Source organism: Mesorhizobium sp. M0522 (assembly GCF_040321085.1).
In the GTDB taxonomy this organism is placed as follows: domain Bacteria; phylum Pseudomonadota; class Alphaproteobacteria; order Rhizobiales; family Rhizobiaceae; genus Mesorhizobium.
This window is the reverse complement of record NZ_JAMYQW010000008.1, coordinates 113,789-171,459: the sequence shown is the minus strand read 5'-3', so window position 1 is coordinate 171,459 and position 57,671 is coordinate 113,789. Positions and strand designations below refer to the sequence as shown.

Here is a 57,671-nt window from a genome sequence, read left to right as displayed (position 1 = left end):
GTGATGGTTGATCTGCGAAATGTCTACCGCGGCGAGGACGTCGTGAAGGAAGGCATAGCCTATTCGAGCGTTGGCCGAGACCAGCACTTTATCAAATGACCGTAAAGGTTTTCACAGGGCCCGGTTCGCGGGATTCAATTTGAACACCACCACTATCCATCTACCCAACCGAAGGCACCTCCTGCTCCGGATGCGCTTTCAACTGCTTGGCGGATTGACATTCGCCATCCTGCTGCCTGCGTTGTTACGCCTGCCGGTTGATCAACAAGTGATCTGGCAATCGAACATGCAGGTTACGATCTTGGCGGCGTTCATCGCCCACACGACAGGTTATCTGTTTTACAAGCGCATCGGCAATTTCCCGGGCGTTGCAGCGGCTGGTTACATCTTGCCAACGTTTGCCCTGACTTACGGCCTCGTGTTCGCGATCATCTTCTTCTTCAGATTCGAATACAGCCGCTTCCAGGCGGCAGCGAGCTTCATTCAGTCGACATTGTGGTATTTTGGCTTGAGCCTGGCGACGCGTAGGCTGGATGTATACCGGCTGGCGATAATTCCCGGCGGAGACGTCGACAGGCTGGAGAGTATACCAGGTGCGAGCTGGCACAGGATTCATTCGCCCAGCACGCTTGTCGAGCACGCGAGCGGCGTGGTGGCCGATCTTCGAGCCGACCTTTCGGATGAGTGGGAGCGGTATATCGCCGATCGCGCTCTCTCGGGAACGCCGGTCTACCATGTCAAGCAAATCAGCGAATCGCTCACCGGCAGGGTAGAGATCGAGCATCTTTCTGAAAACACCCTAGGCTCCCTGAACCCAAACCAGGCCTACCTTAAGATAAAGCAGGCGATAGACTGGGCTTCCGCGTTGTTTGTGCTTATTGTGTTCTCGCCGTTGCTGTTGTTCGTGGCCGTTGCCGTAAAGGTCGATTCACCTGGACCGGCGCTGTTTAAACAGAAGCGAATGGGCTACAGAGGACAACCTTACGAGGTCTACAAGTTTCGGACGATGAAACTCAGCGATATCGTTGGCGACGAGAAGGAAGCGGCGATCACGAAGGCAGGCGACGAGCGCATCACCCGCTTGGGACAGTTCTTGAGAAAATCCAGGATCGACGAATTGCCGCAGGCCTTCAACATCCTGCGCGGAGAGATGAGCTGGATCGGTCCGCGGCCGGAGGCACTCGTGCTCTCGAACTGGTATGAGGCGGAGCTGCCGTTCTATCGATACCGGCACATCGTACCGCCTGGCATTACCGGATGGGCGCAAGTCAACCAGGGCCACGTTGCGGCCGTCGACGATGTTCTGGAAAAACTTCACTACGACTTCTACTACATCAAGAATTTCTCCCCCTGGCTCGACGTGGTGATTGTGTTTCGTACCATCCAAACCATGTTGACGGGATTTGGCGCGCGTTGACAAGGCGATAGAGATCGCTAGTCGAGTAGCCAAGCCGCTCACGAGCCCTCACATATTCAGTTTTTGAAGTGGGTATTTTGTAGTGTCCAAAGTCACGCTGATCATCGTTAAGAATATAGTCCTATCTACACCGGAGAAGCACAATGACTAGGAAAGCCGCACTCATTACCGGCATCACCGGCCAGGATGGCGCCTATCTGGCGGAACTTCTTTTGGCAAAGGGCTATGATGTCCACGGCATCAAGCGGCGGTCGTCCTCTTTCAATACCGGCCGTATCGATAATCTCTACCAGGATCCGCATGAAAAGAACGTAAGGCTGTCGCTGCACTATGGCGACATGACCGACGCCACCAATCTCATCCGCATCGTCCAGGAAGTGCAGCCGGACGAGATCTACAATCTCGCCGCACAATCGCATGTCCAGGTGAGTTTCGAGACCGCGGAATACACGGCAAATGCCGACGCGATCGGCACGTTGCGCCTGCTTGAAGCCATCCGGCTGCTTGGCCTGGCAAAAAAGACGCGCTTCTATCAGGCATCGACTTCCGAACTTTACGGGAAGGTGCAGGAGGTTCCACAGAAGGAAACAACGCCGTTTTATCCTCGGTCACCGTATGCAGCTGCGAAGATCTATGCGTATTGGATCACGGTAAATTACCGGGAAGCATACGGTATCCACGCCTCTAACGGGATTTTGTTCAATCACGAGAGTCCTTTGCGGGGCGAGACGTTTGTGACGCGTAAGATCACCCGCGCTGCCGCGGCGATAAGCTTAGGGCTGCAGGACAGGCTTTATCTCGGCAATCTCTCGGCCGAACGCGACTGGGGGCATGCGCGCGACTACGTTGAAGGGATGTGGCGGATTCTCCAGCAGGATTCGCCCGACGATTATGTTTTGGCTACTGGAGTAAAGAATTCGGTTCGTCGCTTTGTAGAACTCGCTTTTTCCGAGGTCGGTATCGAAATTGAATGGGTTGGTTCGGGTATCGATGAAAAAGGAATCGATATAAAATCTGGTGGCGTTTTGGTCGAAGTCGACCCGCGATACTTCAGGCCAACCGAGGTGGAGCTTTTGATCGGTGACCCCTCGAAAGCAGAGAGAATCCTCGGCTGGAAAGCCACAACATCTCTGGCCGCCATGGTGCAAGAGATGGTTGCGTCGGACCGGGAAGCGGTTAGGCAAGAATTTCAGCATCGCCGTTTGGACGAAGATCGTATTCGAGTAGCGGCACAGTAGTGCCGTGCACTTGCCTGAAATGAAAATCTCGGTCCTAACCGTTTGCTGGAACTCAGCAGCGACAATCAGACATACGCTTGACAGCTTTTTTTCCCAAAGCCACGAAGGCAAGGAGCTAATCGTGGTCGATGGCGCGTCATCGGATGAAACATTGAGTATTGTCCGTTCCTATCCACAGGAAAAAATGCGTCTGCTGAGTGAGCCAGATCGGGGTATGTATGATGCGCTGAACAAGGGACTGCGCTTGTACACCGGAGACGCGATTGGAGTCTTGAATTCGGACGACTGCTATCATGATCGCTTCGCGCTGAGCAGAATCTCCGAGGCGTTGCAGGAAGCTGATGTTGCGCATGGGAGTCTGAATTTTGTCGAAAATCACATGACCAAGCACGTCGTGCGTCGATGGCGAGCGACTCCAAAGCCTTCGAAAGGCTTTCGGATCGGATGGATGCCCGCTCATCCTACATTCTATGTGAGGCGAACAGTGGCCGAGGCCGTGGGCGACTTTGACCTCAAACTGAAGGTCGCGGCTGACTACGACTGGATGCTCCGTGCTATTGAGTTGTTCGGATTCAGATCCGTTCTTATCGATCACGTTATGATCGACATGATGCAAGGCGGCAAAAGTACCAAGGGCATTCGGTCTCATGTAGCCCATAACATCGAAGCCTTGCAGTCAAGGCGCAAATGGCTCGGTTCTGGTCCGGTCGATTATGCGCTGGTCGCGAAGCCAGCTCGGAAGGTCGGTCAGTTCATTGCAGCACGAGTTGGGTCGTAGCTTGCGTCGCGCTGACTTCACTTCAGCGGTACTGAAACATCCGGGTGCCCGGCAACCAAGCCATGATCGAATCAGATTTCGTTCTGGGCCTAGGCGCTATCGCTGGACGGCGGCAGAACACCGCAGGGCGCGTTATATCCGCTGCGAGAACTGGAGACAACGACGCCAACGGCCGGTTTCTGCATGCCAGGATTTGGGTGGATAGGCTGGCAATTGGCTCTTCATCGGCGTCAATGCGCATAATGAATGGTTTATCTGCCAGACACAGGGCGGACCGAGCTGAGCCGGATTGCTTCAGCGACATCTAACCTTAACGAGTAAGGTACAATGGCCCGTATTTATGATAGCCGAAAGCGCATTCTAGTGACTGGTGGCGCCGGATTTCTGGGTTCTCATTTGATAGACAGGCTGTTATCCCAAGGTCACGAGATTATTTGCGTGGACAATCTGTTTACAGGCACAAAGCGAAACATTGACCATCTTCACAATCATCCACGTTTTGAATTTATGCGCCACGATGTATGTTTCCCGCTATATGTCGAAGTGGATGAAATCTATAATTTGGCTTGCCCTGCGTCACCAATCCACTATCAGCACGATCCGGTGCAAACGACGAAAACCTCCGTACACGGGGCGATCAATATGCTCGGCCTGGCTAAGCGCTTGAAGTGTAAAATCATGCAGGCTTCAACCAGCGAAGTGTATGGAGACCCGGTCGTGCATCCGCAAACCGAGGCATATTGGGGAAACGTTAACCCGATTGGCACGCGTTCTTGCTACGACGAGGGAAAGCGGTGTGCCGAAACGTTATTTTTCGACTATCACAGGCAACATGGGGTAGGAATTAAAGTTGCGCGAATATTCAATACCTATGGTCCCCGCATGCACCTAAAGGACGGCAGGGTCGTCTCAAACTTCGTATCGCAAGCCTTGGTCGGTGAAGACATTACCCTATACGGCGACGGGAGCCAAACTCGCTCATTTTGCTATGTCGACGATCTTATCGAAGCATTTGAGCTGTTGATGGATACCGATGCGGCAGTCACCGGACCTATCAATTTAGGCAACCCAGTTGAGCACACGATGGTGGAACTAGCAGAAGCTGTTCTGAAAATCACCGGCTCGCGTTCCAAAGTAGTTCATCAGGCCCTACCTGCCGATGATCCGACCCGCCGCCGCCCGGATATTTCGTTGGCCAAAGAGACACTTAAATGGGAGCCGAAAGTTAAATTAGACGATGGGTTAAGAAAAACAACGGAATACTTCAAGTCTCTTGTATAATTGCCGTATAAATTGTCTCAACGGATGTTAAATCACGTGGTGCCAAGGGGCGGTGGGGACAATTTTGTGCGGCGAGGTTCCAAGGTTCGATGATTCGTTAGGTCGCTGACAGATGCGCGTTCAGGGCTGATGCGCACGGCCAACGCGTCTGACGGGCGCTGGATGGTGGGACCGGCTGTTGCGCCGAGCGGCACACGAATGGATCGGCGAAGCGTCGACGAGTTCGCTGCACGAACCGCACGAGCCGTTTGTGCAGCATACTCAGCCGCACCGCGCCTTAACTCGAAACAATGGCAGGCTGACTTGAGAGTGAGGCCGGCTCCAATCAGGCGCAACGAATGGGACGGCTGTCGCATGGAAGTTCGAACACCATGAATGTTGTTCAGATTATTGGCGGTGCCCTCAACTCTGGTGCGGGTCGAGGAACTCGCGCGGTACACGAAGCCCTAATGAATGCAGGAGTTCGTTCGCGCATCCTAGGGAGGGTTGAGCCGGACCTTCCGGAGGGCTTGTGCGCCAGGAGAGTTCCTCTGCTGCAGCGTATTCCTGTGGGTGTTAAGAACCGTCTCTACATGTGGTATTTGATGCGGCGGTTCGGCGAGATCCCTGCGAGTTTCCACCCCATCTCCTACGGCCTCCATCTCCACAATTCCCCAGAATATCGGCAAGCAGATATTATCCACATCCAGTGGGCCCACGCGCCCACGCTTGGGCCGGCATTCTGGCGCGCAATTAGACGCGAAAGGCGGCCGGTGGTCTGGACGCTGCGCGACATGTGGCCCTTTACCGGCGGGTGTCACTTCTCAGGTACTTGCGAAAAATATGCCAGCGGTTGTGGTCAGTGCCCACTTTTGGGTGGAGGGGACGAGACGATTACATCCGGCGATGTTGCGTTCAAGGCCAAGCATTACGGGGCTCAATCGGTGTTCGTCGCGATCAGCGAGACGATCGCCGAGCAGGCCCGAAAGAGCACGGTTCTGCGCGAGCGCGATATATATGTGATCCCAAACAGCGTGAAAATGAGCCAGCTTCGCGCAATGGACAAGGCGCAGGCGCGTAGCGCGTTGGGACTCCCAGCGAACAAATTCGTAATCGCGTCCGGTGCCTTGAATTTGGCTGATCCACGCAAAGGTGCGGATATCATGCGTCACATGCTCAACGTTTACCGAGGTGACAAGAATGTTCACTGGTGTTTATTTGGCAACGGACTTGCAGATTTGGTCGATCCGGTACCTGAAAACTGTACAGGTTTTGGCCTCATCCGCGACGATGTCATTCTTAACCAGATATACTCGGCGGCTGACGTGTTCGTGATGCCCTCACTTCAGGAGTCGTTCGGCAAGGTCACGGTCGAGGCAATGGCCTGCGGAACTCCCGTCATCGGGCTCGTCAAGACGCCAGCCGAGGAGATCATCAGCCACGGGCAGACCGGATGGCTAGCAAAGCACGGTGACGCTGACGCAGTAGTGGCCGCTGTTGAGACGGCACGGGGCCTGCCAGTTCCATTGTTACAGAATTTTGGATTGAGAGCACGCGCCGCCGTAATCGACCGATACTCACCAGAGGCTATCGCCCGTCTCCATATTGACCTGTATGAATCTTTATTGAGTGGCAATCAAGGATGACCCGCGGTGACCATCCTGAAGGGGTGAGGATTGGCGCGTGCCCTATAATCGCGGCGCGGAGCGTTCTCGGCATCCCGCCGGATTGCCTGCCTGGCGGCGTACCCCTGCAAGGCTATACGGTCCTTGGCACCCGCGCATGCCGGGTCCATTGAATGAAGATCTATTTCCTCAATAGCGCGTGGATGATGGCCGACACCGTCGTTGGCCGTGTCATGGGAGTTCTGGTCACAGTCGTCGTCGCGCGATATCTGGGGCCCGAGGATTTTGGAATGTACGCCTATGTCATGTCCATGGTCGCCCTGTTCGGCGTCATCGGTCATATGGGCCTGGATGGACTCCTGATCCGCGAACTGCTCGCCGAGCCTCGGATGCAATCCGAAACGCTCGGCGTTGCGTTCGTCATGAAGGGGGCCGGCTTTGGTCTGGCCGCCTTGGGGCTCCTGATGTTCGGGCTGCTGATGCCTCGCAATCTTCCCGCGGAACGTTGGCTTTTCGTCCTGGCGAGCCTTGCCGTTGCGATTCAGCCCGTCAGCGCCGTGCTGGGCAATTGGTTCCGCTCGCGCGTCGAGGCGCGTTATGCCGTGGTTTCCAACTTCGTCGGCGTAATAGCAGGAGGAGCTTTCAAGGTGGGCGCCGTGCTCGCCGGGGCGGGAGTGGTCGCCGTGGGAGTGGGGCAGACCTTGGGCATCGCGGCCGGGGCCGTACTGCTGGTCCTGATGTTCCTGCGGCATGGAGGGCCGGCGCCAGGCACCTGGTCCTTCTCGCGGAAGCGGGCCAGGGCCATGCTTGGCGAGAGCGTGATGATCTTCGTCGGGTCCATATTCGCAGTCATCTATCTCAAGATAGATCAAGTGATGCTGCGGGCCATGCAAGGCCCCGAGACGGTCGGCATATATTCGATCGCGTCGCTCCTCTCCGAGTCACTTTATTTCATTCCGGCGGCGATCGCCGGAACGGCATTTCCCAGACTCGTACAGATCAATGCCGGAGACCCCGAGGCATTCGCGGAACGCTTGCAGGATGTGTTCGACATCCTCGCGACCTCAGCACTGATTGTGCTGGTCGGACTGTTGGCTCTAGGCCCTCTGGCAATCAATCTCGCCATGGGTCCATCCTATTCCCCCGCCGTCCCGATCTTTCTGGTCCATGTATTGTCGTTGCCATTCATATTCCTGCGCCAAGGGTTTAGTCGCTGGATGATCATCAAGAACATGGCCAAGTTCTCTATGATGACTCAGGGCGCTGGGGCGTTGCTCAACGTCGGGCTGAACCTGGTCCTCATTCCCCAATTTGGGGGCATAGGAGCGGCAGCTGCGACCCTTATCTCCTACGCGGCCGCATCCTACTTCGCCTTGCTCTTGTCCCCCGACACACAGCCGATCTTCCGCATGATGACCAGATCGTTGCTTCAACCATGGCGGGGCATCGGAAAACTAATGACACTCTACCGAAAATTGAGGAATGGCTGAAGATGACCGAGTTCATCGACAAAGCGGCACGTTTCCAGAGGTTCGCAAGACGTTCTCCCCGCCAGGCTGCTCGGGCGCTTTTCGTGGTCATGCTCGACCGCCTGCGCGCCGGATTGATCCGGCCCGCGAGTCGCAGCGGGTTCCTTGCGTCGGTCTATTTCACGTTTTTCAGCAGTCGCTTCTATCGGGAGCATCGCGCCGTTCTGTCTGGGATCGTTGCCAATCTGAACAGCGACATCGCCGTCCAGAGGAGCTCGTCGCAGCTGCGCCGCAACATACATCGCGTTGAGAAGGGGCTGATCATGCGCCCAAGGAGGGCCGTATTTGCGGAGGATTACATCGAGGCCACCGTATCTCTGTTCCTGCGCGGCGCGGCTGGAACAGCGCTCGACCGCGATGAGCTGAAATGGGCAGCGGACGTGCTGACGACCTATTTCTCGATAGTTGCCGAGACGCCCAGGATCAAGAAGGCAAAGGAGCGTTTCCTCGCATGGCCAGGTCAGGCGCCGACACCAAGCTTCGTGCCTTATCCAAGCTCTAGCCGTACACGCAGCGACATCAGCTTCGATCAGCTGTATGCACTGTTTTCGGAACGGCGCTCGGTTCGATGGTATTCTCCCGCGCCGGTTCCTGAGGATCTCATCGAGAAGGCCATTTCGGCGGCCTCTCTTGCTTCCTCCGCCTGCAACCGCCAGCCCTATTCGTTCCTATTGTTCCGGGATCCGGAAAAGGCCGCTCACATTGCATCCCTTGCCGGCGGGACGGGCGGTTTTTCGAAAAACATCCCATGTCTGATCCTCGTTGTGGGAGACCTCTCCTACTATGTACATGAGCGTGACAGGCACTTGGTCTATATCGACTCGTCCCTCGCTTCGGCTCAGTTGATGCTCGCCTTCCAGACACTGGGCCTGTCGACCTGCGCAATCAACTGGCCCGATGTCGACGAACGCGAAAGAGCCTTGCAGGCGGCCGTGGGATTGGAGACTCATGAGCGGGTGATCATGTTCATTGCGGTGGGCTACGCCGACCGGGACGGTCTGATACCATACTCTCAGAAAAAAGGGGCGGACCTCTTGCTTCAAGCGCTATGACCTTGACATTTGAAATCAGAAAAGCCGGATTTGAGAACAAGGGGGCGGCGATGATGCTCATCGCGGCCTCACAGGAAGTGAAGGCGCGGTACCCCGCTGCGCGGGTTGCGATGGCGCCCGATGCCACCAGCCCATATGAACTCCGGGCGCGATATGGTCTTTGGCACAGGGCGGAGCTAGTCCGACGTGGGATCGATCTCGGCAAGATCGTCGAGCTCGCCCCGGGCAAGTTGCGTCATCGTTTCGGATTCGTGACGGGCGCGGAGGTGGATGTGATCCTCGACGCCGCCGGCCTAGCCTATTCGGACCAATGGGGCCCGCAGCATACCGAGGATTTGGCCCGCCGGGCCGTCGCTTGGAAGCGCGCGGGCAAGCGCCTCATTCTGCTGCCTCAGGCACTTGGTCCGTTTGGTACGGATCGCATTCGCCGCGCAATAAATATCGTTGCCGACCACGCGGACCTGATTTTCGCGCGCGATAAATACTCGATGGAAAACCTTGTCGGTGCCGTAGGCGGCCGTGCATCGATCCGGCTTGCGCCCGACTTCACCAATCTGCTGGTAGCTCGTCCGCCCGCCAATCCTCCGCGAGGCGAGAAACTAGTGGCGATCGTGCCAAACGCGCGGATGGTCGACAAAACCAGCGGTGACGTAAGCGGCAACTATGCGGGTTTTCTGCGGCAAGTGGCGAGCGTGTTTCAGTCGGCGGGAATGACCCCGTTCTTCCTGATTCATGAGGGCGCCGGCGATCGAGTGTTGGCCGAGCATGTCAACGCACAGCTCTCCGAACCCATTCAGATATGGACGGCAGGGGACCCTCTCGAGGCGAAAGGGCTGATCGGCAAATGCGGCGGACTGGTCGGCAGCCGCTACCATGCCCTGATCAGCGCCTTGTCTCAGGGCGTACCCGTGATTGGCACGGGCTGGAGCCATAAATACCGGGCTCTGTTCGAGGACTATGGCTGCGAGAACATGCTGGTCGATGTGTCGGCTAGCGAGGAAGGTCTCGAGGCCAGGCTTCGCTCCCTCATCGACGGTAGTCAACGCGCCGCGCTCTCAGATGAACTCGCAGAGCCCGGGGCGCGAATCAAGGGCGGTGTGCAGCAGATGTGGAAGGACGTTTTCCAGCTTCTTGACAAGGCTGCCTGACCTGCGTCTGTGCTGGCATTTCAACTGGGCATCCGGAAATCAAGCATGACTCGCGCGCCACGATAGTTCGCTCTTATCGCACGCAAGACCTTGTAACGACCTTGAACAAGACTCGCGTGAAATAGTACGATCAAGCGATCGTTGCAACCGTCGCGCATGGTGTTGAACCTGACGATTGATTGTGTGGTCATCGATGGCCCGCCTGCCTATGGGACGGGATATCAAGTGGCGCGCTATCCCACACTTCCTGCGCTCTATGCGACCTCGCTCAATTGCGTCGAGTTTTTATGATATGCTTCGGCCTAGCGAGCAGGAGATATGCGGCTCTGGGCAGATCTCTTCGGCATAAGATTTCTTGCCCATTTTCAGAGGTAACATAGCCCGCGGTGCCTCCGGCGTGGCACACTTGATCGAGTGAGTATGCCCATTTCGGGGGTCTCCCGTACGCATTTGATCCGCGCCTCCACGGCGACTGGTACTTGGCTGTTAGATCGGAGCTAGGCTTTTTGCAAACTGTCGAGAGAGTGGTATATGTGAAAACATGTGGCGGTCACAGGAAATCATACCTGATTACGCTGAGTGATATCTTTGGAATGGAAAGAGCTTTTGGGCGTATTACTGCTAAGATGGCTTATAATTTGATATCTTGCAGGAGATTATTGTTTGCTACGCTCGACGAACATTTATTTTCATTCGTCTGTTTCTCTCTAGTAAGAAGCCTTCTTGGGAAGAATACTGTCGCGTTATTTCTGCGGCCGGAGCAATGTTTCTTGCCAGGCAAGCTTAAATACCGTCTAAAATGGCTGCTTTTCAGAGCTTTGCGACACCTTCCCGGTCTCACAGTTGTAGCCATAACCCCGTTCGATGTTGTGGCCAGATACGCTCAGGTGGCCACTGCAGGTGTGCGCGACCCAGAGTATTGGGACTTGCATGACGGTGTATCCGTTCTATCTGCGAAGGAGACCAGTCTATCTGCCCAACTTCGCTCGATGGCAGGTCGCAAGCGCCTGTGCACTGCGGTCGGCGTTCTGAATTCCGGGAAGGGCTTGGAGTTCCTTGCCGACGCTCTGGAGCAGTTTCCGGAAATCAAGGAACACACTCAGATTGTGGTGGCGGGCTCAGCAAACCCGCACACCCGCGGCGTGTTAAAAAAACTTTCTGCTACAGGAGCGGTCGTGATAGACCGTTTTCTTTCTGACGCCGAACTGCTGAGTTTGATAAGTACCTCAGAGCTAATCTGGGCCTGTTATAATCCCGCATATGATCAGGCCTCCGGCATTTTTGGTCGAGCAGTACAACTGGGCTCGGTACCTATCACTCGTGAGGGGGCAGTGGTTTCTCGGCTGGCGTTCGAGTCCGGAATCCCCTTTATTCCAGTGAGATATGGGGACACTGAGCAGTTGGCGGAGGTCTTGATCGCAGGACGGTCAATTGTCGGTGACCAGATAGGTCCAGACCACGGCGAGATTGGTGAATGGCGTCGGACTTTTATCGAGGTTATAAATGCAGGTCTGGCAGGAAGGAGTTGATTATAGTCAAGGACCTTCTGACCAATTGAGGTATTTTTCAAGTATCAGACGGAATGTACGCAACTATACAAACTCGTATTCGGAACAAGGATTCTTATGGTAAATGGAAGGAAAGGCCGTTCCCGGGGTGTGCGCTCGGTTGTCGCGGCTACTTCTGGTGTGGCTCTCTGGTTTGCGGCTTTTGCGAAGGCGCAAGACTTCGAAGGTCAGCTATACCCCCCTATGAATGCTCCGCTTGAAGTTCTTTTTGCGCAGGGGCGTAATCTGTCACTTGGAGCCATGTTGATAGCGGTTGTCGTGACGTTAATGGTGGGGAAGGGGATTCGCCGTACAGACTGGCGCAATGCGTCAATGTACATAGCAGCAGTTAACGTGTTCATTATTTTTAAGCTATTTCTCTATGGTAACTCGGAGATATTTATCTTAGGGTCATTCGCGATAGCTATTCAAATACTAGTGTTTGTAGTATGTGCATCACGCTACGAGCGAGAGAGCTTTGATGGGTCAAACCTCATGCCTCACGTAGTAAAGGTTATCTACATATTTTCGATTCTGTTTTTGTCATGCAACGTGTATGCCTACATCTATTTTCCGGGTAGCTCGGCTGTCAAGTTTAGTGGGAGATTTTTCGGTGTAACCGCAAACCCGCAGCACTTGGCGATGGTGTGCGCTTTGTGCGTGCCGGCGCTATTGTATTGTGTCGTTCATTACGGAGTAAAAAGCATTGTTGGAGTGTCGGCGGGAGCCATGTTGGCGTGTGTCCTTTTTCTCGAGTATCAATCAGGATCTCGGTTAGGGTTTTTTGGGACGCTGCTGTGTATTATTATCGGTTGTCGGGTTTTTTTGGACCGGCGCCGTATCGTTTACGTGTTGATTGTATCCATTTTGGCGTTACCCTTGGCTTATTTCTCTTTTTATGATTCAATATCAGACTTAATTCGATCGCGTTTCGTGGAAGGGCGTTCAGATACTCGGTCTGAGTATTGGGTCGCAGGATGGAATCAGTTTCTTCAAAGTCCCTTGATTGGGAGCGAGCCAATCGGAGAGCCGGCTAAGTATTATTTTACCGTAAGTTCTTGGATATCTGCGGCATCCAGCGGGGGCGTGATAGCGTTGGTATTTTTGCTAATGTTTCTTATATCTTCTATCGGATATGCTTTTAACGTTAATAGATTAAGGAATCGTCGTGTGGATACGGAACACGTGGACCTATATTTATCGGGCATTGTGTTGATTCTCGCCATAAGCGTCTTTGAGGCCGTGTTCCTTGGTGTATTTTCCTCTCATACAATGATGGTCTATTTGTATATTGCTGGTGCTGGTTCTCTAGTCGGCGCAAAAAGAATCCTGAACGCGCCGCATCGCGAGTTTTATGGTGCAAGCGGACTTGGTGTTAGGCACCTGCGATGAACACAAATAGATGGAAATAGCTATGACGACACGTAACATCGAATCGATTGCGTTCGCTTGGTCCGGTCTTCCAGACTACGCAGCTAGATGCATTCGTGTCGTAATTGACCGATTTCCTGGACGCGTGACAGTGATTGGAACCCGGCCGGTTGTGCCGATTGCAGGCATGGAACGTTCTCTCGGTCAGGCTGTACACTGGATTGATGGTCGGGACGCCAATGCGGACTGGACGCGCTTGGGCATACGCCGGCCCGACTTATTTTTCCAAGGAGGATTTCACTGGCCCGCCTTCAATTCGCTCGCTGTCCACTGCCGGTCGAACGGCGGAAAAGTGATCTTGCAAACCGATTCGAATTGGCAAGGAACCCTGCGGCAGCACCTGCTTGATCCGATACGACATAGCGCTCTTTTGAGACGGCGCTTCGATGGCGTGTTTGTGCCAGGCGTTTCGGGAACAATATACGCCGAGCGCATGGGTTATCGGCCAGGCACGGTGCTCCAGGGAATGTACGGCGCCGATCCGGCGTTGTTCAACGGGGGTGCACCCCTGCATTCTCGCCCCAAGCGCTTTTTGTTCGTTGGAAGACTGGTGCAGGTGAAGTTCGTTGTTGCCCTGGCGCAGGCGTTTGTGGACTTCGCTGCTGATAATCCGGATTGGTCGCTTCAGATCTGTGGGGCCGGGCCATTGCGGGACCAACTGCCTCGTCATCCCTTGATCGAAGTCTCCGATTTTCTTCAGCCGGCGCAACTTGCTGATGTGTTCCGGAATGCGCGCTGTCTGGTCCTTCCATCCCTGTCCGAGCCCTGGGGCTTGGTGGCGCATGAAGCTGTACTCAGCGGATGCGCTCTTGCCTTGTCACAAGTTGTTGGCGCGGCATCGGACCTCGCAACGAAAAGCAACTCGGTTTTGTTTCGTCCCGGTGATGTGAATGCCATCACTGACGCCCTGCGGTCCATCGCTTCCTGGGATACGCACCACTGGCAGGAAGCAGAAAGCGCGTCTCGATCGGTGGCCACGAAATTTGGGCCGGAGCCATTCGCCAATGCTGTTGCTCGGTTTATCGACAAAATGCACAGCGAGATGTGAGTCGAGTGACGGACGGAGAATTCGGTGTCGTGTTTCTTGAGGCGGCTGGATCGATCTGGTTGCAGAGATGGTCGGTCATATGAAGGTCGTGCAGGTTGTGGCATCAGTTGCTGCGGAAGCCTCAGGTCCAAGCTATTCGGTTCGGCGGCTGTCCGATTCTCTGTGCGAACGGGGAATGGAATCGCAGCTGTGGAGCACGATAACGAGAGGGCAATCGGACCCGAACGTTGCGCGCTCCCGTGTTTTTCCCTGTGATTTTGGCCAAGTACCGGTCGCCAAGAGACTGTGTTTTTCAAGGAGGCTTCACGAGGCGTTGGATCGATCAGCCAGCTCCGGGGCGATTTTTCACTCGCATGGGCTCTGGCTGATGCCGAATGTCTACCCCGGCTGGAGCGCGGCGCGATATGGGCGACCATTGATTGTATCTCCCAGAGGGATGCTGGGTGAAGCTGCGCTTCAATTCTCTTACTATAAAAAGCGGGCTTTTTGGGCAATGGCACAGAAGCGCGCGCTCCACCCCACAGCCTGCTTCCACGCTACCAGTCTGCAGGAATGTCTGGAACTACGTGCTTTTGGACTGACCGCGCCGGTGGCAATTATTCCGAATGGCATCGATTTGCCTTTGTTGGCCGAGAGGCCAAGAGAGGGTGAACGAATGCGAACTGTACTTTGCCTGAGTAGGATACATCCCAAGAAAGGAATTGATCGTCTTATTGAAGCATGGGCGCGTATAGAAGCGGAGCATTGCAATTGGCAACTTCGGGTTGTCGGTCCTTCCGAGAAAGGGACCAGGGAGACACTGGAACGACGCTGCAGGGCACTCGGTTTGGCCAGAGTGGTTTTTGAAGATGCCGTCTTTGGCGAGGCCAAGCAAGAAGCGTATCAGGATGCCGACTTGTTCGTTTTGCCTACTTTGAATGAAAATTTTGGTATGGTGGTGGCCGAAGCCCTGGCGAATGCGACACCGGTAGTCTGTACTGTTGGCGCGCCATGGAAGGGGCTCGCCGAACATCGATGCGGTTGGTGGATAGATCATGGAATAGAGCCACTTTCCGCGGCCTTGAAAACCGCCATGGCGATGCCGCGACCGTCCTTGGATGCAATGGGATCGCGTGGCCGGGCATGGATGGAACGCGATTTCTCATGGCAGAGGATCGCTGCCAACATGGTCCATGTCTATCGCTGGTGTGTCAAAAGCGATGAGCAGCCGGACTTTGTGCTCACTGATACATGATCGATGCTTCGAGCCAAACTCTCGCTCGCGCCAGGCTCGCTGCCCGCAGTCACAAAAAGGAGGCCATCACCGGCCTCTAGATGATTGGACAAGATGGATCCCGCTAATTTAGCCTCGCATGTAGCCGCCAATCGGGCGTCACGGAAGTGGTCCAGGAAGGAAAAGCTGGGTCGCTCCCTTTGGGCTCTTATGGGGCCACTGTTCTCGCTGAGCCCAAGGCTTCTGTGGGGATGGCGGCGGTTTTTGCTCAGGCGGTTCGGCGCGACTGTCGGCAAGGACGCGCATGTCTATCCCTCTGTGCGGATCGCCATTCCATGGAATCTTGTCATCGGTGACTCCGCTGCCGTTGGCGACAGAGCTGTGCTCTACGCCTTGGGAAAGATCAGTATCGGGGAGGCCGCCACAATTTCGCAGGGTGCACATCTATGTGCGGGTTCGCATGACCACAGGGATCCTCGGATGCCGCTCACGAAACCGCCGATCTCCATTGGTGCCGGGGCATGGATCTGCGCCGATGCATTCATCGGTCCGGGAGTCACAATTGGTGAACGAGCCGTGGTCGGAGCCAGGGCTGTCGTCGTACGTGACGTCGGTCCCAATCTGGTTGTTGTTGGGAACCCGGCCAAGAGCATCGGTACACGCTGATATCAGAGTCAAAGATTGCCATCACCGTCGGGTCCCCGTCAAGAATGAAGAGGCGAACCTCGGAAAATGCCTTTCTCGTCTGAGCCGGTTTTCCGAAGTAATTGTAGTCGACTCTTCCAGCACCGATTGCACTCCCGGCTATTGCAAAACGAATACGGTGCGAACATCGTTAAATTGAGTTGGGACGGTTTCGAACGTGGATGAAGGTACTGTCGTGGTCGGAAATTTAGCACGGGTTGTGGGTAAACATGAAATGCCATCAGTCTTGATTCTGACCTACAACGAGGCAGTCAACATTGCAGATTGCATAGCATCAATACCTTGGCGCGAGCAAATCTATGTACTTGATTCGGAAAGTACCGACGGTACTGCCAAGATAGCAGAGGAGATGGGAGCGGTTGTTGTAACGCGACCTTTTACTGACTACGCAGATCAACGAAATTTTGGTCTAACGTTGCCGGGCCTCGATGAGTGGATTGTTATGCTTGACGCGGATGAAAGGATGACGCGTGAGCTAGCAGGGGAGATCGAACATCACATTGAGACAGCAGATGCAAGCGTCGCTATGTTTCGGGTTCGGAGAAAGGACCTGTTTCTGGATCGCTGGCTTCGACGCTCCTCGGGATATCCTACTTGGTTCCCTCGGGTATTTCGCCGCGGAAAGGTTCTGGTAGAGCGCAAGGTAAACGAGAGTTACCGTGCCGACGGTTCTGCCAAGGAGCTTGAGGGCCATATTCTCCATTTTCCGTTTAATAAGGGCTTGGACTGGTGGCTGGAAAGGCACAATCGCTACTCAACGATGGAAGCGAGACTGATTAGGGGAACGCCAATTACATTGAATACAGTAAAATGTTTAGTGTCTAGAGATCCCGGTGCTAGGCGCGAGGCACAGAAGAACTTGGCTTACAGGATTCCTGGACGCCCGTTCTTAGTATTTATTTATCTTTATATTATTCGCCTTGGAATATTGGACGGTGCTGCAGGGTACCAGTTTGCCTGCCTTAGACTGGCTTACGAAATTATGATAGATGCAAAAGCCGCTCACTCTTCGTATTATGACGCGTCGCCAAAGACTTAAGTACGGAAATTTGTCTAGATGGTGGTATCCGTGGGCCTATTTATTATTCACATACTTTCTTAAATTCGGGTTTCTCGCTGGGTCAGGTGGATTTCAGTACGCTTTCTACAAAACATGGTATTTTCAAACGATTCGGTTGTTAATTTCTGAGCGGAAAGGAACGTATATGAGAGCTTCTCTGCGTGTGGGTCTGGTATTCTGATGCGCCAACTTAGAATTTTTTTGGAACGGATGATGCGTGATCAGGTACGCCGTCGCCGAATGCCTCAGGAATTTGGCGGTTTGCCGATTATGGTCTCTACGGCCGGAGGGTTGCGATATTTCTTCAAGCCAATTTCCCAAATCGACCCGGACCTTCTTTCAGCGGCGAGAATGTTGATAAGGAAAGGCGATACCGTTTGGGACATTGGCGCCAACATTGGGCTTTTCACCGTCGCCGCGGCTGGTTTGGCCGGTTCGAAAGGATGCGTTGTTGCGTTCGAACCAGACACTTCCCTGGTGGCTTTGCTGCGCAGCACCGCCAGCCTTCAGCCTAGTGAAGCCGCAGAACTGCTGATCATCCCCGCGGGAATGGCGGGCGTAATGGGCTTCAGGTCGTTTGCCATTGCCAGCCGCGCACGAGCCTCGAATGCGCTGGCCGAATACGGAAATTCGCAGACGGGCGGTGTCCGTGAGTTGCAAACCATCGTGTGTTTGTCTTTCGATGACTGTCTTAAGTTGCTGCCATCCCCGGATGTCGTGAAAATCGATGTAGAAGGGGCGGAGGCGGAATTGCTTGGTGGGAGTTCTCGCCTCTTGAAAGAGGCGCGTCCGGCCCTGGCTATCGAGGTTTCCCCTCGTAACTCCGTTGAAATTGGTCGTATCCTGGTCGGGAGCGGTTATCGGCTATTCGACGGTGCCAAACCGCTCCTGCCAAATTCCGATATTGAGAGTCCTGCGTGGAATACAATTGCTATCCCTGCCGAGAAGGCTGGTAGGTTTATTCAGAGTTGAAGGGGTGTGTAACATCACCTGGCCGGCTGATTAACGGTCGCGGCCTTTGCCTTCATCAAGAACTCCAGGCTGTCGGGGTCCCGACCTGGGATTTACGCATGAAGGCAAAAAGCGCCGTGCTCATGCCGCTCGGAACCAGTGAGCTCCAGGCTCTCACCAGGTGAAAGATGGCGGCCTTGCCGGCATGATAGGCCGGCTCGGCCTCCCAGGAATGCAAGGCGATCTCATATCCGGAAAAGTGACGCCGCAACGCCGATCTGGTGTTCAGGCGATAATGGGCTTCGAAGACATCCTCGTTCTTGCGACCTGGCTGGGCGAAATGCAGGATTGCCGATTTGGCGTTCTCCGGCAGCAGTTGGTTGACGAGCGCCACATAGCCGTACTTGTTTGGCGTCCGCACGCAAATCCAGCCACCTGGCGCCAATATCCGGTCGAGTTCCGCGGCTGTATTGGCAGGGTCGGGCAGGTGCTCGAAAACGTGATCGGCGATGATGATATCAACCGAGGCATTGGTTAGCGGTATATGAGACCCATCGAAGACCACAGCTTCGTCTATGGAGGGGTTCTCCGATACGGCCGGATCGACGTCGACACCAATTACCCTTCTCACCTTGCCTTTGAGATTCCGGAGCGAACGGCGGTAAGGCAGCTTCTCGTCGGTGTACCATCCTCCGCGCCCGGATCCAAAATCCATGGCAACCATGTTCTCTGAAAGAAGGGCATTCACTCTCGTGTAAAACTGGATTGTTCCGTCAACGCGACTGAAGCCGCCAGCGAGCATTTCTGGATAAGTCCTGGATTCAAAACCGTGGCTCATGTCCGACTTTCTGGGTTGTCATTTCTGGCTGGCGGATATCAAATCCATAATCAAATGAACAGGGCTACCCGTCAACCAAACTTTGGAAATCTGCCGCCTAAGTGCTTGATCCCATGCTGTGTTGGCATGTTTTCCTGGGAATAAACGAAGACGCGGTTGGTTAGGTTCTTCCCGGCGACGCCACGCCAGGTAGCCAAAATGAACAACGCGACCCGGACCTCGGATGGAGGAATTGTGAAAAGAGCAGAGATCAAACGTCGTTTCGCAGTGTTGACCTCTGGGGGGATTGTTGCGGCCTTTGCCCTTCTTGCCTTTTGCGGAAGAAGCAGCCTTGCGCAGTCGCCGCAAGACTTCGGTTGGGGCAACATTCCTGAGCTCTCCATGGCTGGCGATCTCAAGGCGTACTGGAACGTGATCGACGGCTCGAAGGGTGAAGCAGCGAAGAACGCCTACACCCGGGGCTTCGAGCCTGTGACAATCTTGAACACTTACGCGGACTTTCCCGGCGGGCAACGCGAGAACATCACCAGCGCAATAGGCAGTCACCATGTCAATCCGTGGCAGAGACCGCCATTCTTCGAACGCATCATCCGGCGCAACATCCAACGGGCTCCCCCAAAGGGGATCTATGTCCAGGACATAGAATTCCCCTTCGAGGAAGACACCAAGCTCGCTTGGCAAAACCAGGCGGCACGGCAAGCTTCTGGCGCGAAGTCGAGGGAAGCCTTCGACGAAGCCTATTTCAAACAGTGGGCGCAATGGTTCTGGCTGCCGCTGAAATGGACAAAGGAAAGCTATCCCACGGCTCGCGTTGGGCTATACGGTGTGCAGCCATTCCACCGCAGCATTTCCCCGGATGCGGCTCAAAACGACGGCACGCACAAGTCGGATTGGCGACTGTGGAAGTATATCGAGCCTTATGTCGATTTCTACGTGGCTAGCATATACGTTTTCTATGATCGGCCTGACGCTGTCTTATACATGGCCGCCAATGTCGAGGAGAATTATCTGCGCACCCGGTCCGTAAAGCCGCTCTACGCCTATGAGTGGCTGCGATTTCACGGCGCAAACAGTGCATTGAAGGGAAAGGAGCTGCCGTCCTATCTGGTCGAGGCGATGGCGATCGTGCCCTATTTCAGCGGCGCCAAGGGCGTCGTCCTGTGGGGCTATGAGCCTCAGGTGAAAACCGGGACGCAACAGCCTTACGAGCAGCTTTCGCTTTTTGTCCGGTCGCTTAAGAGGGTCGGCGCGCTTTCCGAGAAATTAGACCGCGGCCGGCTGCTGATCGACCGACCTGCCCATGAAGTATGGAAAGCACGCGGACCGTTGATCCGCAAAGTGATGGTGGACGGAGACGAATGCATCGTGATGGCGATCAACCCGTGGCAGGGTGACGACAAGCGCACAACATACCCCGTCCAGTGCGGCCAACTCAACGCCCAGATAGGTATCGACGGTCGTCGCGCAACGCTGGCGGTCCTGAACAGACAGGGGCTGCACATCTATTGACCCGAGGGACACAGCCTATTGCGCGACCGCGCAGCAATTTTGGCAAGCCAAAAAAACGGCGGCGCTTGCGGGCCGGCTGGTGGTGTTCGGCATTAAGCCGAGCCAGCGGGAAATGTTATGGCTATATCGATGTCATCGATGTCGCCGGCGAGCAGGACGGCGTCTGCGGCGCCTACCGTTTCGTCGAAAAGCCGGATCTCGCGACCGCGCAGAGCTATCTGACGGGCGCAATTTCTACCGGAACATTGGCATCTTCCTCTTTCGTGCCGACGCCATGCGCGACGCCTTCACTGCGTCCATGCGGCGCGACCTCAAGCCCGAGATCGAAGCGCGTGTCGGTCACCTGGTCGGTTGGCACATCAATCCGGCACCACCTCGGCCTGTGGATCGACCGGACCGCTCGCTGGCGACCGATGTGCCGGCGAGCATCTTGTACCATCTGGTCTGTGCGTTAACGCAGTATCTGGACAGCACCGCGCGCAAATCTCGGTAGAATGCTTGAGGCAATTGAAAATCGCTCGATTGAAGGGCTCACTATTATTGAACCAACAATCAAGCGATGGGTGCGGTCGTGCGGACGTTTCCGCTAGTGGTTCTCGCCTGACATAAGAGTCCGGCTTGGGATTCCCTTTCGCGGGTTTGCATGCGAGTCTGGCGCATGCGCACAGGAATATCCCTCACCGTTTCGTCGATTGATCGCCAGCGCCTGAATGCGCTGATCCGGGATCGCAATGCACCGCAGAAGCACGTTTGGCGCGCCGAGATCATTCTGTTGAGCAGCGACGGCGTCGGGACCGTCGAGATCATGCGGCAAACCGGCAAGTCCAAGACCTGCGTGTGGCGCTGGCAGGAGCGCTTCGCCGCCGAAGGGTTCCAAGGACTGTTGCGCGACAAGACGCGGCCCTCGCGCGTTCCACCACTCGGGCCTGAAGTCGCCGAGCGCGTGGTGGCGCTGACGTTGCAGGACCCGCCGGCGAGACGACGCACTGGACCGCAGACATGATGGCGCAAGCGGCTGGCATCAGCGCAAGCGCTGTGCGTCGCATCTGGAAGGCGGGCTTGTAGTCGTGGGCCAAGGTGCCGAGCCTTCCTTTTTTCATCGGCAGGCCCGGCTGGGTGCGGTCAAGCGCCTCTGGCTCGTCTCGTCGACCGACAGCACGATGGCCTGAGCAGGCGGATCGACATAGAGGCCGACGACGTCGCGCAGCTTGTCGCCGAACTGCGGATCGTTGACGAGCTTGAACTGGCGCCAGCGGTTAGGCTGCAGCCCGTGCGCAATGGCACGACCACGCTGTTTGCCGCCCTCAACGTGCTCGACGGCACCGTTATCGGCAAGAACATGCAGCGGCATCGCCATCAGGAGTTCATCCGCTTCCTCAACGCCATCGAGGCGTATGTTCCGGCCAGCAAGGCCGTCCACGTCGTCCTCGACAACTACGCCGCTCACAAGCATCCCAAGGTGCGGGCTTGGCTCGATCGCCATCAGCGCTTCGCTTTCCACTTCACGCCGACATCGTGCTCGTGGCTCAACGCGGTCGAGGGCTTCTTTGCCAAGCTGTCGAAGCGTCGCCTCAGGCGCGGCGTCTTCCACTCCGTCCTCGACCTCCAGGCCGCAATCAACCGCTTCCTCGAAGAGCACAACCAGCAACCAAAGCCCTTCAGTTGGACCGCCGACCCGACAAGATCATTGCCGCCGTCAAACGCGGGCAACAAATGTTAGATTCCATCCACCAGAGGTGATAGAGACGCGTGCTTGGCCATGGCGGGAGTGAGAATTTTTGTCGTTCAAGAAAGTAGTTTTGCTTGCACTTCTTGCTTTGGCGTTTGCGATCGGCTTCTTTGCTATCCTCGTGAAAAAGGGGACGCCTGTTCGTTCGCAACCCTCAAAGCCGCAAGCGGCGCTTGAGCCGTTTGATGGCAAGCTTTCCATCGAGGCAGTCGATGATCTTCGCGTCGCGGGCCGTAAGATTGTGCTGTGCGGCGTGGCGTTTACCAAGCCGCGATCCATGCGTGCCATGGTAACGGAGGTGGCGCGCCGGGACTATCAAGGGCTAGCCCTGACTTGCAAGCCGGTCGGCAAGGGGACGCCTTGCGACGGCAATGTCGCCTCGAAGTTTGGTGAGGCGATCGTTGTGCAATGCCTCACGTCCGATGGCACGGATTTGGCCGCAAAACTTGCCGAGAATGGCATCTTGTGCGGACAGCCCGCGCAGGCGGGTTCGACCTACAAATCTTGCTTATCAGGCTCGTAGCTCACGGTTCGCCAACTGCCCTCGCGTCGGCGCTCCCACGAATCGCGATTGTCATAAAGCTAAAGTCAAGTTGCGATAACGCCCGACGTCAACAAAGTCGGCCATAATCCCTGTACGAGGCATCGGCGCGTTGGCCGCCATCAAAGGCCACGAACAAAACCTGCCTTCGGACAATTTCCAGTGGGCCGGCAATGAAAATGGCAGGTCTAAACCTGCCAACGGAGTGTGTCCAATGAAACACAGCGGAAACCGAAAATTTATCTCGCAATTGCGAAACAGGTTGGAATCCACGCAAAAAGCTGTTACGCGCTTGTTTAATACCTTAGTGCTTGGGCGGGGCTGAGGTACGGTGGGACAAAAGGATCGAAACGAATGAACCTTACTGTAAAAATTGCGTTAGCTGGATTTGTCGCCTCGGTCGGGTTCGGCCCGGTTTCGTCTTTCGCTCAGGACACGTCGTGCACCTGTACGACTGTTTATCGGGGAGCGGCAAATTCAATTGGTTCCATCGGACGCGCCAATGGCGACGTGATGGTTTCTCAAGCTGCTGGTTATGGCCCTGCCAAAGCCGGAAATGCTCTTGATTTCGGCAGCCGCCTGGTGGTCGGTGCCAAAGGCTCGGCTTCCGTCAGTGTCGGTGGCTGCAACCTGGATGTGCCTGCGAATTCAAGCCTCGATATTTCTCGTGTCGAGAACAATATCTGCCTAAGAGTGTTGGGCTCTGAGCATACGGCTCAGATTCCTCCGGACAACAACAGGTCCAACACCCCGCTCTTTATTTTTGGGGGCATGGTTGGTGCGGCTGGTATCTTGGCTGCAACGCAGGATGACGACGACGGCGGCGCTGTCAGCCGTTAGGCGCAGTCAAGACATACAGCAGAGGCTGTGACCGCCTCTGCTGTATTATAAGCGGGTGCCTCTGTGGCTTGGTGCGCCGACTGGAGTCGGGCTTTTGATGGGATTCGTCAACCATCCGTGTTCATCTGTTAAGGCGGAGTGCGCTCGTCTTGGGCGGTCGTCTGGTTCGACTGGATGGCACAGTAATTGGTGGCGGCAACTCTGATCATTAGCTTGCACGATGAGCTGTCAGCGAATAGCTTGAATTTGGCATCTATCGTATTGTATGAACTTGACAAATGCGTCATTCGCTATCGTGCGGGTGGCGCATTTACCTGTCGTCTGGGAGAAGTCCTCGCGTTGGTTCATTGCGGCCACAAACGCCAATGATCGACCTGCATTCCCACATCTTGCCAGGTCTTGACGATGGCTCACTCAATCTTGCTGAATCGCTGGAGATGGCGCGGCTGGCGGTGGCAGATGGAACGACTCATATGGCATGTACGCCGCATATCGTGCCAGGCATGTACGAAAACGGATCGGCAAATATTGCCCCAGCGGTTCAGCGGTTGGAGCAGGCGCTACGCCGCGCCGCCATACCGCTTGCAGTTTACGTTGGCGCCGACGTGCATATAGCGCCGGATCTTCCGGAGCGATTGGCGCTCGGCAATGTGCCGACTTTAAACGGGTCTCGCTATTTTTTGTTCGAACCGCCGCATCACGTTTTACCGCCAAGACTGGAAGATCTTGCACTACGCCTCATAAACGCCGGGTTCATTCCGATTCTTACCCATCCTGAGCGACTAACCTGGATCAAGGCAAATTACGACGTTGTCGAAAGGTTGAATGCAATCGGCTGCCTTGTTCAGCTTACGGCAGACTCGATTGTTGGTGCTTTTGGACGTACGGCGCTTTACTATTCGGAAAAGCTGATTGACGAAGGCAGGGTAGATATTATCGCATCGGACGCCCATGGCGCCACCCGCCGGCGCCCTGGACTTTCGCAGGCCGTCGCCGCTGCCGCGAAGCGATGTGGGGAAGATGAGGCCCTCAATATGGTGTTAAAACGTCCAGGCGAAATATTGGCGAACCGGACTCTCGAGCCTGTCGGAACGGCACGCTCGAACAAACCAAGCTCCAGCAACGTCGGTCGCTTTGCGGGATTGGGTCGCTTGTTGAAGGGCGGGACCGCATGATGGGCGTTTTTCATTTCGCAACAAGCTGTGTGGGCACGATATGTGTCTTGCTCGTTTCAATCACGGTGTCTGCCTGTACGAGCACCTCATCAACGACACCGTCTTCACCGACTTCGGTCGATGCGCTGCAATTGACTTCAACGTCGGCCCCTCTTTCGGGCGGCGGTGCCCTGCAGGTCGTAAAGGAACTGCCTGCGCCGCAGAATACCCTGAACGGCAACGAGCAGCCGTTATCTCCAAACGATGTGCTCGAGGTGAATGTATTCCAGGTCGACAATCTGAACAGAACCGTTCAAGTCGACGCCGGTGGGCAGATTTCGCTTCCACTTATCGGGACGGTCACCGCGGGAGGGAAGACCGTCCGTCAGCTGGAGCAGGAAATCGAAACGGCCTACGGCGCCAACTATCTGCAGTCGCCCGATGTGTCGGTCTACGTCAAGGAATCGATCGGACAGCGCATTACCGTCGACGGCGAAGTCACTAGGGCGGGTATTTTTCCAGTGTCGGCCAATTCTTCTCTTATCGATGCGATAGCCCTTGCTGGAGGGTTCAAGCCCGTTGCCGACGCGGGAAAGGTCTTTGTCTACCGCAATATCGGTCAAAATACTTTGGTCGCCAATTACAATGTGGAGCAGATTCGTGCTGGCAAGAGTCGCAATCCACGCATCTATGGTGGCGACAAGATTGTCGTCTTCGCCTCAAAATCAAAAATCGCGCTGAGTAATCTTAAGGACGCTCTCGGTGTCGCCTCAAGCGCAGCCCGAATTGCCGTGATCCCGGGAATATAACCATGGCCCGTCAGAATTCAGGATACAGACAAACCTAGGATTATTTCGCACCATGCTCGATCGTAACAGACAGCATCAAATTGCAGGCCCCGTCCATGGCCAAGCCTTGTCCCCCGAGCTGTATTATGACGGTGCGCAAAACCATAGCTCGTATGGGCGCGATTACTTGGAGCAAGACGAGGGCTTTAATCCGCTCAGGCTGCTGTTTTACGCTGTCCAGTATCGCTGGCTGATCGTCATGATGGCGGCGGCAGGGTTTGTTGCCGGCGCAATAGTTACCATGATGCAGACGCCTAAGTATCAGGCAACAGCGCAGTTGGAAGTGCTGGTTCCTTCGGCAAAGGTCTTCCAGGACATCGAAGTGGTTTCTGAAAACGCTGACGTCCGCGCCTTTCTGACTGCCCGTGAAAAGCTGAAAAGCCGTGCTTTGGCGCAAAGAGTGGTGTTCCAATTGGGCCTCAGCGAGAAGCCGGACTTCCTATTTCCCACGTCGGACTTCTCCCTGAGCAATGTCTTCTATCGCGCCTTTGGAATCTCGAAATCGCCCTCCATAGAGGAGAAAACCCCAGAGGAACGTGAGGCCATCGCGATCGGGCGTATTTTAAAAGATCTGACAGTCAATCTAGTTACCAACACAAGTCTGCTGTCGATCTCGTTTGTCGATCAGAAACCGAAATACGCCAGTGATATCGCCAATCAAATGGCGCAAAGTTTCATTGATCAACGCCTCGACCAAACTAGCGAAACTTCCGACCTGGCCCGTCAGTTCATCCAGGAACAGGTTTTGCAGGTAAAGCAAAAGCTTCAGAAATCCGAAGAGGATCTGGTCGCTTATGCAAAGGACGTAGGCATTACGATAACCGGCGACGACAAATCGCTAATAGGGTCGAACATCGAGGCTCTGAATACCGCGCTCGCGACAGCAATCCAGGAACGTCTCGATGCCGGGCGGATGGTGGACCAGATCGACAAAGGTCGCGGGTCAAGTCTCGGCCCAGTGTTGGAAAGCGGAGGTCTGCAGAAGATCACCGACAAACTGGCGGATTTGACCAGTCAGTATCAGCAAAAGTTGGGTATATTGAAGCCTGGCTTTCCAGAAATGCAGCAGCTCCAGGCGCAGATCAAGGAGCTGCAACGGCTTTATAACAATGGCGTTTTGACTATAACCGATTCCCTGCGACAGAAATACCAGGAGGCTCAGAACAAGGAAGCTGACCTTAGGTCGAAGCTCGCTGAGATGGAAAAGCAACAGGTTATCTTCAACGACAAAAACATTAAATACACCATCCTGAAGCGCGAGGTTGACTCGAATAGGTCGCAGTACGATAACCTTATCGCTAAATTGAACGAGGTCGGCGTCAGCGCTGAGCTCAAGACACAAAGCGCGGCAATCGTCGATTTCGCGACACAGCCTAGCAATCCTTATTCGCCGCGCCTGAGCATCAATCTTGCGGTCGCCCTGGCTCTTTTCTTAGCTCTGAGCGCATCGATTATTTACATCATTGAGTTGTTGAACAATACGTTTACCAACCCTGAGCAGATCGAAAAGGAATTGGGATTGGCGATGCTCGGCATCCTGCCGCTTGTCGATGACCGGGAACTCATAGCCAGCATCGCCGATCCGAAGTCAGGACTGTCCGAAGCCTACCGTTCGCTTCGAACATCGCTGCAATTCTCCGGTGCCGAAGGCGCGCCGCGATCATTGCTGGTCACGAGTTCGGAGCCGTCGGAAGGTAAGTCGACCACCTCGTTCAAGCTCGGGCAGGATTTTGCAGCGCTCGGTGCAAGAGTTCTCATCGTCGACGGCGATCTTCGAAAGCCGAACCTTCATCGGCTATTTGGTCTCGACAACACTATCGGACTGAGCAATCTCCTGACAAACACTGTCCGCAGGGAGGATCTGGCGAGCATTTTCAGGGCGACGAAATATCCTAATGTGACCGTCCTGACCTCCGGAACGATCCCGCCGAACCCTGCTGATTTGCTCTCTTCGCCTAAGATGGCACTCGTAGTTACCAATCTCGGCAAGCGCTTCGATCTTGTGATAATCGATGCCCCACCGGTCGTCGGCCTTTCAGATGCGCCCATCCTCAGCCGGCTTGCCGAGGGCACATTGATGGTCATCTCTGCCAATCAGGTGACACGCAAGTCGGCGATGACAGCGTTGAAACGCCTGCGAGCTGCCGGCGCGAACGTGGTCGGAGCGGCGATGTCGAAATTTGCAGTGAACAAGTTCGATTACAACTACGCCTACAAATACATGAACTACCAGTATTATGACTACGGCACGGGTACCCCGAAAATTGAGGGCAAGATCGATGACGGCGCAGACCAGCCCGCTTATGCGAAATCTCCAGCGCTCAGGCGTTTGGTTCGTCGCATCCGCTCTAGTGTTGGCAGCTTCGTCGATCGGGCTAAGTCGGTTTCTTGAAACCGAAACGCCTGCCGTTTCCCTTGCGCTGGATCCGTTGAACGTCAATGCCTTAATAAGCGAAATCACCAACGACCTGAACGACGCAAGCAACGCTCCCGACCTCGATGCATTGCTCGACAAGGCCGGAAGGGCGCTTGCCTTTGATTTTGCGGACGCACGTCTTTACAGCCTGATCGGCGAGATTAAATACCGACAGGGGGAGAAGGACCAAGCCTATGAGCTCTTCGATCGAGCTCGAAAATTCTCCAAGACCGAAATCCACGCGCTCCAGAGGTCCATTAGTCACTCGATTGAAATAGGAGATCTGCCAAAGGCTGTCGGCGAGATCGATATGTTGCTACGGCGATGGCCAGACCGGTTTCCCGCTGTCGCCGAGGGTCTGCCGACAATCCTCTCGAGCACCGATGGATACCAGGCTGTTCTGGCAGCCATCAAGGCGGAGGCGCCTTGGAGAACCAATCTGTTCGCCACTCTTCGCAGAACTCCCGAAGGGCTCGATTCCGCAAACCGGCTGTTGCTCGATTTGAAAGACTCGGGCGCACCACCAAAATCGAACGAATTGTCGGCAGTTATCGGCGGCTATATTCTTCAGAAGGAGTATGAATCGGCATATCGGTTGTTTCTCTTCAGCCTGACTGATGAACAACGGAAGCTGGGCGGTTACATTTTCAACAGCACCTTTGAACCGGTGTACAGCCCCAAGCCTTTCGATTGGCAACTCCGCGATCAGTCGGGACTGGAAGTTACGTTTGCAACATCTCAGGGTGCGATCGAAGGTGAGGGGGGGGCGACGGTCCGCTTCTTTAATACGCCGGTCAGGAGCGCAGCTCTTCAGCAGTATATTCAACTGCCGCCCGGCTCTTACCAGATTTCTCTGATCGCCTCTGCAAGGAACCTGAAGCTTCCAAAGGAATTGTTCTGGTCGATCAAGTGCGTGGGGCAGGCCAGCGAAACAGCGCGGTTCAAAATTCCGGAGGGTACATACAATCGACAAGCCCTGAGTCAGGGTTTTTCGATTGGACCGGCTGGGTGTCCCATGCAATTGTTGAATCTGGAGACTGCCGCCATCGCTGAGAGTTGGCGGTTTCGATATGTCGGCACATTGGTAATGCACAAACTGAGCATCGAGAGACTTTCATCTTGAGTAACCGGCCATCGGAATGGGATAAGTATGTCCTTGGGTCGGTTCTATTCATATCGCTGCTGATCGGTGGCGGTACTGCAAGCGGCCTTTATACGGACACGCTGATTGAGATCGCAGCCATCGTCTCGGCGGCAGCGGTTTTTTCTCAGACCTCTGGTCAAAGAATACCCCGTTCTGTTTTGTGGCTGCTCATCTTCGCTGTGGCGTTAGTGACCTTGCAAATTGTCCCGCTGCCTGCCGCCATATTCAACGGGTTGCGACCAGAGCTGCTTTTCGCAAATCCCTGGTTGGCTGAAGAACCCCGATTTCGTTTCGTCAGTGTCGGAGTCGGAAGGACAATCGAGTGTCTGCTGTATCTGGTGGCGTCAGCCGCGTTTTTTTTGAGCGTATTCCGTTTGCGCACCGAGCAGGTCTATGGGCTTCTGCCGTTCTTTTTCATGGGCGTTATCTGCAATGGGTTGGCGGGAGCCATTCAATATTCGCTCTCTGACGACATCGCCATTGAAGGGTTGTTGCCTTTTACGATCAACGCCGGGCTTTTTGCCAACCAGAACCATTTCGCGGCTTTGCTTTTTGTTTCTATTCCCTTCGTGGTTTATTACGGTCTGTTTCGCGGACATCTTTTGTCCGGATCGCTCGGACTGGTCACGCTTTTGCTGCTGCTATTGGCCGCCGGTTCGCGTGCCGGTGTTCTGATTGGGCTGGCGATTACCGTATTATCCATCGTCTTTCTTTCGGCTCGTTCTAGGGTGAGTGGATTGAGCATCCTGGCGGTTTTCATAGGGCTTTCGGCCTACACGATAGGGGCCTGGACTAAGATGGATGCCGAGGCGGTTGATCCGGCTTTCGGGCGAGGAGAATTTGCCCGTACCACTATTGAGGGAATCAAAGAGAATTTGGCCATTGGTGTTGGATTTGGCAATTTCCAAAAAGCTTATCAGATATACGAAACGGAAGGAATGGTTTTCGAAAAATATGTTAACCATGCACACAACGATTACCTAGAAATAGCCTTCGAAGGGGGGGTAGTTGCAATAGTACTGATGGTATTTTATTTTATATTACTTTTTGCCCGGCTTATCAGAATTCGCCGGGATCCACTTCAAAAGGCAGCTTTTCTCTCGGTGTTTTTCCTTCTCATCCATTCACTGGTTGATTATCCATTGCGGACCGAAGCGCTTGCAATGACGTTTGCCTATATGAACGCCATTATCTTTCACAAAGGATTCGCAGATAGTTTGGCCCAGAAGAACGAATTGATCGAGATCGACCACAACGGTAGCATGTTGTCTGTTCCCATCGGAACTTTGTCGTCGTAGCAGACTGAGCACCTGCGGCCGACATTCGCCACACCTTCAAGCCATTCGGGTGGCGCTTAAGCTCTTCGGGAAAAGCAATCAGGTGTCGAAACGCGTTGCATACGCCGACGTTCGCCGCGGAGGTGTTCGCACGACAGTTTTGCGTGAGGAGGGCGGGATGAATTTTCTAGTGTCCGGAGGGGCCGGCTTCATCGGCTCAGCGGTGTGCCGGCATTTGTGCAGCAATCCGGCCTACCGGGTGACCAATCTCGACAAGCTCACCTATGCGGGAAACCTTGCCTCGTTGCGGTCAATCGAGAATGCCCATAACTACAGATTCGAGCACGCCGACATCTGTGACAACAGCACGATTCTGGAATTGCTGCATCGCGACGACATCGACATCGTCATGCATCTTGCCGCCGAAAGCCATGTCGACCGGTCGATCGATGGGCCCGCCGCTTTTATCGAAACCAATATCGTCGGCACCTACCGAATGCTCAATTCGGCTCTGGAATATTGGTGCAGACTTCCCGGCGAGAAAAAAAGCCGGTTTCGGTTCCACCATGTTTCGACCGACGAAGTGTTCGGTGATCTGCCCTTCGACAGCGGCATTTTCACCGAACAGACGCCCTATGCACCATCTTCTCCCTATTCGGCGTCGAAGGCCGCTTCCGACCACCTGGTGCGAGCATGGCATAACACCTACGGCCTGCCGGTGGTGCTGTCGAACTGCTCGAACAATTACGGTCCGTACCATTTCCCCGAAAAGCTGATCCCGCTCGTCATTCTGAACGCGCTGGACGAAAAACCGTTGCCGGTCTACGGCGCCGGCGCAAATGTGCGCGACTGGCTTTTCGTCGAGGACCATGCGCGTGCCTTGACCATGGTTGCGACGCAGGGCGCGGTAGGCGAGAGCTACAATGTCGGGGGAGGCGCGGAACGCACCAATCGGGTGGTGGTCGAGGCGATTTGCGATATCCTCGACAACAAGCGGCCGCGTTCTGCCGGCCGGTCCTATCGCGATCTCATCACCTTCGTCGCCGACCGCGCGGGCCATGACCGGCGCTACGCAATCGACGCTTCGAAGATCAAGCGCGATCTCGGCTGGACGCCGCGCGAGACCTTCGACAGCGGCCTCGCCATGACCGTCGACTGGTATCTTCAAAACGAGTGGTGGTGGGGTCCGATCCGCCGCGAGCGCTACGCCAACGAGCAGCTGGGCAAAGCGCGAAAGGGTGCCGTGTGAGGCGCTGCGTGAGGCTTGTGGTCACAGGATGAGAGACCTTTAGTAACAATGCACAAAAGTTTGCCGGGCAACTTTTCCTGACCCGGGCGATATTATCCCGACGTGCGCAACGCCATAGCCAGTTGAGTAGGAATTTCCGGGTTTGTGTGCCTGCGTGGAAAAGTCATTCCCGAACCATTCGGCCGCTGGCTTGTCTTGCATTGTTCTGGGCAGGAACGATCTGCTAGAACGCCTCCACGAGAAATTGATTGTCCAGAAGTGCAGCTTGAACCGGGCGGCTGAAGATCGCGCCCGTTACAGGCTCTTAGTGGATCGCACGAAAGAACGCTCACAGTCCATGAATATCGCACTTACGCACCTTCAGCGGCTTGAGGCTGAATCCATCCATATTTTTCGCGAGGTGGCCGCGGCCTTTGCCAAGCCGGTCATGCTCTATTCGGTCGGCAAGGATTCGTCCGTGCTCATGCACCTGGCGATGAAGGCGTTTTATCCGGCCAAGCCGCCCTTTCCCTTTCTCCATGTCGACACGACCTGGAAATTTCGCGAAATGATAGCCTTTCGCGACCAGATGCAGCAAAAGCTCGGTTTCGACCTCCTGGTCCATGTCAACGAAGACGGCGTGCGCGACAACATCAATCCCTTCGACCATGGCTCCAACACCCATACGCATGTTATGAAGACGGTTGCCCTGCGGCAGGCACTCGACAAATACGGGTTTGACGCTGCCTTCGGCGGCGCCCGTCGCGACGAGGAGAAGTCGCGCGCCAAGGAGCGGATCTTCTCGTTTCGCAACGCCCAGCATGTCTGGGATCCGAAGAACCAGCGGCCGGAGATGTGGAAGATTTTCAACACCCGCGTCGCTGCCGGTGAATCGATCAGGGTGTTCCCGTTGTCGAACTGGACCGAGCTCGACATCTGGCAGTACATTCTTCAGGAAGACATCCCGATCGTGCCCCTGTATCTGGCCAAGGAGCGGCCGGTCGTCGAGCGCGATGGCATGCTTATCCTGAGGGATGATGAGCGCATGCGACTGCGGCCCGGCGAAACAGTGGAGAACCGGATGGTGCGGTTCCGCACGCTCGGCTGCTATCCGCTGACCGGCGCGATCGACTCGGAAGCCGACACTCTGGAGGCGATAGTCGGCGAAATGCTCACGGCGCGCACTTCCGAGCGGCAAGGTCGCCTGATCGACCGCGACGAAGCCGGCTCGATGGAAAAGAAGAAGCGCGAGGGGTATTTCTGAGTATGCGCCACATCATGGCCAAGAGCCTCGCCCCGACCGACGGCGTCCGCGACTATCTGGCGGCGCAGGAACGAAAGTCGCTGCTGCGCTTCCTGACCTGCGGTTCGGTCGACGACGGCAAGTCGACGCTGATCGGGCGCCTGCTTTCGGATACCAAGCAGATTTTCGAGGACCAGCTGGCCACGCTCGAGCGCGATTCGCGCAAGCACGGCACCACCGGCGACGACGTCGACTTCGCGCTGCTGGTCGACGGCCTCGAGGCCGAGCGCGAGCAAGGCATTACCATCGACGTCGCCTATCGCTTCTTCGCCACGCCAAAGCGCAAGTTCATCGTCGCCGACACGCCCGGCCACGAACAATACACGCGTAACATGGCGACGGGTGCATCGACCGCCGATCTCGCCATCGTACTGATCGATGCCCGCCAGGGCGTATTGCGTCAGACCAGGCGGCATTCGATCATTGCCTCGCTGCTTGGCATCCGCCACATTGTGCTCGCCGTTAACAAGATCGATCTTGTCGGCTTCGACGAGGCGGTTTTTGAACGGATCGTCGCGGATTACGCACAGTTCTCACGTGAGCTCGGCTTCCAGACGATCGTGCCCATCCCTATGTCGGCCCGCTATGGCGACAACGTTACCGGCCGTTCCGACAGGACGGACTGGTATTCCGGCCCGACGCTGATTGAACATCTCGAAACCGTGTCGGTCGACGAGGCCGCGGTCGAATTGCCGTTCCGGTTTCCAGTCCAATATGTGAACCGTCCCAACCTCGATTTTCGCGGCTTCGCCGGCACCATCGCCTCCGGCTCGGTTGCGCCAGGCGACGAGGTGGTTGTCGCCAAATCCGGCAAATCCTCGCACGTCAGGCGCATCGTTTCGCATGGCGGCGATCTTCAGCAGGCTATTGCCGGCCAGGCCGTCACCCTTGTCCTCGACGACGAGGTGGAAGTCTCGCGCGGCAATATGCTGGTATCGCCGGCGGCGCGGCCGCAGGTCGCCGACCAGTTCGCCGCCAACATCGTGTGGTTCGACGAACATGCGCTGCTGCCCGGCCGCTCCTACATCCTGCGCACCGAGACCGACCAGACTAGCGCCACCGTCACCGACCTGAAATACCGCGTCAACGTCAACGACTTTGCCCATGAGGCGGCCAAGTCGCTTGAAATGAACGAAGTCGGCATCTGCAATATCTCGACGCGGTCGCCGATCGCCTTCGATCCGTTTGCCGAAAACCGCACCACCGGTGCCTTCATCCTGATCGACCGCATTACCAATGCCACGGTCGGCGCCGGCATGATCCTGCATTCGCTGCGCCGCGCCGAAAACATCCACTGGCAGTCGCTCGATGTCGGCAAGCGCGCCCGCGCCGATATGAAGAACCAGCGGCCGGCGGTGTTCTGGTTCACCGGGCTTTCGGGCTCAGGCAAGTCGACCATCGCCAATCTGTTCGAAAAGAAGCTGTTCGCTACCGGGCGCCATACCTACATTCTGGATGGCGACAACGTCCGTCACGGCCTCAACCGCGATCTCGGCTTCACCGACGCCGATCGTGTCGAAAACATTCGCCGCGTCGCCGAAGTGGCGCGCCTGATGGCGGACGCCGGGCTGATCGTCATCGTGTCGTTCATCTCGCCGTTCAGCGCCGAGCGGCGCATGGCACGCGAATTGATGGCCGACGGCGAATTCGTCGAGGTGTTTGTCGACACACCCTTCGAGGAATGCGCCAGGCGCGATCCGAAGGGCCTCTATGCGCGGGCGTTGAATGGCGAGATCAAGAATTTCACCGGCGTCGATTCACCGTATGAGGTGCCGGAAAAGCCCGAAATCCATCTCAAGACCCTCGGCAGATCAGCCGAGGAGATGGTGGACGCCCTGGAACACTGGCTGATCGAGCGCGACATTGCCGAAGACCAATATGACAGCGGCGGCGGTATCTGACGACGAAGCGATGCTCGCCGTCTTCGAGCACCTTGCCTTGGCGGCAGGGCGCGAGGTGATGCGCGTCTTTCGTGCCGGCTGTGCGGTCGACAGCAAGTCGGACAATTCGCCAGTGACGGAGGCGGATCGCGAGAGCGAAAAGATCATCCTTGCCGGGCTGCGTGCCGCATTTCCAGAGATTCCATGCGTGGCAGAGGAGGAAGCCTCTGCCGGCATCATGGCACCGGATCTCGGCGACGCCTTCTTCCTGATCGATCCTCTCGACGGCACCAAGGAGTTCGTCAACCGCAGGACCGATTTCACTGTCAACATCGCGCTGGTTCGCCATGGCGTGCCTGAGATCGGCGTCGTCTTCGCGCCTTGCACCGGCCGCTTCTTTTCCGGCCGGCCGGGCAAAGCGGAAACGATCGAGATCAATGACGACTACGAGATCGTCGATCGCCAGTCGATTTCGGCAAGGGCCGGTATGGTGCCGCTGACCGTCGTTGCCAGCCGCTCCCACAACACGCCGGAAACCGACGCCTATATCCGCGCGCTTGGCGCCGCCGAGATCGTCTCGGTCGGCTCATCGCTGAAATTCTGTCTTGTCGCCGGCGCCGAGGCGGACGTCTATCCGCGCTTCGGCCGCACCATGGAGTGGGATACGGCCGCGGGTGACGCGGTGCTACGCGCCGCCGGCGGCATGACGCGCACGCTGGATGGTGAGCCGCTCGCCTACGGCAAGCGCAACCAGAGTGACGACGAGGATTTCGCCAACCCGCATTTTATCGCAAGCGGCAAGGCTGCTGGATTTGGCTAGACGGTGATTGCGCAGTTCCAGACCCGTACGAAAGTGCGGGTGTTGCAAGTGACTTGTGCAAGCGACCTCAGATACTGCTCGAGATCTGTAAACACAGCGGTACGATCCCCATCCAGCCGACAGTTGGGTCGGCGTGGCCGATTCGCGTGGTGTCCGGTCGATGCTGCGGGGCCTTCACACGGTGTATCCAAATTGCTGTATACCGATACACTTGAACGGCTATACGAGCGAGTGATGGCGTTCCACATCAAAAATCCCGAGACCGACGCACTGGCCCGCCGGGTCGCCGCGCTTAAGAGGACTGGTCTGACAGAGGCCGTCCATGCCGCGCTCAAGCATGAGCTTGAGCGCGAACAGGCTAGACCGTCCCTCGTAGAGATCGGCCTCAGGTTCTGCCGTGATCTGCGAGCCCGGGGCAAGCCTGATCACGGCAGGCCCGCCGACAAGGCGTTTCGCGACAGCCTGTACGAGAATGACTGATGTTCATCGACGCCTCGGCCCTGACGGCGCTGATGATCAACGAGCATGATGCGCGCGAACTCCTGGCCGGGACCCGGCGCGGCTGAACGGTGTTGAACCGGACTTTACTTGGCTGGCCACGGTCCAGATTGGATCACGTTCAAGAACCTAAAATGCGGCGGGCTTGCTTCGGACGGTTAAGGCCAGGAGCGCCTCCGAAAGCCGTTTCTTCGCCCGCTCCACCCCGTTCGCGTCGATTGCCTCAACATCGAGGAACAAGTCGAGGCCAGTCGCGTGCTCGCTGATGACCTGAGGGCGCTGGGCGAGTTCACCCAGAAGGCCCTCGACTTCGTAGGGGACAACCTCCCGGCTGATCCCCTTCATGGCAATCGGTGCTAATGGACGCGCCCGGACAAGGTCGCGCACGAGCGCGTAAGTCTCATAGCTGAGGCAGATGCCGCCGGGCTCGGCAATCGACTGCAGACGGGCCGCCAAGTTCGCTTCGGCTCCGATGATGGTGTAGTCCATCCGATCATCGGAACCGAAGTTCCCAACATTGCAATAGCCCGTGTTGATGCCCATGCGAGCTCGGAAGGGCCGTTCAACTCCGCGGTCACGCCACACCCTGTTTAACTGCTCCACCCGACGCTGCATGTCGACAGCCATGCGCAAGCAGGCTCTCGCGTCTTCCTCGATGCCTTGCGTCTCGGGGTCTCCGAAGAACACAAGAAGCGCGTCGCCGATGAACTTGTCGACGGTGGCGCCGTGTTTGAGCGCGATCGTCGACATCTCGGTGAAGTACTCGTTGAGGAGAAGCGTCAGGTCCTCGGGCTGGAGCCGTTCCACGATCGCGGTGAAATCCTTGACGTCGGAGAAAAAGATCGTGAGCTTCTTGCGCTCGGTCGCGATGGTGACGTCCTTCTGGCCGCTGAAGATGCTTTTGTAAATTTGAGGCGAAAGGTATTTGGCGATCTTCAATGAAATCGCGGCCAGGAAGTCGTTTGCCTCGGAAAGCTCCTTGTTGATGCCCTGAACCAACGTGGACTGCCGACGCTGCAGGAGAATGAACGTCAGGCCCGCCGCCGCTGCGAAGCCGAAATATAGAAGCAGATACTTGAAGGTCAGCACGTTCGCAGCGATAGGCTGATTGACTGATATCTCCTGGATCCCTCGGACATCCCCTACCTTCCAGTCCGTCTTGGGGCTGTCCGGGTGTGAGTTATGGCAGGTCACGCAGACTTGTCCCATTACAACAGGGGCCGCGGCGCGGACCTGCCGGTCAAACAGTGAACCCGAGACCTCGATGATCGGCTCCTTCGGGTTGGCGCGCAAAGCCAAGATTGCATTCCGCTCGAACGCATCGAGCTGGTGGGGCGCGCGACCTTTGAAGGGCAGATCCGAGACGAACCGATATTTGACCGAGCCGTCATGAGCGCTGATGCGCTTGCCGAGTTCGATCGAGAGGGTTGCTGGAATAGGGATCGCACCTGGCACGTCCCGGTAGTTGTGCGTCGCAGTCACGGCGCCGTTAGCTTGCAGCACGCGTCCCACGACGTCGCTGCCGTAAAATCCGCGCATTTCGTCGATGATGCGGCTGATTTCGCTGGCTTGCCTGCGCAGCATCCGTTCCGACAGGTCTCGGAGGTCGAGCCAGGCTGCGACCGGCAGACCGATAAGGCCGATGACCACTGCCGCCACGAGGAGCGGTCCCATGGTGCGCTGCTGGCGCGCAATCTGTTCACCCAGTCCAGCCATTGTGCAAGCGCCCGGCCGTCATTAGTATCTGAACTATAGCTCATTCCCGGCACGGTACCAGAGTCAGTCTTGGCTCGATGAAAACACGTCAGCCCTGCAATGTCGGAACGACCTTGAGCGGTTGTTGCGAGGCCCCGACCCTCACAGCGGATTTCGCATTCTGGCGCTAGACGGACAGTGAATCAGTGAAGGGATGTCGCAAAGTCGGTTGTGGCCCGGAATCCGCTCCGCGATAACTGCTCAGCGGTCAAGAATTCACCTCTGGCAAGGTTGGGACTTCTGCGCTCGGAGAGCGCGTCGGAGAAGAAAGTGTCCCGCAAAACGTATCCGCGCGTCGGTCGCACTATGGAATGGGACACCGCGGCGGGGTGACGCGCGCTGCTGGCAGCATGACGCGCACCTGAATGGTGCGCCGCTCGCCTGCGGTAAGCGCAACCAGAGCGACGACGAGGATTTCGCCAATTCGCATTTCGTTGCCAGCGGCAAGGCTGCCACAGTCGCTTAGCCACCATGATTGAACTCCGATGCCATCCCGGCTCGTCGCCCGCGCAAATGACGCTGTCGCGTACGCGACGCCTGAGTGAAGCACTTATTTTCAGCCGAACCCTTGTGGCTGGAGTAACCATCCGGTGTGGCTCGTGGCATAGGCGGTTTCGCGTGTCAGACTGCTTGCATGGAGATCGACACCGACAAGATCGACGACGCCGTTCTGGGCCTGCTTTGGCTGACGCTGCATGAAGAGAGGCGCGCCTGGAAGGGTTTGGATTGGAATGCTCTGGATCGCTTGCACGAGAAGGGGCTGATCGCGAATCCGGCAAACAAGGCGAAGTCAGTGGTTCTGACAGATGAAGGACTGCGGCGTGCTGAGGAGCTATTCCGAACCCTGTTCACTCGCCCGGCGCCCTGAGCCAGAGCGCGGGACGGGCGCCTGCGAGCTGATAGCGCACATGGCTGAATTTCGACACCGGCGGCGCGCTGACCGCAGGCGGGACGGCCAGTGCTCTCGCCGTACGGCCAAATTCGTCTACGCCAACGGGCGCATCCAACTGTTAAGGCAGTGGCAGAGAACACCGCAGCCGCGGCCCTCAATGTCAACGGCATTGGCGCGAAGTCCATCCGCAAATGCTTTCTGCCGGCGAATCGGCGTTGCCCGGGCCGAGTTGCAGGCAGGCAGCGGGTCTGCGCCCGCTGCTGGCACATGGGATGTTGAAGAGGCAGATTACCGCAAGCAATGTGTCATCATGGCTGCGGATTTCCGAAGGCAGGTTTCTCAAGCACGAGCACATGACTACCAAGAGGCGATGTGTGAGTGCTCTTCACCTGGAACCCCTCGTCAGAAAGCGTTTCGATGAATTCGCCATCCGTTCCAGGCGGAACGCGGGCAACGACGTTTGAGGTGCGCCTCACAATATTGGAAAGCACCCTTCGCGCCTTGCCTGGGCCGATGTTGCGCTGCATGTGCTGATAGACGGCCAGCAGCAGGACGATATCGTATTTCGGTAGAAGGATATTGCCGAGGCGCCGGCTGCCGAGATTCAGGCGATCGAACCGGGCATGTACCGGGGAGCCGCTCAATAACATTTTTGCAGTCTCGATGTGCGGCTTGGCGATGTCGATCCCGTGGATCGAGCTGGGTTTCAGCTTGGATATCTCATAGGCGACAACACCCATATTGCAGCCAACATCGAGAATGGATTTTCCGGCGTAGTCGACCTTTGCGGAGAATAGTCCGTCAAGTCTGTCGTCCCACGTTCCGGCAAAACCCCTTTTGAATCTTGACCACCACAAATTATCAGCTCCTTTGGGAAGAGCCCCCTTGAGCGCCTCCTACCACGAGAGAATTAATGGTCGATACCCTTTCAACTGGAATTGATCACATTGACGAACCAAGGCAGGGACGTGTGCGGCCGCGTCACAACCCCATCACCTTGAGTGCCGCGGGAACCGCATAGCGGCTGCCGTCATAGCGCATCCGGTAGGTCCGCTTCACAGGCTTGCCAGGATGGGACTGGCATTCGCCATTCTGGTCGGGGGAGGGATTGTCGGTATCCGTCCGCTCGACCGCAATGATGTCATGATAGCCGTGGTGGCGCGCCGGGCTCATCGTCAGCCTGACCTGGCTGGAATGGAAGGATCCGGCGCAACTGGCATCGCCTTCGCCGCCAGTGCCGGCCACCACGAGACCGTCGAGCACCACGCGCAGCGCACCGCCGGCGAGGGCATAGAGCCGCAGGTCGGTTTCAGTGAAGGGATTGGCCTGAGAATGGTTTGCCATTTCGATGCGCAGGCCGAAGGCGGTGACCTCAGGGGCCATTGCATAGCGGCCGGTGTCGAATTCCACCTTACGGATCGCGATGGCATCATCGGTCATCAGTCCAGGCTGGAGCAGGCGCTGGCGCACACGCAGCGTATTCCTGTCGACGACCAGAAGCTCGATATCGCCGACATGCAGGTCGTCGCCGTTAGCGCTGTCAATCAGCGGTACCGCGACCAAAAGCAGGTCGTCATGAGCCGGCCAGATCTTGCAGGCCAGGCCGAATGGCGCATCGCTCTCCGGGAGCGTCGAGGCGATGCTGGTATGGGGTTCAAGCGTGAACGAGGTGCCGTCGGCGCTCTTTCGGGCCTTGGGATAGGCCTGCTGCACCAGCGCGGCGGCATCGCCGCAATCGCCCGCCGCGGCCTTGGCGGGCGACAGGCTGGTCAGGCAGAGGAAGAAGACAGGCAACAGGATTCGCATGAGGTTCTCACGTCACAGCGCGGATGCGGGCAGGCATGTCTACGCGAGATTGCTGGCGGCGCACAGGGGTGCGCGGAAAGTGCGGCTAACGAGGCCTCGATGAACTGCTGAATCGAGAGAGCTCGTTTGAGTCCCCTACGACGCATGCCCCCAGCGCTGAACCCGGTCATCCACGGACCGACTGTACTGGCAGATCAAGATGTGTGGCGGGGTCGGCCGCGGATCGAGCCCTTGTACCGCCCATGAACCGTTTCACATCGGCCTCCCTCCAAAGCCGGGACCAGGCGCATTTGTCGCCAAGATAATCTCGACTAGAGGATTGCCTCTGGCGTCGGCAGCCTGAAAGAAAGCAAAGGCGCTCGCTTCCTTTCGAAGATGTAGGAGCTCGGCCTCCATACCCCTCGACCGAATTCCGTTAACGGGGCCAGTGCGCGGGTGCGGGCTGAGAAATGGGGTGCCGCTAAGGGGTTCGGAGCGACCGCTCGGCACACAAGGCCGGGATACTGGCGACCCTATGGCGCCTTGGAAAAGCAGCACTGCCTCGGCGCGACCCCGGTTTGATCCGTCGTTGTGGCTGGGCTGCTTGGCTCGTGGGTTTCGCGCGCACGACCGAGCGGAGCGACCAACGCGATGACGAGGATTCGCCAACCTGCATTTCATCGCCAGCGGCAAGGCCACCATCCGCGCTTAGCCACCTGCTGGACCCGCTCCCGGGTCATCGCCCGCGCTATTGACCCAGCCGCATAAAAAGCATCCCGCCGCAGAATAGCTGATACGCAGTGGCGATGATCAGCTCTTTTGCTGGTCAGCCCAATTACCGGGATCCCTATCCCGAATTCAAAAGGCGATCTTCACACCCAGCTTGCCGCTGACGGTTGAACTGTCTTGAGACCACTTACCGCGAATTTCGCTGCTGAGCATTATCGATTGAGACATTTTCAGGTTGAAGCCGGACGACAGTGCAGCCGAAAAGTCCGCGTCATCAAAGTCACTCTCTCTACCGTCGGCGCTTGCCGTGTTGGAATAGCCGAAGCGCTCCTGGATATCCAATCGCGCATAGGGGCTGATCACCATGCCATTGCCGAGCAGAAAATCAGCGTAGACTCCAGGTTCGAATTTGACTGCGCCAAACGACAACCGGCTCTTTCCATAGACAGTGTCAAAGCTGTCTGTGTATCCATCGCCGGTAAAGATGACGCCCAACAATCCGCCGCGGATGTCGAGTCGCACCCGATCGGTCAGGTTGAAGATGCGACCAATTGAGCCTGTCAGTGCATAGCCCTGTGTGTCGTAGCTGCCGAAAGTGCGTGCCGCCCTTTCGATGTCGGTGTTCCCAAGGAACGCAGATGCTGCCACGAGCGCATAACTTGTGCCGCGTCGAATGAGCCCGTAGCCGCCGAACATCCCACTTCTGTTGGTTGCTTCACCCTCCCCGATGAACCCGAATGCGTCGGAATCGACTTTGGCCGAGGCATACCCGGCGAACAGGCCGAGGTTCAGCCCATGCTCGCTGCCGAATCCAAAACGCTTTGCGGCATTGAAGTCGACGCTGATGGCAGCGGAGAATTCATCTACGCGGAAGCTCGGCCCATCAAGGACGCCCAAGCTATTCGAAATCGAGAAGCCGTCATGTTCCGTGCGAGCCAACTGACCGGAAGCGAAAACACCGAACGGCGTCGACTGAGCGAGCGGAACCCCGTTCGCGAGGCCGACGTCCGCTTCGACTACGCTGTCAACTACATCACCAAGCGCCCCCAAAGACGTGTCGACAATTACGCTGTTGGTCGCACCTCCAAGATAGCAGTTCGTGTCCAGAAAGATGCCCTCACTGTCCATAATGCAGGCGCTTGCCTGAGAAGGCAGTAAGATCAATGCAGCGGCAAACGAGAATATGCCCGCTGCGCATAAGCGCCGAGCGAAGCTTTCCTTCATTGTCCTTTCCCCTCTTAACTACAAAGCTAATGTAATAAGGGATGCGATACGCAGAAGATTCTCAATGCAATATCTGGCTGTGGCAGCGTGGGTGCAACATATTGCACCGGCGCTGGCAAGAGTGTAGCAGGTTCTCGCCGCTCGGGATATGGGTTTTGTACATTGCTCGATTTCTGCTTGCTAGAACCTGCGGCGGAGCTTGCCGACCGGATCTGTCGATTGCACGCGCCAGCGCTACTTTGTCGGATGATCACTGCGTCAAGAAAGCGGGCTAGCACCACCCTTGCGCTTTCTTTGAGGTGATTTCTGGTGTAAAAAAACCGCTGCACTCCGAGACATAAGTTTCACGCGCAAGAGTAGCGTGAGCCGGTTCGACACTTCGACGACTCTGAGATTGTCGCATGCTGAAACGAGCCTGTTACATGACCCACAGTCCCTTCCTGCGCATCATAATGGTTCTGCTGGTGGCACTGATTGGATCGGTAAGCGGTCAAGCGGCGGTCGAAGATGAACCAACGCCACAGTCAAGCAAGCGGCTCGCCATTGTCATCGGCAACTCCGATTACCAAAGTGTTCGTCTCCCACACTTGCCCAATGCGGTGAACGACGCCACAAGGCTTTCCGAAAGCCTGGGAAGGCTGAATTTTGATGTGCTGCTGGGAGTGGATCTCTCCCTTGCCGGTTTCGGCAAGCTCTTTCGCCAGGCCGATGGCAAGCTTGTGGGCGCCAGCGCGGTGCTGATTTTCTACGCCGGGCATGGCGTGCAGCTTCAGGGCGAGAATTACCTGCTGCCGGTCGACACGCCCGATCCTGAAACCATCGGGGAACTGACTGCGAAAGCAATCAAGCTCAACGACCTGATCGCACGATTCTCAAGTCGGGAACGGCAGACCTTCATTTTCCTCGACGCGTGCCGAAACAACCCGATGGGCAAAGGCCCAAGTGTAATGGATGGGCTTGCGCAGGTCGAAGTGGGCGAAAACACGTTTGTTGCCTTTGCAACCCAGCCAGGCAACATCACGGCGGACGGCTCGGGAGACAACAGCCCGTTCACCACAGCCCTTTTGAAGAATGTCGAGATCCCAGGGCTCAGCATTTCGGACATGATGATCCGCGTGCGCAACGAGACTGAAGCACTCACTGTCGGTCGTCAGGTCCCGTGGGATCAGTCCAACCTTCGCGAGCAGTTTTACTTCACCGAGCAGCAAGTGCTCGACCCGGCTCAGTTGAGCGCCAGCTTGTCGCGCATCCTGTCGGATCCTGTCGCGAAGCAAAGACTCCAGGTAGAACTTGCTTCCAACGACTTGCAGACTGCGGTGATTATCGTGGGACAGACTTTACGATCGCTGGAGGCTTCGGCGCCATCCGGCGCGTCAGCCGATGCGGTTGGTACGGAGATTGCCAGCCTCGAAGGGGCCCGGAAAAGTGTGATCTCCGGTCTCGAAACTTTGATCGTTGGCACGCAGGCTGGTGCAACGAAGCCTGAAAAACAAGCCGAGCTCGTACGCAGTGTCCAGACAGAATTGCGCCGCCTAGGTTGTTATCGAATGACCGTCGACGGAGATTGGGGCAAGGGCTCGCTCCATGCTCTCAGCACGTATTACAAGAACACCAAGCGAATAACGTCGGCCACCGAGCCGACCGTTGAACTTCTGGGGGAGCTCTTTTTGCACTCCGGCCGCGTCTGCAAAGACCCTGTGACCGTACCGCAGAGGCCCAGGCGAGCAAGTGTCGCCTCAGATGTTGCGCCCGTGCGGAAAAAGGGTGCTCCCAGCCGAAAAAATCCCAGAAACTCGCAGCCGCAATCCTCGCCTCCCGCAGCTGCTCCTCCCGATATCAATGGCGGAATTGGGATTGGCGGCGTTTTCTAGAGAAGCCATTGTTCCACGCGTACCCTTCTTGTCACGCGACCACAGCATGGCGTGATTTGGGCCCGCCTGCGCAGCTAAACAACCTGGCTCGTACCGATCGCTGTTCCGGCGATCCGTTCCGCGTATATGAACGCGATTGTCTGGTGAGGTCTTCCGGACCGGAGAAGGTTGGATACGAGTTCCTCCCCCTCCGCCATACACTCGGACCCAACAATCTTGCCTCGGCTCGATGGTGCACGAACCGCGCAGAACCGCCGGGCTTTTCAATTCTAGCTGCCGGGACAATCGTCAAAATGCCGCTTCGCTGGGCAACGGGAACGAGTTTGCTTACGACGGCCGCCGTAGTGCTCAATCCGGTCGACTGTACTAGCCGAGATATGGTTTGGCGCGGGCGCGGGTCCAGCTCTGTGTCGCCGTGAACTGTTCGTGACCCGGATTTGATCCGTCGCTGTGCTTGAACTGGCAGGCTCGTAAGTCGCGCGTGGCCGACCGAGCAGAGCGCCAGGGATCGGAAGAGCACGCCTGGAGGTGTGACAGACGTTGCAGACACTCGGTCCCTGATGTAATTTAGCATTCGATCAAGTGAGGAATATGCCCGCTGTCGCGACGGCTTTTCTCTCTTTCTGTCTCGGCAGATTGCATGCTCTCTGACGGACCTTGCTACCACATGCTGTGTTCTTGTGGGCGAGGCAATAGCGTTCAAGGGAATTGCCATGCTCCGACTTTGCGGAATCATCGCAGCCTTCCTCCTCGCGAGCTTCACGACCTTTGAGGCTAGCGCCGACCGAAGGGTCGCCTTTGTCATCGGCAACTCGGAGTACCGACAATTCCCGGCACTCAAAAACCCGGCCAGGGATGCCGAGGACGTATCGAAAACGTTTCGACTGGCCGGTTTTGAGGTCTTCGTCGCAAGCGATCTGACCAAGCTGCAGTTCGAGGAGCAGTTTCGCAACTATCTGGCCGCAGTCGACGGCGCCGACCTAGCCGTCGTCTACTATTCCGGTCACGGCTTCCAGATCGGCGGCGAAAACTTCCTGATTCCGGTCGATGCCTCCTTGAAGCAGGCGGCAGACATCGAAGTCCAGGCCATCAAGCTCAACGATGTGCTGGAACAGTTGCGTTCGAAATCGAAGATCCAGGTGATCATCCTCGATGCCTGCCGCAACAATCCGTTCCCACGCAAGAATTACTGGCTGAGGGACCAGCTCATTACTGCCGGCAACGCCGGGCTCGCACAGGTGAGGAGCTCGCTGAACACCCTGATTGCGTTTGCCACCGAACCCGGGGCGGCGGCTTATGACGGCGCCGGCGAACTCAGTCCGTTTTCGGCAGCGTTTTCCCGTCGCGCGCTGGCCCCGAACCAGGAGATCCGCACCGTAATGGCGGCGGTGCGCCGCGATGTGGTGGAAGCCACAAACGGCCTCCAAGTTCCCTGGGAGAACTCGTCGCTGATCGACGAGGTCGTGCTAATGCGCCGCAGCAATCGCCCCTCGCTGCCGCCGGTGCTGGAGAAGGTCGTGCTGTCGGGAGTGGGACCCGTCGGCTTGGGCCTGCCCGAACCGATCGACGTCGACGGCGGCACGATCACATTGAGCATCGAAAGACCGCCTGCCTTGGGGCGCCTGATGCTGGACGGCAAGCCTGTCGAGGTGGGCGTGCCGATCCAAGGCAAGGACCTGCCCCATTTGCAGATGGATGTTCCCAAGGGTGTCGCTACGCAGGAAGAGGTGGATATGCTTGCCTATGCCACGCATGACGACTGGGGAGGCCAAACCCAAGGCATCGTGGTATTTCGGGTCAAGAGCGGCGAAGGCGCGCAAGGCGAAGAGATCATGGCCTCGCTCGAAGCCGAGCAGAAGCAGAACGTGCTGGAGCGCGGCATTCATATCACCGGTGCGGCCGAGGCGCTCGAAAACCGAAATTTCAATGTTCCCGTGGGTGTCGGTCCGGTTGCGCTGAACCTTGACTTCCCGACCGATGATCCCGCCGTCAGCCTGAAAGTTTCGGGTTATCCGGCAACGGGAACGCTCTCGCTGCCGGATCGAACCCTGGCGCCCGACTCGAGCCTGAGGTCCGGTGAAGTCGACCGGCTGCGCTACGAACCCCAGATCGGCGCCGAAGCCACGGTCGAGGTTGGCTTCGAAATCCGGGCGGACAGCAGATCATCCAAGCCCGCCACAATGAAACTGTCGCCGACAGTCGATCCGTGCGATACGGCTGCCGGCGAACCTCTCGACCTGCAAGGCGTCGTCCCCGGCTTGCTGCCGAACGAAATAGGCACCAGCGCGGTAGAGCTTTGCGAGGCCGCCGTGAAGGCTTATCCCGCCGTTCCGCGCTTCCGCTATGAACTGGGGCGCGCGCTCCTTGCGGCAGGCAAGGTCGACGAGGGCAGGACAGCCATCGAGGAAGCCGCCAAGAAGGGACACGTCCGTGCCGTGTTCGAGCTCGGCTACATGTATGCGACGGGAACCGGAATGGCCGTCGACCGCGCACAGGCCAACGCGCTTTATGCGGCGGCGTCGGACAAGGGGGATCCCTATGGCATGACGTCGTGGGGTCGCGCCTTGTTCAATGGGTATGGCGTCAAACCTGATACCAGCAAGGGTTTGGACCTGCTGCTCAAGGCAGCGGCGATGGGGCACACCTATGCAATGAACGATCTTGCCGCAATCTTCACCGAGGGCCGCAACGGCGTGACCGCCGATCCGGCCCGCGCCGTTGCGTTTCTGCAGGCCGGCGTCCAGCGGCAGGATATGTATTCGATGAACCTGCTCGGCCGCAATTACTTGTCTGGGCAGGGCGTGGAGAAGGATCCGAAAGAGGCGCTGGCGCTTTTTCAGAAGGCAATCGATCTCGGCCAGCCCTACGCTCCGGGCAGCCTCGCACGCATGTATCGGGACGGTGTCGACGTGGAACGGAACCTAGCGGAAGCGCAAAGATTGTTCGAAATTGGGATCGCGCGGGGCGATCAGTTCGCAGCTTTCGATCGCGCGGCCCTCGAATTGCAAAAGGGCGACAAGGCGGATCAGGCCGTTGCAGTGCGTTTCCTTGCGTTTGCGGCTGCGCTCGACCTGCGCAAGGAACTGCCGGAAGCCCAAAGGACGCTGGCAAAATTCGGATCGAAGCCGAAAACGGCGGCGTTGAAGCAGCTGCGCCAGGAACTGAAATCGAAGATCCCCGGGTCCGGTTCACTCGATACTCAACTGGTTCGCGCGGCCAGACGAGTCTGGGAAGAAGCCAATCCGCGTCGGGACTTGTTTTGATCAAGGAGGAGGCAATGGTGGGAAGGGCATTGAAGCGAGCAATCATCGGAACAACGCTATCCGGCGTCCTGGCGGGCCTCATGGGCTGCAATTCTCTGACACCCAAATTTGAACCGACGGCGCTGGTCGGCACGCCCCCGCCGAAGGTCGTTCGCAGGGTTCCTCCGCCAAAGGTCGTCAAGCCCGCTCCCAAACCCAGGGCCGCCAAGAAAGTGATTATACCGGTTGAAGAGGAGCCTGTTCCTGCGCCTGTCATCATTCCTCCTTCGGGCGGGAGCGGCGGGAGCGGAGGCGGGGGAGGCGGCTGGGGGGGGTGATCAGGTCAGGGTGTGAGGGCCAAAGAAGGATCGCACGACCGTAGCGTTCCGTGGCCTTTGATCGATTCCGGAGGACCAGTAAGGCACCGCCGGACGAAACGGGCGGCAAACAGATATGTTCAACCTACCGCCACCGCGCCACACCTCGACTGTACCAGATGTTCCGGTTCCTGAACCAGGAGGTTGCGCCATTTCCTGACGCCTAAGAAAGAGAGACAAAGTCCGGATCGGCACATATTGTCATTCGCAACGTCGTCCCGCTGGATGCTTGCCCAGCTGACCTCGACTCGCACGTTGCCAAAGCGCTTCTTTCACCTCACATGTCTATTTCCGCGCTGTCGCCGTTATCATGCCCACCTGAAGCGACGACATGGAGCCGTCCACCACGAACTGCTGCCATTGCGCAGATGTCCCGCTCGAGCGCATCGCGTTTCACCGGGTCGGCTTGAGCGACCAACACGCGCTTTATGATTGCTTCACGCTCTGATCGGGCGCGTTGCCCGACCGGCTCGTTGTGCGGGAGGGACTGATTTGACTCTATGGCCCAGCAGGAGCAGTGGCAGCCGGAGGGCAGCGCCGCGGGACTCTACGAGCGCTACCATTATGACGGCAGGAACGAAGAAGCAGTAGTAGTCATGGACCGAAGCTATGCCTTCAATCACGCCCAGCATGGCGCGGACATAGGCGAACTCCCGCGAAAGGTTTGACAGCGCAGATCAGCGCAAGATGTCCGACAGGCTCTCGGGCTTCTTCTCGCCAAGCGTCAGATCAAGGCCCGACAGCAGGTCGACGAGATGGCTTCGCATCAGGTCGGACGCGTCTTTTGCGTCGTGCTTTTCGATGGCATCGACAAGGGCGTGATGGGCCTGGCTTTCGCAGGTGGTGTCGCGGCGGCGCCAGTAGAGCGCGATGATCAGCGACGACCGCGACAGCAGGTCTTTGACGAAGCCGGTCAGGATCGAATGGCCGGCGATTTCGGCGATGCCGACATGGAATTTTGCCGACAGCATAATGGCGTCGCTGTCGCGGCCGGCATGCAGGGCCTCGTGCTCTTTTTCGAGATGAAGCCGCAGTTGCGCAATCTCGGCCGGCTTTGCCAGTTCGGCGGCAAGCGCCGCGACCTTGGGCTCGATCAGCGCCCGCGCTTCGAACACCTCGCGCGCTTCCTGCTTGGTCGGCTGGGCGACGAACGCGCCGCGGTTCGGCTCGAGCCGAGCCAAGCGGTCATGCGACAGCGCCTGCAGCGCCGCGCGTATCACCGCGCGGCTCACCGAATAGATCGAGGCGAGTTCGTCCTCGGGTAGTTTTGTGCCCGGTGCGAGGCGGTGGCTGACGATGGCGTCGCGCAGGCCGGCATAGACCGGAAACCAGCGCATCGTCGGCTTGTCGCCATCCCGTGGCTTTGGCCCAAGCAGGTCCATCGTCTCATTGTCCCGGCGGCCGGATCGCATAGCGGCGCGAACACCGCGTTTCCGGCCGCACATCGAACATCCTGTGTGGGAATGTCAACAATTTTGCACGCATCAGGACACACGGCCGGAGGGCGAAAAGGGCGCAAAGATTCCGGCGAAGGATTTTTCGAGTGGAACCTGGTAGCCGCCGCGCTTTGAGGTCGACAGGCCAAGGCCGACGAGGCTCTCGCAGAGTTTTACTGCGCAGGCGACGCCGTCGAGCACGGGAAGGCTATGTTCGCGGCTGAGCGCGGCGGCGAGGTCGGCCATGCCGGCGCATCCCAGCACAATCGCTTCGGCCCGGTCGTCGCGGATGGCGCGCTCGATCTCCTCCGAAATTCGATGGCGGGCGTTGGAGCCGGGCACTTCGAGCTCCAGAACGGGAACGTCGCTTGCCCGCACCCTGGCGCAGCGGCTGGCGAGGCCGTAGCGCACCAGATTGTGCTCGATCGCCGGCACCGAACGCGACAGCGTCGTCACCACGCTAAATTTGCCGGCAATCAGGCTCGCCATGTGAAACGCCGCTTCGCCGATGCCGACCACCGGCATCTCGCCGACGCAGCGTACTGCGTCGAGGCCGGTGTCGTCGAAGCAGGCGATGACGCAGGCGCTCGCCGCCGGATGTCTCTGGATCTCGCCGATCATTCCCGGGATGGCGAAGACCTCGTCGAAATAGCCTTCGACGCTCGGCGGCCCGTCCTTCGGATTGACGGCGATGATCCTGGTGCCGGCCGAAGCCGCGCGGCGCGCCGCCTCGCCGATCTTTTCGGTCATGGACGCGGTGGTGTTGGGATTGACGACGAGTACGTCCATTTGCGCTTTCATATTTCGCCGCCGAGATAGAGTTTCTTGACCCGGTCGTCGCCAAGCAGCTCAGCCGAATGTCCGGCCAGCGCGATCTTTCCGGTCGTCAGTGCGTAGGCGCGCTGCGAGATGCGCAGCGCCATGCGCGAATTCTGCTCGACCAGCAGCACGCTGACCTTTTCGTCGCGGTTGATTGCGACGATCGAGCGGGCGATGTCCTGCACGAGCTTCGGCGCGACGCCGAGCGAGGGTTCGTCGAGCAAGAGCAGCTTCGGCTTGGCCATCAGCGCCCGCCCGATCACCAGCATCTGCTGTTCGCCGCCGCTCATCGTGCCCGCCATCTGCGAATAGCGTTCCTTCAGGCGCGGAAAACGCCCGAGCACCATGTCCAGCGTCCTTGCGATGTCGGCCTTGTCGGTGCGGGTGAATGCGCCCATCATTAGATTGTCGCGCACCGTCATGTAGGAAAAGACGCGCCGCCCCTCCGGCACCATGGCGATGCCCATCCTGACCAGCTCATCCGGCCGCGTTTTGTCGATGCGACGGCCCTGGAAATGGATCTCGCCGCTGCGGACCTTTTTCAGGCCGGTGATGGCGCGCAGGACTGACGATTTGCCCGCACCGTTCGCGCCGATGAGCGCTACCGTCTCGCCCTCGTTGACGTTGAGCGACACACCCTTCAGTGCATAGACATGGTCGTAGTAGAGTTCGACGTCGGAGACTTTCAGCAGTTCGCTCATGGCTAAAATCCGATCGTCTCATCTTCGGCGCCGAGGTAGGCCTCGATGACCTTTTCGTTCTCCTGGATTTCCTTCGGCGTTCCCTCGGCGATTTTCACACCGAAGTTCAGGACGACGATTCGGTCGGAAATGTTCATCACGGCTGGCATGTCGTGCTCGACGAGCAGCACGGTCACGCCGCGTTTGCGGACGCCGCGCACCATCTCCACCGTACGCGCGGTTTCGTCGTGATTCATGCCGGCAAAGGGTTCGTCGAGCAGGAGCACGGTCGGGTTGGTGGCGAGGCCGATGGCAATCCCCAGCGCGCGCAGATGGCCGTGCGGCAGCGTGCTGGCGATCTCATGCCGTTGCGCGCCGAGATCGAGGAAGTCGATGATCTCGTCGGCGGATCGCCCGAATTCATCCTCGTCGCGCCGCGCTGTAGTCGTGCCGAGATAGAAGCCGGCAAGGGTAGCATTGGAACGCAGGTGATGTGCGATGATGACGTTGTCGCGCACGGTCATGCCCTTGAAGATCGTCGTCTCCTGGAATGTGCGGACGACGCCCTTCCGGGCGACGATATGCGGCGCCAGACCTGAAATCCGCTGTCCGCGAAACAGCACCTCGCCCGAGGTCGGACTGATGAAAGAGGAAATCAGCTTGAACAGCGTCGATTTGCCGGCGCCGTTGGGACCGATCACGGAGAGGATTTCGCGTTCCCGGACGGCGAAGGAAACATTGTTAACCGCGACCAGCCCGCCGAAGCGTTTGGTCACTGCCTTGATCTGGAGAAGCTCGGTCATGGTCCTAGCCCTGCTTCTTGCCGAACAGCCGCAGGCTGAGCAGGCCGTTGGGAAGGAACAGCATCAGCGCGATCAGCACCGACGAGAAGATCAGCAACTGGAACTCGCCGGTCTCGAACAGGAAATCCCAGCCGAAATAGAGCACGAAGGTGCCGATCATCGGCCCGAAGACGTAGCTGAGCCCGCCGAGGAAGCAGTTCAGCATGAAATTCACCGAGTCGGTGACGGTGAAGCTGGACGGATAGATCGACTGCGAGATGGCGACGAACATCGCGCCGCCGAGACCGCCGAGGAACGAGGAGATGGCGTAGGCGATGACGCGCAGATAGGCGATGTTGACGCCGATCGAGGAGGCCAGTTCCTCGTTCTGCTGCAGCGACTGGCAGAGCTTGCCGATGCGCGAATGGACCAGGCGGTAAAGCCCGGCAAAGCACAGCACCATCAGCACCACCGAGACGAGATAGAACGCCGGGCGTGGATTGGCGAGCGTCGCGAAATCGGGAAGGATGGTCAGGCCGACGATCGAAATGCCGCCGGGGAGCGGAATGCTCACCATGCCCTTGGCGCCGTTGGTGATCGGCAGCGCCAGCGCCAGCAGCCGCGCTACTTCGGTCAAAACCAGCGTGACCATGGCGAAATAGACGCCGCGGAGCCTGAGGATGGGCAGTCCGATCAGCACGCTTGCAGCGGCGCAGAACAGCCCGGCCAGCGGCAGTGTCAGCCAGAACGACACACCATACTGGACGACAAGGATGGCCGAAACATAGCCGCCCATAAGCGCGAAGGCACCCTGGCCGATATTGATGCGGCCGATGTAGAAGGTCACCCATACGCCGGCGCTGGCGATACTGAGCAGCGCGACCGAGGTCAGCGTATAGTAGAGGTCGAGCCGACCGGTCGCCTCGATCAGCCAGGGCACGCCGATGAGTACGACCAGCAGGAAGACAGCGACGGCGAGGATGTTGCGTGTACGCTTCATGTCCATCACCCCCACGGCTTGCCCATGAGCCCGTTCGGCCGGATGCTGAGGAAGACCATCAGCGCGGCGAAGATGACGAGATAGGTAACGTCGCCATACTGGCGTAGCACTGTCAGGCCGACCGATTCCATCATGCCGAGGATGAAGCCGCCGGCGATTGCTCCGCTGACGACGCCGGCCCCACCGATCATCACCATCAAGAACGCCTTGATCGAGATCGGTCCGCCGATGCCCGAATTGACGCCGGTGATGGCGACCAGCAGCCCGCCGACTATGCCGGCAAGCATGGCGCCAAGCGCAAAGCCGATCATCGAATAGCGGTCGACCTCGACGCCCATAAGCTGCGCCGCGACCCGGTCCTGCGCCAGCGCCCGCATGGCGCGTCCCGGCTTGCTATACTGCATGAAAAGCACGAAGGATGCGATGAACAGTATGGCGAGAGCGCCGACCAGCAGCCGGTCGTAAGGCATTATGAGGCTGTCGGAGACGAAGACGCCGTTGACGATCTTCGGCACGCCGCGCTGCTTTTCACCGAACAGGAGGAGGATCACGGCGTCGAGGAAGAATGCGACCGCCGCCGCGAGAAGCATCGTACTTTCCTCCCGCACGCTTCGCCTAATCACCGTTCTGAAAAGGAATTTCTCGACCAGCGCTCCAATGACCAGCAGCGTGATCCCGGACGCAACGAGCGCGACGACGAAAGGCATGCCGAGCTGGCCATAGACGGTGTAGGTGATGAAGCCGCCGAGAACGTACATCTGCCCATGGGCAAAGTTAAGCACGTTCATCAGCGCGAAGATCAGGGTCAGACCGAGCGCGATCAAGGCGTATTGCGCGCCAAGATAGAGCCCGTTGGCGATGACTTGTTCCATCAGGATGGTTCCCCGGCCATTCAGAGGCTCAAGACGAATGCAGAGCCTCTGCGGCAATCCGCTTCAGTGCGGTTGCGTCAATCGACTTGAGCGACGAAGAGCGTCTCGAACTTGCCGTCGCGGTATTCCGTGACTACCATCGGGACCGAAAGCTGGCGCTTCTGGCCGAATGACGTCATTCCGACATAGGTCAGCTTGGCATCGTCCTTCAGATAGGGATTGGGCGCCGAGAAAGTGTCGATCGTCTTCTTGAACTCCTCGACTTTGTCGATCGCGGCCGGGTTCGCCTTCAGCGTCTCGATGATGTATTCGAGGGCGTAGACCTTGGTGTTCGACTCGTCATTGTATTCGCCAAACATTTTCGTATAGCGGTCGACGAATTCCTTCATCGTGTCGGACGCGATTTCCGGCGTCGAGGCGCCGCCGACTGAGATGAAGCCGTTGGCCAACTCGCCCGCGCCCTCTTCCAGCACCTTGGCATCCTGCGCCGTTTCGGTGGAGATCAGACCTTCGTAGCCGAGCTCGCGCGCGGCGCGGATCAGCAGCGGCGCATTGCCGGGCGCGACACCCGAAAGCACCAGCAGGTCCGGTTTTTGCAAAACGATCGGCGTCAGTACCGGCGTGAAATCGCGGGTATCGTTTTGGTAGACGTCCGTGGCAGCCACAACCTCGAGCCCGAGCGCCTTTGCCGCGGCAACACCGCCATCCCGCTGGCTCAGCGGATCGGATTCGTTGGCGGCGACAAAGGCAACTTTCTTCACGCCCCTTTTTTCCATGAGATATTTGTAGATCGCCGGAGCCGACTGGTAGTTGGCGATCATGCCGAGCACGGCGTTGGACGCCGGCGGGCTGTAGAGTTCCTTCGGGAACGCGTAGGGAAAATAGATGATGCCCTTGGATTCAGCCACAGGACGCACCGCCGCCGCGCCGTCGTCGACATTCGGACCGACGACATAGTGGATGCCCTCCTGGGCCATCTTCTCCATGCCGGCGATCGCCCGCTTCGGGTCCTTCTGGTCGTCGAAGGTGACGATTTTAATGTCGTAGGTCTCGTCACCAATCTTCACACCGCCGGTTTCGTTGATCCAGGCGGCGCGCGTCTGCATCGAGCGGACGTTGGATGTGCCCCACGCAGCGGCCGCGCCACTCGTCACGCCGACAAAGCCGATCTTGAGTTCCTTGTTAGCGGCGTGCACCGTGATTGTGCCGCCGGCCATGATTGCCAGCGCGGAGACGGCGCCGCGCGCCGCGGATGTGATTATTGAACGCCTGTTGATCATTGTTCTTTCCCCTTTGGAGGCCGCGCATTGTTGCGACAGAACTCGACCGATACGCGGACTTTTGTGAGTGAAGGCTCAAATCAACCACCTGTCAACAAAACTTTTTCCGATTGTTGACAATCTTGTGAGCGGTCGTAGATGAAGAGCGCAAAGATTCGAATCGGCGTCGATTCGGGTAGCGCTGGTTGGGGCGTATTCATTCATTCGGCTGCCATTTCCCCCTACGGCTGACTACGGCTGGGAAGCACAATGAACATGCCGATGCCGGGAACGTCGGCGGGAGGATAGGGGCGGGAGCGGGCTCCAGCTCTGCGGTTGGCTGCCAATCCGCTTCCGCCCTGGAGACGTTCCCCGTGTTCGTGGCTGGAGTCCTCCTTGTCCATGCGCTCGGTCGTGAGAGCGGCCTCAGCGAATGGGGAGCTAGTCTCTATTTCTCAGTCAGGCTGGTTTATCTCCCGCCCTACGCAGCGGGGGTTCCCCTGTTTCGTTCCCTCGTCTGGAATGTCGCATTCGTTGGAATTGTGCTGCTTTTGCCTGCGTCACTCTGGCCCGAGCTATAGTGCCCAGAGCGCCATCACACGGCGAGATTCCCTTCCACCTATTCTCTGAAAGATCGACCGGAAAGGATCGTCAGCGGCCCGCTTGGCGCAACGGCCATCGAAGAAGAGCATCAGACGCGCTGTGGAGAACATCCACTCGCTGACTGGCCGAAAAGGTACATGGGAAGAGACCACATTGTTGGTAGCGAAGGTAAACCGGATGCTGCGCGGATGGGCGAACTAGTTCTCGGTAGGAACCACCAGCAAGGCATACCGGGCCCTCGACAGTTACACTGCAGTGCGGTTGCGCCGGTGGCTGCGTTCCAAACACAAGACCAGACGATGCAAGGGCGGGGCCCATCCAGACTCGCATCTTACGAGCACTTCGGGCTCGTACGTCTGACCCGACTTGGACGTGGCGTGTCGTGGGTGAAGGCGTGAGTTTTTGTCCGAGACCCGGATGCGGGAGATCTGCAGGTCCGGTTCGATGAGCGAGGTGTGGAAACGGAGCCAAGGTTGAATCAATAAGGCAGGGCCAGACGAAGGGGCGGCAAACAGATATGTTCAACCTACCGCCACTGCGCCACACCTCGACTCTACCGTTTCTTCGCGTTCACCAAGGGCGAAGAAACGCGGAAGGCTGGCATCTGATTGACGGTCGGAAAAGCGCGGTCGCGCCAGTTGTCGCACCTCATTAGACGGTTTCGAGCCGGCTGAACCGAACCGGGATGAGTTTGCGAGTCTTCAGTTGCCCTGCCGAATCCTTGTCGATGACCGTCAGCAACTGCACATCTTGAGGTCCCACAGGCAGAACCAGGCGTCCCCCCGGCTTGAGCTGCTCAAGCAAGGCCGGCGGCGCCCGCCCAGCCGCGACGGAGACCAGGATCTTGTCGTATGGGGCGTGCTCGGGCCAGCCGCGCGACCCGTCTCCGACACGAATGCCGACATTGGATAAGCCGAGGCCCTGCAGCAGAGCCTCGGCATGGCTTGCGAATTCCTCGATGATTTCTACGCTCCAAACCTGCCCGGCGAGTTCCGCGAGGATTGCGGTTTGATAGCCCAGGCCAGTGCCGATCTCGAGCACCGCCTCGTGCGGTTGGGGAGCAAGGAGATCGGTCATGAGAGCGACGATGAATGGCTGCGAGACGGTTTTATCGAAGCCGATCGGCAGCGGCATGTCCTGGTAGGCATAAGGTGCAACCGAGGCTGGCACGAAGAGATGCCGCGGCACTCGCCGCATCGCTGCCATCACCCGCTCATCGAGCGCCGCCTTGCCGAGTTCTTCGCTTGCAAGGTCGGTATGGATTGCAATCATCTCGACCATGTGCCTGCGTAGGACCGCGAGGTGCTCTTCGTTCATTGGCTTCATGACGGTGGGGCTTTCCTCAACCAGATTGCTGCCGGTGAGCATTATATCCTGTTCGTCACGGTAGCGCCCGCCATCGTTTCCATTACGGGTGCCCAGGGCAAGCGTGGGTGACCGTCTTGGCAGGCTATCGCCGGCGGCGACCCTGGAGATTCTGGGCGCTATATCGCCATAGCGGTTTGTCCCGTATGCGGCTATCTCGCGCATCAGCTTCGCCAGCACCGGCCGGGAGGGCGAGGCGCCGGAGCCGTGCTCCTGGTGGACGAGGCGGCAGCCAGCCACCTTGACCTCGTCGACTTGGGCGTCGGTCGCCCGATCCTCGGTCGACGCGGGCATCGCCAATGGGCGACCGATCGGGAGAACTGGACGTTGTGCGTGCATTTGGCCGGTTTCGGGGCTTTTGTGGGTTTTTGTGCACACAAGGAATGTGCCAGAACACGAACGTGTGAATGCGTCTGGTGAGGCCTCAACGACGTCTCATCCGCCAACCGAGACTTGTAGTCCGTCGCGCAATGCCATATCTTATGCACAAGAAATGTGTTTCTGAATATGGCAAGGGAGGACAGGAATGACCCAAGCGTTGAAAGCTCCAGTTCAGAACGAACCGTTGGTGCTGTCCTATATGGATCGGGCTGGGAAGATCACTGTCGCCCAGGTTGCGGATGGATTCGGTATGTCCAAAGGTCAGCTTGCCGAAACGGCGGGTCTTGCGCGGGAAACCCTCTATAGGGTTGAGCGTAGCCGTGCTGCAAAGACGCAAGGTCGCCTTCGTGAAATGCTTGAGATCATCAGCAGGGTGACCGACTGGGCTGGAGGCAAGGAGCAGGCGATGGCTTGGTATCGGGCGCAGCCGATACCGGCCTTCGGCGGACGGACGGCGGAAGCTCTGGTTAAGGAAGGCAAGGCCAGCGCGGTTCGCGACTACCTGGATCACGTCGCCGTTGGTGGCTTTGCTTGAGGTTTGCCGGAATTTGCTACCGCGCCCATGATCCGCG

The 57,671-nt window shown here is 57.5% G+C and carries 48 protein-coding genes and 4 pseudogenes (2 of these 52 running past the window's edge); 39 read left to right on the top strand and 13 right to left on the bottom strand.

Going from position 1 to position 57,671, the window contains the following annotated elements:
• The 16 genes from NKI58_RS12835 to NKI58_RS12760 all read left to right on the top strand — a co-directional run.
• On the top strand, positions 1 to 99 hold the 3' end of the coding sequence (locus NKI58_RS12835; RefSeq protein WP_352853293.1) for a UDP-glucose dehydrogenase family protein. Its footprint begins 1,221 nt before the window's first position; only the last 99 of its 1,320 coding nucleotides appear in the window; its start codon lies off the left edge, out of view; its stop codon occupies positions 97 to 99.
• 40 nt (positions 100 to 139) lie between these two features.
• Entirely contained in the window at positions 140 to 1,417 is a 1,278-nt protein-coding gene (locus tag NKI58_RS12830; RefSeq protein ID WP_352853291.1) for a sugar transferase, read from the top strand.
• 143 nt (positions 1,418 to 1,560) lie between these two features.
• Positions 1,561 to 2,655, top strand: a complete 1,095-nt coding sequence (gene gmd / locus NKI58_RS12825; protein ID WP_352853289.1) for a GDP-mannose 4,6-dehydratase — start codon at positions 1,561 to 1,563, stop codon at positions 2,653 to 2,655.
• Between the two features lie 19 nt (positions 2,656 to 2,674).
• Positions 2,675 to 3,433 (top strand): glycosyltransferase family 2 protein, encoded by a 759-nt coding sequence (locus NKI58_RS12820; RefSeq protein WP_352853287.1) that lies wholly within the window; start codon positions 2,675 to 2,677, stop codon positions 3,431 to 3,433.
• 327 nt (positions 3,434 to 3,760) lie between these two features.
• Entirely contained in the window at positions 3,761 to 4,714 is a 954-nt protein-coding gene (locus tag NKI58_RS12815) for a UDP-glucuronic acid decarboxylase family protein (RefSeq protein WP_352853286.1), read from the top strand.
• A 338-nt stretch (positions 4,715 to 5,052) separates the two neighbouring features.
• Positions 5,053 to 6,339 carry a glycosyltransferase gene (locus tag NKI58_RS12810; RefSeq protein WP_352853284.1) on the top strand — a complete coding sequence of 429 codons (1,287 nt, stop codon included), beginning with the start codon at positions 5,053 to 5,055 and terminating at the stop codon, positions 6,337 to 6,339.
• Between the two features lie 152 nt (positions 6,340 to 6,491).
• On the top strand, positions 6,492 to 7,808 hold the full coding sequence (locus tag NKI58_RS12805; RefSeq protein ID WP_352853282.1) for a flippase: 1,317 nt from the start codon (positions 6,492 to 6,494) through the stop codon (positions 7,806 to 7,808).
• A 2-nt stretch (positions 7,809 to 7,810) separates the two neighbouring features.
• On the top strand, positions 7,811 to 8,899 hold the full coding sequence (locus NKI58_RS12800; protein ID WP_352853280.1) for a nitroreductase family protein: 1,089 nt from the start codon (positions 7,811 to 7,813) through the stop codon (positions 8,897 to 8,899).
• Between the two features lie 2 nt (positions 8,900 to 8,901).
• Entirely contained in the window at positions 8,902 to 10,047 is a 1,146-nt protein-coding gene (locus NKI58_RS12795) for a polysaccharide pyruvyl transferase family protein (RefSeq protein WP_352853278.1), read from the top strand.
• A 593-nt stretch (positions 10,048 to 10,640) separates the two neighbouring features.
• On the top strand, positions 10,641 to 11,576 hold the full coding sequence (locus tag NKI58_RS12790; RefSeq protein WP_352853277.1) for a glycosyltransferase family protein: 936 nt from the start codon (positions 10,641 to 10,643) through the stop codon (positions 11,574 to 11,576).
• Positions 11,577 to 11,672: 96 nt separating this feature from the next.
• Positions 11,673 to 12,986 (top strand): O-antigen ligase family protein, encoded by a 1,314-nt coding sequence (locus NKI58_RS12785; RefSeq protein WP_352853276.1) that lies wholly within the window; start codon positions 11,673 to 11,675, stop codon positions 12,984 to 12,986.
• A 22-nt stretch (positions 12,987 to 13,008) separates the two neighbouring features.
• Complete coding sequence (locus tag NKI58_RS12780; protein ID WP_352619791.1) at positions 13,009 to 14,073, top strand: glycosyltransferase family 4 protein; 1,065 nt, start codon at positions 13,009 to 13,011, stop codon at positions 14,071 to 14,073.
• A gap of 67 nt (positions 14,074 to 14,140) precedes the next feature.
• Entirely contained in the window at positions 14,141 to 15,307 is a 1,167-nt protein-coding gene (locus NKI58_RS12775; RefSeq protein WP_352853275.1) for a glycosyltransferase, read from the top strand.
• A 93-nt stretch (positions 15,308 to 15,400) separates the two neighbouring features.
• Positions 15,401 to 15,952: an LbetaH domain-containing protein gene (locus NKI58_RS12770; RefSeq protein ID WP_352619818.1), complete on the top strand. Its 552-nt coding sequence runs from the start codon at positions 15,401 to 15,403 to the stop codon at positions 15,950 to 15,952.
• Between the two features lie 196 nt (positions 15,953 to 16,148).
• Complete coding sequence (locus tag NKI58_RS12765; protein WP_352853273.1) at positions 16,149 to 17,030, top strand: glycosyltransferase family 2 protein; 882 nt, start codon at positions 16,149 to 16,151, stop codon at positions 17,028 to 17,030.
• A 234-nt stretch (positions 17,031 to 17,264) separates the two neighbouring features.
• The gene (locus tag NKI58_RS12760) at positions 17,265 to 18,023 is read left to right on the top strand and encodes an FkbM family methyltransferase (RefSeq protein ID WP_352853271.1); all 759 of its coding nucleotides are present in this window, start codon (positions 17,265 to 17,267) and stop codon (positions 18,021 to 18,023) included.
• Between the two features lie 55 nt (positions 18,024 to 18,078).
• Here the strand turns inward: NKI58_RS12760 and NKI58_RS12755 are convergent, their stop codons facing one another.
• On the bottom strand, positions 18,079 to 18,840 hold the full coding sequence (locus tag NKI58_RS12755) for a class I SAM-dependent methyltransferase (RefSeq protein WP_352853270.1): 762 nt from the start codon (positions 18,838 to 18,840) through the stop codon (positions 18,079 to 18,081).
• Between the two features lie 198 nt (positions 18,841 to 19,038).
• Between NKI58_RS12755 and NKI58_RS12750 the strand changes: the two genes are divergently transcribed.
• From NKI58_RS12750 to NKI58_RS12670, 15 genes and pseudogenes are all read left to right on the top strand, one after another.
• On the top strand, positions 19,039 to 20,349 hold the full coding sequence (locus NKI58_RS12750) for a hypothetical protein (protein ID WP_352853268.1): 1,311 nt from the start codon (positions 19,039 to 19,041) through the stop codon (positions 20,347 to 20,349).
• Positions 20,350 to 20,656: 307 nt separating this feature from the next.
• Positions 20,657 to 20,842: pseudogene (locus NKI58_RS12745) on the top strand (hypothetical protein); the annotation flags it as partial.
• Positions 20,843 to 21,007: 165 nt separating this feature from the next.
• A pseudogene (locus NKI58_RS35540) lies at positions 21,008 to 22,089 on the top strand (IS630 family transposase).
• Positions 22,090 to 22,127: 38 nt separating this feature from the next.
• Positions 22,128 to 22,601: a hypothetical protein gene (locus NKI58_RS12725; protein WP_352619784.1), complete on the top strand. Its 474-nt coding sequence runs from the start codon at positions 22,128 to 22,130 to the stop codon at positions 22,599 to 22,601.
• Positions 22,602 to 22,973: 372 nt separating this feature from the next.
• Complete coding sequence (locus tag NKI58_RS12720; RefSeq protein WP_352619783.1) at positions 22,974 to 23,459, top strand: hypothetical protein; 486 nt, start codon at positions 22,974 to 22,976, stop codon at positions 23,457 to 23,459.
• 365 nt (positions 23,460 to 23,824) lie between these two features.
• Positions 23,825 to 24,634, top strand: a complete 810-nt coding sequence (locus tag NKI58_RS12715) for a tyrosine-protein phosphatase (RefSeq protein WP_352853263.1) — start codon at positions 23,825 to 23,827, stop codon at positions 24,632 to 24,634.
• Positions 24,631 to 25,422, top strand: coding sequence for a polysaccharide biosynthesis/export family protein (locus NKI58_RS12710; RefSeq protein WP_352853262.1), 792 nt, complete (start codon positions 24,631 to 24,633; stop codon positions 25,420 to 25,422). Before NKI58_RS12715 ends, NKI58_RS12710 begins: the two co-directional genes overlap by 4 nt.
• A gap of 52 nt (positions 25,423 to 25,474) precedes the next feature.
• The gene (locus NKI58_RS12705) at positions 25,475 to 27,853 is read left to right on the top strand and encodes a GumC family protein (RefSeq protein ID WP_352853260.1); all 2,379 of its coding nucleotides are present in this window, start codon (positions 25,475 to 25,477) and stop codon (positions 27,851 to 27,853) included.
• Complete coding sequence (locus NKI58_RS12700; RefSeq protein ID WP_352853258.1) at positions 27,741 to 29,000, top strand: tetratricopeptide repeat protein; 1,260 nt, start codon at positions 27,741 to 27,743, stop codon at positions 28,998 to 29,000. The genes NKI58_RS12705 and NKI58_RS12700 overlap by 113 nt, the downstream gene beginning before the upstream one ends.
• Positions 28,997 to 30,319, top strand: a complete 1,323-nt coding sequence (locus NKI58_RS12695) for an O-antigen ligase family protein (RefSeq protein WP_352853257.1) — start codon at positions 28,997 to 28,999, stop codon at positions 30,317 to 30,319. The genes NKI58_RS12700 and NKI58_RS12695 overlap by 4 nt, the downstream gene beginning before the upstream one ends.
• Positions 30,320 to 30,476: 157 nt before the next feature.
• Positions 30,477 to 31,547 carry a dTDP-glucose 4,6-dehydratase gene (rfbB, locus tag NKI58_RS12690; RefSeq protein ID WP_352853255.1) on the top strand — a complete coding sequence of 357 codons (1,071 nt, stop codon included), beginning with the start codon at positions 30,477 to 30,479 and terminating at the stop codon, positions 31,545 to 31,547.
• Between the two features lie 337 nt (positions 31,548 to 31,884).
• Positions 31,885 to 32,790, top strand: coding sequence for a sulfate adenylyltransferase subunit CysD (cysD, locus tag NKI58_RS12685; protein ID WP_352707645.1), 906 nt, complete (start codon positions 31,885 to 31,887; stop codon positions 32,788 to 32,790).
• A 2-nt stretch (positions 32,791 to 32,792) separates the two neighbouring features.
• On the top strand, positions 32,793 to 34,730 hold the full coding sequence (cysN, locus tag NKI58_RS12680; RefSeq protein WP_352853253.1) for a sulfate adenylyltransferase subunit CysN: 1,938 nt from the start codon (positions 32,793 to 32,795) through the stop codon (positions 34,728 to 34,730).
• A 10-nt stretch (positions 34,731 to 34,740) separates the two neighbouring features.
• Positions 34,741 to 35,529, top strand: a complete 789-nt coding sequence (gene cysQ / locus NKI58_RS12675) for a 3'(2'),5'-bisphosphate nucleotidase CysQ (RefSeq protein ID WP_352624052.1) — start codon at positions 34,741 to 34,743, stop codon at positions 35,527 to 35,529.
• 234 nt (positions 35,530 to 35,763) lie between these two features.
• Positions 35,764 to 36,009 (top strand): type II toxin-antitoxin system VapB family antitoxin, encoded by a 246-nt coding sequence (locus NKI58_RS12670; protein ID WP_352624030.1) that lies wholly within the window; start codon positions 35,764 to 35,766, stop codon positions 36,007 to 36,009.
• 147 nt (positions 36,010 to 36,156) lie between these two features.
• Here the strand turns inward: NKI58_RS12670 and NKI58_RS12665 are convergent, their stop codons facing one another.
• Positions 36,157 to 37,743: an adenylate/guanylate cyclase domain-containing protein gene (locus tag NKI58_RS12665; protein WP_352853251.1), complete on the bottom strand. Its 1,587-nt coding sequence runs from the start codon at positions 37,741 to 37,743 to the stop codon at positions 36,157 to 36,159.
• 324 nt (positions 37,744 to 38,067) lie between these two features.
• Here NKI58_RS12665 and NKI58_RS12660 point away from each other — a divergent pair.
• Positions 38,068 to 38,248, top strand: a pseudogene (locus tag NKI58_RS12660) (3'(2'),5'-bisphosphate nucleotidase CysQ); the annotation flags it as partial.
• A gap of 168 nt (positions 38,249 to 38,416) precedes the next feature.
• The gene (locus NKI58_RS12655) at positions 38,417 to 38,650 is read left to right on the top strand and encodes a DUF6429 family protein (protein WP_352592943.1); all 234 of its coding nucleotides are present in this window, start codon (positions 38,417 to 38,419) and stop codon (positions 38,648 to 38,650) included.
• 332 nt (positions 38,651 to 38,982) lie between these two features.
• Here NKI58_RS12655 and NKI58_RS12650 read toward each other — a convergent pair whose 3' ends face one another.
• The 3 genes from NKI58_RS12650 to NKI58_RS12640 all read right to left on the bottom strand — a co-directional run bounded on the left by NKI58_RS12650 (position 38,983) and on the right by NKI58_RS12640 (position 42,412).
• A complete protein-coding gene (locus NKI58_RS12650) occupies positions 38,983 to 39,531 on the bottom strand; it encodes a class I SAM-dependent methyltransferase (RefSeq protein ID WP_156948240.1) in 549 nt (182 codons plus the stop codon).
• Positions 39,532 to 39,655: 124 nt separating this feature from the next.
• Entirely contained in the window at positions 39,656 to 40,480 is an 825-nt protein-coding gene (locus tag NKI58_RS12645; RefSeq protein ID WP_352624033.1) for a PA3715 family protein, read from the bottom strand.
• 837 nt (positions 40,481 to 41,317) lie between these two features.
• Positions 41,318 to 42,412 carry an autotransporter domain-containing protein gene (locus NKI58_RS12640; RefSeq protein WP_352853249.1) on the bottom strand — a complete coding sequence of 365 codons (1,095 nt, stop codon included), beginning with the start codon at positions 42,410 to 42,412 and terminating at the stop codon, positions 41,318 to 41,320.
• A gap of 422 nt (positions 42,413 to 42,834) precedes the next feature.
• On the opposite strand from NKI58_RS12640, the gene NKI58_RS12635 reads away from it, so the two are divergent.
• Together NKI58_RS12635 and NKI58_RS12630 are read left to right on the top strand one after the other, a co-directional pair.
• Positions 42,835 to 44,283 (top strand): caspase family protein, encoded by a 1,449-nt coding sequence (locus tag NKI58_RS12635; RefSeq protein WP_352853247.1) that lies wholly within the window; start codon positions 42,835 to 42,837, stop codon positions 44,281 to 44,283.
• Positions 44,284 to 44,996: 713 nt separating this feature from the next.
• Positions 44,997 to 47,546: a caspase family protein gene (locus NKI58_RS12630; RefSeq protein WP_352853245.1), complete on the top strand. Its 2,550-nt coding sequence runs from the start codon at positions 44,997 to 44,999 to the stop codon at positions 47,544 to 47,546.
• A 1,033-nt stretch (positions 47,547 to 48,579) separates the two neighbouring features.
• Here NKI58_RS12630 and NKI58_RS12625 read toward each other — a convergent pair.
• The 7 genes from NKI58_RS12625 to NKI58_RS12595 form a co-directional block, all read right to left on the bottom strand.
• On the bottom strand, positions 48,580 to 49,284 hold the full coding sequence (locus NKI58_RS12625) for a GntR family transcriptional regulator (RefSeq protein ID WP_352592978.1): 705 nt from the start codon (positions 49,282 to 49,284) through the stop codon (positions 48,580 to 48,582).
• A gap of 102 nt (positions 49,285 to 49,386) precedes the next feature.
• Complete coding sequence (locus NKI58_RS12620; protein ID WP_352592928.1) at positions 49,387 to 50,127, bottom strand: aspartate/glutamate racemase family protein; 741 nt, start codon at positions 50,125 to 50,127, stop codon at positions 49,387 to 49,389.
• An 8-nt stretch (positions 50,128 to 50,135) separates the two neighbouring features.
• Positions 50,136 to 50,858 (bottom strand): ABC transporter ATP-binding protein, encoded by a 723-nt coding sequence (locus NKI58_RS12615; protein WP_352592925.1) that lies wholly within the window; start codon positions 50,856 to 50,858, stop codon positions 50,136 to 50,138.
• Positions 50,859 to 50,860: 2 nt separating this feature from the next.
• On the bottom strand, positions 50,861 to 51,640 hold the full coding sequence (locus NKI58_RS12610) for an ABC transporter ATP-binding protein (protein ID WP_352708383.1): 780 nt from the start codon (positions 51,638 to 51,640) through the stop codon (positions 50,861 to 50,863).
• Positions 51,641 to 51,644: 4 nt separating this feature from the next.
• Positions 51,645 to 52,619, bottom strand: coding sequence for a branched-chain amino acid ABC transporter permease (locus NKI58_RS12605; RefSeq protein ID WP_352708385.1), 975 nt, complete (start codon positions 52,617 to 52,619; stop codon positions 51,645 to 51,647).
• Positions 52,620 to 52,624: 5 nt separating this feature from the next.
• Complete coding sequence (locus NKI58_RS12600) at positions 52,625 to 53,491, bottom strand: branched-chain amino acid ABC transporter permease (RefSeq protein ID WP_352478406.1); 867 nt, start codon at positions 53,489 to 53,491, stop codon at positions 52,625 to 52,627.
• A gap of 77 nt (positions 53,492 to 53,568) precedes the next feature.
• On the bottom strand, positions 53,569 to 54,771 hold the full coding sequence (locus tag NKI58_RS12595) for an ABC transporter substrate-binding protein (protein WP_352846438.1): 1,203 nt from the start codon (positions 54,769 to 54,771) through the stop codon (positions 53,569 to 53,571).
• A 185-nt stretch (positions 54,772 to 54,956) separates the two neighbouring features.
• Here NKI58_RS12595 and NKI58_RS12590 point away from each other — a divergent pair, with 185 nt between their 5' ends.
• Complete coding sequence (locus tag NKI58_RS12590) at positions 54,957 to 55,331, top strand: MAPEG family protein (RefSeq protein WP_352592912.1); 375 nt, start codon at positions 54,957 to 54,959, stop codon at positions 55,329 to 55,331.
• A gap of 235 nt (positions 55,332 to 55,566) precedes the next feature.
• Positions 55,567 to 55,713, top strand: a pseudogene (locus tag NKI58_RS12585) (hypothetical protein); the annotation flags it as partial.
• A 291-nt stretch (positions 55,714 to 56,004) separates the two neighbouring features.
• On the opposite strand, the gene NKI58_RS12580 reads toward NKI58_RS12585, so the two are convergent.
• Entirely contained in the window at positions 56,005 to 56,679 is a 675-nt protein-coding gene (locus NKI58_RS12580) for a protein-L-isoaspartate(D-aspartate) O-methyltransferase (protein WP_352592975.1), read from the bottom strand.
• Between the two features lie 565 nt (positions 56,680 to 57,244).
• Between NKI58_RS12580 and NKI58_RS12575 the strand changes: the two genes are divergently transcribed.
• Both NKI58_RS12575 and NKI58_RS12570 read left to right on the top strand, forming a co-directional pair.
• Positions 57,245 to 57,634, top strand: coding sequence for an MbcA/ParS/Xre antitoxin family protein (locus NKI58_RS12575; protein ID WP_352592910.1), 390 nt, complete (start codon positions 57,245 to 57,247; stop codon positions 57,632 to 57,634).
• Positions 57,631 to 57,671: the 5' portion of an RES family NAD+ phosphorylase gene (locus NKI58_RS12570; protein ID WP_352592907.1), read on the top strand. 478 nt of this gene lie beyond the right edge of the window; 41 of the gene's 519 nt are visible here — the first part of the coding sequence; it begins with the start codon at positions 57,631 to 57,633; its stop codon lies beyond the right edge, outside the window. The genes NKI58_RS12575 and NKI58_RS12570 overlap by 4 nt, the downstream gene beginning before the upstream one ends.

What these genes read in the sequence shown, in the direction of transcription:
- NKI58_RS12605 (WP_352708385.1), bottom strand. Translation starts at nt 52,619, where the DNA reads ATGAAGCGTACACGCAACATCCTCGCCGTCGCTGTCTTCCTGCTGGTC.
- NKI58_RS12810 (WP_352853284.1), top strand. Translation starts at nt 5,053, where the DNA reads ATGGGACGGCTGTCGCATGGAAGTTCGAACACCATGAATGTTGTTCAG.
- NKI58_RS12645 (WP_352624033.1), bottom strand. Translation starts at nt 40,480, where the DNA reads ATGCGAATCCTGTTGCCTGTCTTCTTCCTCTGCCTGACCAGCCTGTCG.
- NKI58_RS12665 (WP_352853251.1), bottom strand. Translation starts at nt 37,743, where the DNA reads ATGGCTGGACTGGGTGAACAGATTGCGCGCCAGCAGCGCACCATGGGA.
- NKI58_RS12720 (WP_352619783.1), top strand. Translation starts at nt 22,974, where the DNA reads ATGAACCTTACTGTAAAAATTGCGTTAGCTGGATTTGTCGCCTCGGTC.
- NKI58_RS12805 (WP_352853282.1), top strand. Translation starts at nt 6,492, where the DNA reads ATGAAGATCTATTTCCTCAATAGCGCGTGGATGATGGCCGACACCGTC.
- NKI58_RS12790 (WP_352853277.1), top strand. Translation starts at nt 10,641, where the DNA reads ATGGAAAGAGCTTTTGGGCGTATTACTGCTAAGATGGCTTATAATTTG.
- NKI58_RS12610 (WP_352708383.1), bottom strand. Translation starts at nt 51,640, where the DNA reads ATGACCGAGCTTCTCCAGATCAAGGCAGTGACCAAACGCTTCGGCGGG.
- NKI58_RS12710 (WP_352853262.1), top strand. Translation starts at nt 24,631, where the DNA reads ATGATGGGCGTTTTTCATTTCGCAACAAGCTGTGTGGGCACGATATGT.
- NKI58_RS12655 (WP_352592943.1), top strand. Translation starts at nt 38,417, where the DNA reads ATGGAGATCGACACCGACAAGATCGACGACGCCGTTCTGGGCCTGCTT.
- NKI58_RS12775 (WP_352853275.1), top strand. Translation starts at nt 14,141, where the DNA reads ATGGTCGGTCATATGAAGGTCGTGCAGGTTGTGGCATCAGTTGCTGCG.
- NKI58_RS12820 (WP_352853287.1), top strand. Translation starts at nt 2,675, where the DNA reads ATGAAAATCTCGGTCCTAACCGTTTGCTGGAACTCAGCAGCGACAATC.
- NKI58_RS12640 (WP_352853249.1), bottom strand. Translation starts at nt 42,412, where the DNA reads ATGAAGGAAAGCTTCGCTCGGCGCTTATGCGCAGCGGGCATATTCTCG.
- NKI58_RS12780 (WP_352619791.1), top strand. Translation starts at nt 13,009, where the DNA reads ATGACGACACGTAACATCGAATCGATTGCGTTCGCTTGGTCCGGTCTT.
- NKI58_RS12630 (WP_352853245.1), top strand. Translation starts at nt 44,997, where the DNA reads ATGCTCCGACTTTGCGGAATCATCGCAGCCTTCCTCCTCGCGAGCTTC.
- NKI58_RS12785 (WP_352853276.1), top strand. Translation starts at nt 11,673, where the DNA reads ATGGTAAATGGAAGGAAAGGCCGTTCCCGGGGTGTGCGCTCGGTTGTC.
- rfbB (WP_352853255.1), top strand. Translation starts at nt 30,477, where the DNA reads ATGAATTTTCTAGTGTCCGGAGGGGCCGGCTTCATCGGCTCAGCGGTG.
- cysN (WP_352853253.1), top strand. Translation starts at nt 32,793, where the DNA reads ATGCGCCACATCATGGCCAAGAGCCTCGCCCCGACCGACGGCGTCCGC.
- NKI58_RS12615 (WP_352592925.1), bottom strand. Translation starts at nt 50,858, where the DNA reads ATGAGCGAACTGCTGAAAGTCTCCGACGTCGAACTCTACTACGACCAT.
- NKI58_RS12760 (WP_352853271.1), top strand. Translation starts at nt 17,265, where the DNA reads ATGCGTGATCAGGTACGCCGTCGCCGAATGCCTCAGGAATTTGGCGGT.
- NKI58_RS12770 (WP_352619818.1), top strand. Translation starts at nt 15,401, where the DNA reads ATGGATCCCGCTAATTTAGCCTCGCATGTAGCCGCCAATCGGGCGTCA.
- NKI58_RS12580 (WP_352592975.1), bottom strand. Translation starts at nt 56,679, where the DNA reads ATGAAGCCAATGAACGAAGAGCACCTCGCGGTCCTACGCAGGCACATG.
- NKI58_RS12700 (WP_352853258.1), top strand. Translation starts at nt 27,741, where the DNA reads ATGACGGCGCAGACCAGCCCGCTTATGCGAAATCTCCAGCGCTCAGGC.
- NKI58_RS12620 (WP_352592928.1), bottom strand. Translation starts at nt 50,127, where the DNA reads ATGGACGTACTCGTCGTCAATCCCAACACCACCGCGTCCATGACCGAA.
- NKI58_RS12800 (WP_352853280.1), top strand. Translation starts at nt 7,811, where the DNA reads ATGACCGAGTTCATCGACAAAGCGGCACGTTTCCAGAGGTTCGCAAGA.
- cysQ (WP_352624052.1), top strand. Translation starts at nt 34,741, where the DNA reads ATGCTCGCCGTCTTCGAGCACCTTGCCTTGGCGGCAGGGCGCGAGGTG.
- NKI58_RS12715 (WP_352853263.1), top strand. Translation starts at nt 23,825, where the DNA reads ATGATCGACCTGCATTCCCACATCTTGCCAGGTCTTGACGATGGCTCA.
- NKI58_RS12705 (WP_352853260.1), top strand. Translation starts at nt 25,475, where the DNA reads ATGCTCGATCGTAACAGACAGCATCAAATTGCAGGCCCCGTCCATGGC.
- gmd (WP_352853289.1), top strand. Translation starts at nt 1,561, where the DNA reads ATGACTAGGAAAGCCGCACTCATTACCGGCATCACCGGCCAGGATGGC.
- NKI58_RS12600 (WP_352478406.1), bottom strand. Translation starts at nt 53,491, where the DNA reads ATGGAACAAGTCATCGCCAACGGGCTCTATCTTGGCGCGCAATACGCC.
- NKI58_RS12575 (WP_352592910.1), top strand. Translation starts at nt 57,245, where the DNA reads ATGACCCAAGCGTTGAAAGCTCCAGTTCAGAACGAACCGTTGGTGCTG.
- cysD (WP_352707645.1), top strand. Translation starts at nt 31,885, where the DNA reads ATGAATATCGCACTTACGCACCTTCAGCGGCTTGAGGCTGAATCCATC.
- NKI58_RS12750 (WP_352853268.1), top strand. Translation starts at nt 19,039, where the DNA reads ATGAACAACGCGACCCGGACCTCGGATGGAGGAATTGTGAAAAGAGCA.
- NKI58_RS12815 (WP_352853286.1), top strand. Translation starts at nt 3,761, where the DNA reads ATGGCCCGTATTTATGATAGCCGAAAGCGCATTCTAGTGACTGGTGGC.
- NKI58_RS12635 (WP_352853247.1), top strand. Translation starts at nt 42,835, where the DNA reads ATGACCCACAGTCCCTTCCTGCGCATCATAATGGTTCTGCTGGTGGCA.
- NKI58_RS12595 (WP_352846438.1), bottom strand. Translation starts at nt 54,771, where the DNA reads ATGATCAACAGGCGTTCAATAATCACATCCGCGGCGCGCGGCGCCGTC.
- NKI58_RS12755 (WP_352853270.1), bottom strand. Translation starts at nt 18,840, where the DNA reads ATGAGCCACGGTTTTGAATCCAGGACTTATCCAGAAATGCTCGCTGGC.
- NKI58_RS12670 (WP_352624030.1), top strand. Translation starts at nt 35,764, where the DNA reads ATGGCGTTCCACATCAAAAATCCCGAGACCGACGCACTGGCCCGCCGG.
- NKI58_RS12625 (WP_352592978.1), bottom strand. Translation starts at nt 49,284, where the DNA reads ATGGACCTGCTTGGGCCAAAGCCACGGGATGGCGACAAGCCGACGATG.